49 protein-coding genes and 8 pseudogenes (1 of these 57 running past the window's edge) are annotated in these 57,671 nt (G+C 36.7%); 9 read left to right on the top strand and 48 right to left on the bottom strand.

Features of this window, described 5'->3' with window-relative positions:
- The 5 genes from J7E77_RS30755 to J7E77_RS18860 form a co-directional block, all read right to left on the bottom strand.
- Positions 1-1,818 carry the 5' portion of a substrate-binding domain-containing protein gene (locus tag J7E77_RS30755; protein WP_308160700.1) on the bottom strand. It extends 66 nt beyond the left edge of the window, so only the first 1,818 of its 1,884 coding nucleotides appear in the window; its start codon is at positions 1,816-1,818; its stop codon lies off the left edge, out of view.
- Positions 1,818-3,023, bottom strand: a complete 1,206-nt coding sequence (locus J7E77_RS18875; protein ID WP_214716394.1) for a response regulator transcription factor — start codon at positions 3,021-3,023, stop codon at positions 1,818-1,820. The genes J7E77_RS30755 and J7E77_RS18875 overlap by 1 nt, the downstream gene beginning before the upstream one ends.
- A gap of 35 nt (positions 3,024-3,058) precedes the next feature.
- The gene (locus J7E77_RS18870; RefSeq protein ID WP_308160705.1) at positions 3,059-4,708 is read right to left on the bottom strand and encodes a cache domain-containing sensor histidine kinase; all 1,650 of its coding nucleotides are present in this window, start codon (positions 4,706-4,708) and stop codon (positions 3,059-3,061) included.
- Positions 4,709-5,603: 895 nt separating this feature from the next.
- Positions 5,604-6,362, bottom strand: coding sequence for an SDR family oxidoreductase (locus J7E77_RS18865; protein ID WP_214716390.1), 759 nt, complete (start codon positions 6,360-6,362; stop codon positions 5,604-5,606).
- A 71-nt stretch (positions 6,363-6,433) separates the two neighbouring features.
- Positions 6,434-7,888: a DHA2 family efflux MFS transporter permease subunit gene (locus J7E77_RS18860; protein WP_251028115.1), complete on the bottom strand. Its 1,455-nt coding sequence runs from the start codon at positions 7,886-7,888 to the stop codon at positions 6,434-6,436.
- A 274-nt stretch (positions 7,889-8,162) separates the two neighbouring features.
- Here J7E77_RS18860 and J7E77_RS18855 point away from each other — a divergent pair, with 274 nt between their 5' ends.
- A complete protein-coding gene (locus tag J7E77_RS18855; RefSeq protein ID WP_214716388.1) occupies positions 8,163-8,762 on the top strand; it encodes a TetR/AcrR family transcriptional regulator in 600 nt (199 codons plus the stop codon).
- Positions 8,763-8,928: 166 nt separating this feature from the next.
- Here the strand turns inward: J7E77_RS18855 and J7E77_RS18850 are convergent, their stop codons facing one another.
- The 4 genes from J7E77_RS18850 to J7E77_RS18835 all read right to left on the bottom strand — a co-directional run bounded on the left by J7E77_RS18850 (position 8,929) and on the right by J7E77_RS18835 (position 12,460).
- The gene (locus tag J7E77_RS18850; protein ID WP_214716387.1) at positions 8,929-9,633 is read right to left on the bottom strand and encodes a DUF421 domain-containing protein; all 705 of its coding nucleotides are present in this window, start codon (positions 9,631-9,633) and stop codon (positions 8,929-8,931) included.
- A 270-nt stretch (positions 9,634-9,903) separates the two neighbouring features.
- Positions 9,904-10,938: an electron transfer flavoprotein subunit alpha/FixB family protein gene (locus J7E77_RS18845; RefSeq protein WP_214716386.1), complete on the bottom strand. Its 1,035-nt coding sequence runs from the start codon at positions 10,936-10,938 to the stop codon at positions 9,904-9,906.
- Positions 10,939-11,766 carry an electron transfer flavoprotein subunit beta/FixA family protein gene (locus J7E77_RS18840; RefSeq protein WP_088086642.1) on the bottom strand — a complete coding sequence of 276 codons (828 nt, stop codon included), beginning with the start codon at positions 11,764-11,766 and terminating at the stop codon, positions 10,939-10,941.
- A 556-nt stretch (positions 11,767-12,322) separates the two neighbouring features.
- Positions 12,323-12,460, bottom strand: coding sequence for a hypothetical protein (locus tag J7E77_RS18835; protein ID WP_214716494.1), 138 nt, complete (start codon positions 12,458-12,460; stop codon positions 12,323-12,325).
- Positions 12,461-12,501: 41 nt separating this feature from the next.
- Between J7E77_RS18835 and J7E77_RS18830 the strand changes: the two are divergent.
- Positions 12,502-13,136, top strand: a pseudogene (locus J7E77_RS18830) (IS3 family transposase); the annotation flags it as partial.
- Between the two features lie 87 nt (positions 13,137-13,223).
- Here the strand turns inward: J7E77_RS18830 and J7E77_RS30745 are convergent.
- From J7E77_RS30745 to spxA, 14 genes and pseudogenes are all read right to left on the bottom strand, one after another.
- Positions 13,224-13,559: a carboxymuconolactone decarboxylase family protein gene (locus J7E77_RS30745; RefSeq protein ID WP_251028114.1), complete on the bottom strand. Its 336-nt coding sequence runs from the start codon at positions 13,557-13,559 to the stop codon at positions 13,224-13,226.
- Positions 13,531-13,878 carry a carboxymuconolactone decarboxylase family protein gene (locus tag J7E77_RS30740; RefSeq protein WP_251026647.1) on the bottom strand — a complete coding sequence of 116 codons (348 nt, stop codon included), beginning with the start codon at positions 13,876-13,878 and terminating at the stop codon, positions 13,531-13,533. Before J7E77_RS30740 ends, J7E77_RS30745 begins: the two co-directional genes overlap by 29 nt.
- Positions 13,879-13,967: 89 nt before the next feature.
- A complete protein-coding gene (locus J7E77_RS18820; RefSeq protein ID WP_214716385.1) occupies positions 13,968-14,240 on the bottom strand; it encodes a hypothetical protein in 273 nt (90 codons plus the stop codon).
- Positions 14,240-14,953, bottom strand: coding sequence for a pirin family protein (locus J7E77_RS18815; RefSeq protein WP_214716384.1), 714 nt, complete (start codon positions 14,951-14,953; stop codon positions 14,240-14,242). The genes J7E77_RS18820 and J7E77_RS18815 overlap by 1 nt, the downstream gene beginning before the upstream one ends.
- Before the next feature lie 230 nt (positions 14,954-15,183).
- Positions 15,184-15,654, bottom strand: a complete 471-nt coding sequence (locus tag J7E77_RS18810) for a CBO0543 family protein (protein WP_214716383.1) — start codon at positions 15,652-15,654, stop codon at positions 15,184-15,186.
- A 213-nt stretch (positions 15,655-15,867) separates the two neighbouring features.
- Positions 15,868-16,011 (bottom strand): annotated as a pseudogene (locus J7E77_RS30735) (NAD(P)H:quinone oxidoreductase, type IV); the annotation flags it as partial.
- A 6-nt stretch (positions 16,012-16,017) separates the two neighbouring features.
- The gene (locus tag J7E77_RS18805) at positions 16,018-16,443 is read right to left on the bottom strand and encodes a DoxX family protein (RefSeq protein ID WP_214716381.1); all 426 of its coding nucleotides are present in this window, start codon (positions 16,441-16,443) and stop codon (positions 16,018-16,020) included.
- 22 nt (positions 16,444-16,465) lie between these two features.
- Entirely contained in the window at positions 16,466-17,080 is a 615-nt protein-coding gene (locus tag J7E77_RS18800; RefSeq protein WP_214716476.1) for an alpha/beta hydrolase, read from the bottom strand.
- Positions 17,077-18,021 (bottom strand): ring-cleaving dioxygenase, encoded by a 945-nt coding sequence (locus tag J7E77_RS18795; protein ID WP_214716379.1) that lies wholly within the window; start codon positions 18,019-18,021, stop codon positions 17,077-17,079. The genes J7E77_RS18800 and J7E77_RS18795 overlap by 4 nt, the downstream gene beginning before the upstream one ends.
- A 37-nt stretch (positions 18,022-18,058) precedes the next feature.
- Positions 18,059-18,667 (bottom strand): flavin reductase family protein, encoded by a 609-nt coding sequence (locus J7E77_RS18790; protein ID WP_214716377.1) that lies wholly within the window; start codon positions 18,665-18,667, stop codon positions 18,059-18,061.
- 23 nt (positions 18,668-18,690) lie between these two features.
- Entirely contained in the window at positions 18,691-19,629 is a 939-nt protein-coding gene (locus J7E77_RS18785; RefSeq protein WP_214716375.1) for a ring-cleaving dioxygenase, read from the bottom strand.
- Positions 19,630-19,719: 90 nt separating this feature from the next.
- Entirely contained in the window at positions 19,720-20,118 is a 399-nt protein-coding gene (locus J7E77_RS18780; protein ID WP_214716373.1) for a DoxX family protein, read from the bottom strand.
- A gap of 61 nt (positions 20,119-20,179) precedes the next feature.
- Positions 20,180-20,602, bottom strand: a complete 423-nt coding sequence (locus J7E77_RS18775) for a MarR family winged helix-turn-helix transcriptional regulator (RefSeq protein WP_214716371.1) — start codon at positions 20,600-20,602, stop codon at positions 20,180-20,182.
- Positions 20,603-20,725: 123 nt separating this feature from the next.
- Positions 20,726-21,130 carry a transcriptional regulator SpxA gene (gene spxA, locus J7E77_RS18770; protein WP_214716369.1) on the bottom strand — a complete coding sequence of 135 codons (405 nt, stop codon included), beginning with the start codon at positions 21,128-21,130 and terminating at the stop codon, positions 20,726-20,728.
- 305 nt (positions 21,131-21,435) lie between these two features.
- On the opposite strand from spxA, the gene J7E77_RS18765 reads away from it, so the two are divergent.
- Positions 21,436-21,930, top strand: coding sequence for a hypothetical protein (locus tag J7E77_RS18765; RefSeq protein ID WP_214716367.1), 495 nt, complete (start codon positions 21,436-21,438; stop codon positions 21,928-21,930).
- Positions 21,931-22,039: 109 nt separating this feature from the next.
- Here J7E77_RS18765 and J7E77_RS18760 read toward each other — a convergent pair.
- From J7E77_RS18760 to J7E77_RS18740, 5 genes and pseudogenes are all read right to left on the bottom strand, one after another.
- Positions 22,040-22,920, bottom strand: a pseudogene (locus J7E77_RS18760) (glucose-6-phosphate isomerase); the annotation flags it as partial.
- Between the two features lie 140 nt (positions 22,921-23,060).
- Entirely contained in the window at positions 23,061-23,954 is an 894-nt protein-coding gene (gnd, locus tag J7E77_RS18755; RefSeq protein WP_214716365.1) for a phosphogluconate dehydrogenase (NAD(+)-dependent, decarboxylating), read from the bottom strand.
- Between the two features lie 163 nt (positions 23,955-24,117).
- Entirely contained in the window at positions 24,118-25,629 is a 1,512-nt protein-coding gene (zwf, locus tag J7E77_RS18750; RefSeq protein WP_214716363.1) for a glucose-6-phosphate dehydrogenase, read from the bottom strand.
- Between the two features lie 32 nt (positions 25,630-25,661).
- Complete coding sequence (gene rpiA, locus J7E77_RS18745) at positions 25,662-26,336, bottom strand: ribose-5-phosphate isomerase RpiA (RefSeq protein WP_214716361.1); 675 nt, start codon at positions 26,334-26,336, stop codon at positions 25,662-25,664.
- A 42-nt stretch (positions 26,337-26,378) separates the two neighbouring features.
- On the bottom strand, positions 26,379-26,513 hold the full coding sequence (locus J7E77_RS18740) for a BA3454 family stress response protein (protein ID WP_098932274.1): 135 nt from the start codon (positions 26,511-26,513) through the stop codon (positions 26,379-26,381).
- 684 nt (positions 26,514-27,197) lie between these two features.
- On the opposite strand from J7E77_RS18740, the gene J7E77_RS18735 reads away from it, so the two are divergent.
- Positions 27,198-27,470 (top strand): YqhV family protein, encoded by a 273-nt coding sequence (locus J7E77_RS18735; protein ID WP_214716359.1) that lies wholly within the window; start codon positions 27,198-27,200, stop codon positions 27,468-27,470.
- A 372-nt stretch (positions 27,471-27,842) separates the two neighbouring features.
- Here the strand turns inward: J7E77_RS18735 and J7E77_RS30730 are convergent, their stop codons facing one another.
- The 3 genes and pseudogenes from J7E77_RS30730 to J7E77_RS31460 all read right to left on the bottom strand — a co-directional run.
- Positions 27,843-28,043 carry an MBL fold metallo-hydrolase gene (locus J7E77_RS30730; protein ID WP_251026645.1) on the bottom strand — a complete coding sequence of 67 codons (201 nt, stop codon included), beginning with the start codon at positions 28,041-28,043 and terminating at the stop codon, positions 27,843-27,845.
- A 45-nt stretch (positions 28,044-28,088) separates the two neighbouring features.
- Positions 28,089-28,777: pseudogene (locus J7E77_RS18725) on the bottom strand (AraC family transcriptional regulator).
- A gap of 62 nt (positions 28,778-28,839) precedes the next feature.
- Positions 28,840-29,198 (bottom strand): annotated as a pseudogene (locus tag J7E77_RS31460) (LysE family translocator); the annotation flags it as partial.
- 443 nt (positions 29,199-29,641) lie between these two features.
- Between J7E77_RS31460 and J7E77_RS18715 the strand changes: the two are divergent.
- Positions 29,642-30,916, top strand: coding sequence for a prolyl oligopeptidase family serine peptidase (locus J7E77_RS18715; RefSeq protein ID WP_214716357.1), 1,275 nt, complete (start codon positions 29,642-29,644; stop codon positions 30,914-30,916).
- 1,057 nt (positions 30,917-31,973) lie between these two features.
- Here J7E77_RS18715 and J7E77_RS18710 read toward each other — a convergent pair.
- From J7E77_RS18710 to J7E77_RS18675, 8 genes and pseudogenes are all read right to left on the bottom strand, one after another.
- Positions 31,974-32,611: pseudogene (locus tag J7E77_RS18710) on the bottom strand (SDR family oxidoreductase).
- Between the two features lie 8 nt (positions 32,612-32,619).
- The gene (locus tag J7E77_RS18705; protein ID WP_251028113.1) at positions 32,620-33,111 is read right to left on the bottom strand and encodes a cyclophilin-like fold protein; all 492 of its coding nucleotides are present in this window, start codon (positions 33,109-33,111) and stop codon (positions 32,620-32,622) included.
- A gap of 210 nt (positions 33,112-33,321) precedes the next feature.
- Complete coding sequence (locus J7E77_RS31455) at positions 33,322-34,509, bottom strand: (R)-mandelonitrile lyase (protein WP_308160698.1); 1,188 nt, start codon at positions 34,507-34,509, stop codon at positions 33,322-33,324.
- A 697-nt stretch (positions 34,510-35,206) separates the two neighbouring features.
- Positions 35,207-36,718, bottom strand: coding sequence for a glycoside hydrolase family 32 protein (locus J7E77_RS18695; RefSeq protein WP_214716355.1), 1,512 nt, complete (start codon positions 36,716-36,718; stop codon positions 35,207-35,209).
- Positions 36,719-36,812: 94 nt separating this feature from the next.
- On the bottom strand, positions 36,813-38,258 hold the full coding sequence (locus J7E77_RS18690) for a PTS transporter subunit EIIC (protein ID WP_214716354.1): 1,446 nt from the start codon (positions 38,256-38,258) through the stop codon (positions 36,813-36,815).
- Position 38,259: 1 nt separating this feature from the next.
- Complete coding sequence (locus tag J7E77_RS18685; RefSeq protein ID WP_214716352.1) at positions 38,260-39,945, bottom strand: glycoside hydrolase family 13 protein; 1,686 nt, start codon at positions 39,943-39,945, stop codon at positions 38,260-38,262.
- 310 nt (positions 39,946-40,255) lie between these two features.
- On the bottom strand, positions 40,256-41,248 hold the full coding sequence (locus J7E77_RS18680) for a LacI family DNA-binding transcriptional regulator (protein WP_214716350.1): 993 nt from the start codon (positions 41,246-41,248) through the stop codon (positions 40,256-40,258).
- Positions 41,249-41,748: 500 nt separating this feature from the next.
- Positions 41,749-43,179: an IS4 family transposase gene (locus J7E77_RS18675; protein ID WP_214716348.1), complete on the bottom strand. Its 1,431-nt coding sequence runs from the start codon at positions 43,177-43,179 to the stop codon at positions 41,749-41,751.
- Positions 43,180-43,332: 153 nt separating this feature from the next.
- Here J7E77_RS18675 and J7E77_RS18670 point away from each other — a divergent pair, with 153 nt between their 5' ends.
- On the top strand, positions 43,333-43,539 hold the full coding sequence (locus J7E77_RS18670; RefSeq protein ID WP_214716346.1) for a hypothetical protein: 207 nt from the start codon (positions 43,333-43,335) through the stop codon (positions 43,537-43,539).
- A gap of 613 nt (positions 43,540-44,152) precedes the next feature.
- Here the strand turns inward: J7E77_RS18670 and J7E77_RS18665 are convergent.
- The 7 genes and pseudogenes from J7E77_RS18665 to J7E77_RS18635 all read right to left on the bottom strand — a co-directional run.
- Positions 44,153-45,161: pseudogene (locus tag J7E77_RS18665) on the bottom strand (aldehyde dehydrogenase family protein); the annotation flags it as partial.
- A 171-nt stretch (positions 45,162-45,332) separates the two neighbouring features.
- On the bottom strand, positions 45,333-46,163 hold the full coding sequence (locus J7E77_RS18660; protein ID WP_214716344.1) for a Cof-type HAD-IIB family hydrolase: 831 nt from the start codon (positions 46,161-46,163) through the stop codon (positions 45,333-45,335).
- 175 nt (positions 46,164-46,338) lie between these two features.
- Positions 46,339-46,989: pseudogene (locus J7E77_RS18655) on the bottom strand (NAD(P)-dependent malic enzyme); the annotation flags it as partial.
- A gap of 10 nt (positions 46,990-46,999) precedes the next feature.
- A complete protein-coding gene (locus J7E77_RS18650; protein ID WP_214716342.1) occupies positions 47,000-47,494 on the bottom strand; it encodes a PTS sugar transporter subunit IIA in 495 nt (164 codons plus the stop codon).
- Positions 47,495-47,512: 18 nt separating this feature from the next.
- Positions 47,513-48,910: a class-II fumarase/aspartase family protein gene (locus J7E77_RS18645; protein WP_214716340.1), complete on the bottom strand. Its 1,398-nt coding sequence runs from the start codon at positions 48,908-48,910 to the stop codon at positions 47,513-47,515.
- Between the two features lie 67 nt (positions 48,911-48,977).
- Positions 48,978-50,525: a PTS transporter subunit EIIC gene (locus tag J7E77_RS18640; RefSeq protein ID WP_251026641.1), complete on the bottom strand. Its 1,548-nt coding sequence runs from the start codon at positions 50,523-50,525 to the stop codon at positions 48,978-48,980.
- 87 nt (positions 50,526-50,612) lie between these two features.
- Positions 50,613-50,774, bottom strand: a complete 162-nt coding sequence (locus J7E77_RS18635) for a hypothetical protein (RefSeq protein ID WP_214716338.1) — start codon at positions 50,772-50,774, stop codon at positions 50,613-50,615.
- A 133-nt stretch (positions 50,775-50,907) separates the two neighbouring features.
- Between J7E77_RS18635 and J7E77_RS18630 the strand changes: the two genes are divergently transcribed.
- Complete coding sequence (locus J7E77_RS18630; RefSeq protein WP_214716336.1) at positions 50,908-52,479, top strand: helix-turn-helix domain-containing protein; 1,572 nt, start codon at positions 50,908-50,910, stop codon at positions 52,477-52,479.
- A 444-nt stretch (positions 52,480-52,923) separates the two neighbouring features.
- Here the strand turns inward: J7E77_RS18630 and J7E77_RS18620 are convergent, their stop codons facing one another.
- Positions 52,924-54,171, bottom strand: a complete 1,248-nt coding sequence (locus J7E77_RS18620) for an MFS transporter (protein ID WP_214716333.1) — start codon at positions 54,169-54,171, stop codon at positions 52,924-52,926.
- Positions 54,172-54,218: 47 nt separating this feature from the next.
- Complete coding sequence (locus tag J7E77_RS18615; protein WP_214716332.1) at positions 54,219-55,400, bottom strand: M20 metallopeptidase family protein; 1,182 nt, start codon at positions 55,398-55,400, stop codon at positions 54,219-54,221.
- A gap of 167 nt (positions 55,401-55,567) precedes the next feature.
- Here J7E77_RS18615 and J7E77_RS18610 point away from each other — a divergent pair, with 167 nt between their 5' ends.
- The gene (locus tag J7E77_RS18610; RefSeq protein WP_214716331.1) at positions 55,568-57,391 is read left to right on the top strand and encodes a helix-turn-helix domain-containing protein; all 1,824 of its coding nucleotides are present in this window, start codon (positions 55,568-55,570) and stop codon (positions 57,389-57,391) included.
- Positions 57,392-57,525: 134 nt separating this feature from the next.
- Positions 57,526-57,671: transposase (locus J7E77_RS31800; RefSeq protein ID WP_214716467.1), on the top strand; the 146-nt coding region annotated here is incomplete at its 3' end.

The following is a 57,671-nucleotide window of genomic DNA, read 5'->3' as shown; positions in this document are numbered from 1 at the left end:
GATTTTGACTGGAATCTCTTTTCCTTCTTGATAATCTAATATCACTTTCATTAATTCAGGTCCTAATAATGGATTACACTCCACCGTCAAATTCAATTTACCTGAAAATAGGGCATTAAATGCTTCTTTGGTTGCATCTACTGATATAATCAAAATATCTTTCCCGGGTCTTTTCCCAGCCTCTTCAATTGCCTCAATCGCTCCCAGTGCCATGTCATCATTATGGGAGTAAACGACCTGAATCTTATCCCCATACCTTTCCAACATCTCTTTCATGACACGTTTACCTGCCTCTTTTGTAAAATCAGCTGATTGGGAAGCGATGATGTGATAGTTTGTATTATTTTTTAGCAGTTCTTCAAATCCCTTTTTCCGATAAACCGCTGGTGAAGACCCCTGTGTTCCCTGCAATTCTACAATATTAATATCCTTCTTTACTCCTTTGGTAAATCCTAAAAGCCATCTCGCAGCTCTCCTACCCTCCTCTTGAAAGTCGGAGCCAATAGAAGTCAGCCAAAGTGAATCATCATTAAAGTCCAATTCACGATCCGTCAAGATAACAGGAATTCCGGCCCGTTTAGCCTCCCTTAAAACCTCTTCATACCCGGTTTGGACAACCGGCGAAAATGCAATAACGTCTACCCGCTCCTTAATAAAGTTTCGAATAGCTTTAATTTGATTATCTATACTTTGATTCGCATTTTTAAATTTAAGATCAATGTCAAAGTCTTGGGCAGCTTTTTTAATCGAGGAGGAATTTGCCGCTCTCCAGCTGCTCTCTTTGCCCACTTGTACAAATCCTAAAACAATATGTTTTTTTAGTTTTTTAGGTTCATCCAATGTATTTTGTTTTGTTTGTACGTATTGGTCCACATTTTCTTTCGTAATTTTATTCACACGCAAAAGTATTTTTTTGGGAATACCAGATTTGCCTTGTAAAAGATCCATCGCATACTGAATTGATTCATTGCCACCAGTCCTATAGGCGAAGGTCCCCTTCAAAATGTTACGTCTAACCAAATCAAGTCCTCCATCATCACCTTCTAGTCCATCCACACCAATGATATTAACTCCTTGAATTCCCTTTTTTTCTAATGCCCTATGTACCCCAAGAGCCATTGCATCACTATGTGCGAAGACGAAATTGATTTTGCGGTTCTTTTTTAGCCTCTCTATTACCTCATCTTCGGCTTTATCTCGATTCCAATCTGCAACTATTGTATCCACCTGGTGAATATTAGGATGATTTTCGATTATTTCATTGAAGCCCTTACTTCTTTCGATCACTGGAGGTGATTGGGAGAGTCCTTGTATTTCTACTAAATTTACTTTTTTATCTCCAGCCAGATCTGCCACCAATTGCCCGGCGTTTCTGCCAATGACCTCATTGGCTGGTCCAATAAATAAGCTATAATCATACCCGTCGATTGCTCGACCTAAGACGATAACCGGTATTTTTTTATGCACCTTAGCGATTATAGGTGTTAAACTTTTGGAATCATTTGTGGAGATAATCAACAAGTCAATCCCAAAATCAAGTAATTTATTAATATCTTGCTTCTGTTTATCAATACTATGAGCTGCATCAGTATAAATCACATGCAAATCTTTATATCGATCTGATTCACTTTTAATTTCATTATTCATAGCTACTCGCCAAGGTTCAGTTAAATTTGCCTGGGACACACCTATAACAAATTTTGTCCCTTCATTCGACTTGTGAGAAGCATGCGCTGCTTTATAGCCAAACCATCCAAGGATTATTAAGACTAAAATTGTCATCCAATATCTTTTCTTAATCCGAAACCCGGCTTTCACTAATGCCCTACCTCCTTAACATAATTAGAAGGAGATACACCCATTACCTTTTTAAAAGCTGTACTAAAATAATGCTGAGTGTTATAACCGACTTTATCCGCAATTTCATAAATTTTGTATGATGGGTTTTCCATAAATTTAATCGCATATTGAATCCTGACTTGGGTTAAGTAATCGATAAAGGAAGAACCTAATTCTTCTTTTAAAAGCCGGCTTAAATAACTTGGACTAACATTAACTTCTTGAGCTACTTCCTGGAGGGTTAAATCTTGTTTGTAGTAATGTCTCTCAATATATCTTTTAGCCAAAATAACCACAGGCATAATCATAGATTGTTCGTTAAGCTCTTTGATGAAATTACTATAAACATCTGGGATTTCGGTTGGTGGCTTTTCTACAACTTTTTTGGCTATCATTATTTTTTTACCTGTCAACTTTTCGATAACCTCTTCAAATTGGTCACATAACAGATCCAGTGGCTCTAACTCTTCCGTAGGTATCATTGCTACGATATGATTGCTTTCATCCCGGAAAACAACACGTGGCTCGAAAGCATCGAGTAATTCATCGATAATGTTTTGCATGCTAAAAAACAATAGGTCCATTTCCCAAGCATCTCCGATATTTCCTTCTACAGCTTTCCTGTTTGGCTTAATTACAAAAATCCCAACTTTTTCCCAATCAAGACTAAAATAGTGGAGCTGCTTATGAATTTCCTCTTCATTTAACTGCCCTTTAACCCACTTGCAGAGAAAGCTGTTTCTAACCAAATCGACATTCTCTTCCAATTGCTCATTCATCCATTGGACCAATTGATTACTTCTTCTAGATTCATTCAAATGGTTGACCGCTTTGGTAACAGTTCTTTTCAGGTCATCAGGATTAACTGGTTTTAGTAAGTATTCAAATACATTTAATCGAAGGGCCTCCTGTGCGTAAGAAAATTCATCATGTCCACTGATTATGATAATAATGGAAGAAGGCAGCTCCTTTTTCAGTTTTCCAATCAATTGCAATCCATTAAGGAAAGGCATATTGATATCCAAAAAAAGAATATCAGGCTTAACCTCCAGGGCCAATTCAAATGCAGTCTCCCCATCTTGAGCTTCACCTGCAATTTGTATATTCCATTCATCCCAATTCAGAGATTTTTTCAACCCTCTAATGATTTTAGGTTCATCATCAGCAATAAGTAATTTCAACATTTCCATTCCCCCTATTAAAATGAAAGAAAAACCTATCAGCCTAACCCCTCTCGGACGATTGGGTGCCAAATATCTACCGTTGTACCATTATTTTCTATGCTGTGAACGATTAAACCATAGTCATTTCCAAAAGAGAGCTTAATTCTTTCATTTACATTCAACATGCCATATCCACCCGAATCTGCACCGCCAATCATCCCTGTTTTTTGCAGACGTTGATTTAATTTTGTTATCATTTCTGGATTCATTCCATTTCCATCATCCGTTACACTTAGAAATAGCTTGTTATCAATGATCTTTACTTGAATTAATATTTTTCCTCGACCTCTCTTGGTTTTAATCGCATGATAAATCGAGTTTTCTACTAAAGGCTGCAAGATGAGTTTGAGAACAAAAAGTTCTTTAGCCTCCTCCTGTACATCGATAACATAATCAAACTTATCCTCATATCTAGTCATCTGAATAATCAGATAACTTTTTATGTGCTCAATCTCTTCTGATACCTTTATACTTTCTTTTCCCTTACTCAACCCAATCCGAAAAAGTTTTGTCAACGCATCAATCACGTCCATAATGTCCTTTGCTTGATATTCCATGGCCATCCACTTAATGGTATCAAATGTGTTGTAAAGAAAATGAGGCTTAATTTGCTCTTGCAGAACCTTTAACTCTGCCTCACGCTTTCGTTTCTCTATCAAATTAATGAGATTGAGAAGGTTTTTAATCGATTCAATCATGCTATTAAAACTTTCTCCAAGCTGCTTAATTTCATCTTCATTTTTACTTTCAAATTTATTGTCCAAGTCTCCTTGTGCTGCCTTTTTCATTAGTGAGCTAAGTTGACTGAGAGGCCTTGTAATCGACGATGTGAAAAAAGCGGCCGCAAAAATTGCCAGAATCAACACAACCATTGCAATAATTCCAGCAGTCCATCTCATATCCTTTATAAAAGCAAGGGTTTCATTAATTGAGAAAACTCCAACAATCTTCCATCTAGTATATTCAGAGTAGTCATACATCACCTGGAAATCAGTATCTTGAATGTTTTTAATAAAACTTCCTGATTTTCTATTATTGAACCAAGAATCCTTTATACGATAAACGATTTTATTAACTGGGGTATACACTATACGAGACTGTTCATCTATAACGTATACAAATCCATGCGCACCAAAGCCCATGTTCCTGATTTCATTATTAATTGTATCAAGCTTCCAATCTATCAGAATAACTCCCAAAACTTCACCTGTTTTTTCATTTATGACCGCTTTGGTAACTGACAGCACTTCATCCGCGCTGTATTTTGGACTTGTGGTGAGGTTCCTGCCGATTGGCCTGCTTACCAAATGAATTACAGAAGGAGCATTAGCTGCTTGCTTATACCAACTCGCATTGGTTAGAGGATCCCTTGTCGTTCTGGACATTTCATTACTTATTAACAAGTCGGACTTGTTAACTATTAAAACCCCAGCAATCTCTGGGTGTGTATCCGTATACATTTTCATCTGCGTTTTTATTTTAGATTGCAGACCAGCAGCGGACTTTTGTACGAGCAAAAAATCGCTTACATTTTCGGTCCTGCTTAAATACTCTGTAATATTTTCTAATTCCTTAATATGTGACTCAATATTTTTTTTCACTTGCTCAATATCTTTCCTCGTATGATCATTCGCTTGCTGTTCAATCTGCTTTGAATATTGATGAGCCGGTAATGCTGTTGAGATGGTTATAGATAGTAAGATAATTGTTATAAATATACAAATAAGCTTAAAATATAAAGATTTGTTTCTAAAAAACCAATAAATGATCTATCCCTCCTGTTAATTTGAAGTAAAAAATTTATTTCCAATGATGAATACCCTTTCAAAAAGATGTTATCAGTGACATTTACTGGGCTTTCCCAACAGTTATACGCATTTTATCCCGATATATAGACTCTTGTTATGTATTATACAAAAATATTAAACAAAATAATATATTGATATTGTTAAAATTTTACTTATAATTTGTTTTGATAGGATTTCATTGGAGGAGCATGTACTTTGGCTCTTCTTTCCACTCTGTTATTTGATTAGTTACTGACAATATAGAAAAAATCCACACTTCATTTACGAATTTTGTGGATTTGTAACCTTTGAAAATATAAAATTATTCCCTAAATTAATAATTAGCATTTTTATTGCGCTAGGGAAAAAGAATCTCCAATCTTTTTCCCATTTTTATTAAAGAGTGACCTTTGGTTTTAGTTCTTAAGAGTTTTTTTCCAATCATCGGTGAATTTTTCTATGCCTTGATTTGTAAGAGGATGCTACGCGATTATTCATTTAATATCGACCCCAATATGTTATTAAAAGAAGAGGAGCTACCTTACTCACTGTTGAGACGAAGTGATGCGAGTAGATATACCCCTCCCTCCTTTCTATCTTTTAGTGGTTCAATTCATGAGGTTATTAATCTTTTTATTAAAAATGTTGACAAATTATTTGCTGGTTTAGTTTAAGAACAATGTTTCATAAACTAAAAAAACAAAAACCGTCAAGATAAATCTCGACGGTTTTAACACATTATTAATGTACTAAATTAATAAGCGGTCCAACCTGCATCCCCCGTTATAACTGTTCCATTAACAAAGCTTGATTCATCAGAAGCAAGAAAAAGAGCTATATTTGCAATTTCTTCTGGTTTACCTACACGTGGATTTATTCCTAATCCTGCTTGAATGCGCCCCATACCAAATTCGTTAACACCCGTTATGGATGAACTGATGTTTGTTTCAACTCCACCTGGCGCAATTGCGTTGCAACGAATACCTTTTGTTGCGTACATAAATCCAGTATTTTTTGTAAAACCAACAACAGCATGCTTAGATGCTGTATAAGCGGCTCCTGCTCTAGCTCCTTGAAGTCCACCAGCTGAAGCGACATTAATAATAACCCCATATTGTTTTTCTAAAAAGAAAGGTAAGGCTTTACGTGTTGCACGCATGACACTCGTAGTATTAATCGCAAAAACTCTCTCCCATTTCTCATCTTCTATTTCACCAGCAGGTTCAAAGTTATCCATTACTCCTGCATTATTGACTAAGATGTCTAATGTTCCAAAAGTATTAACTGCTGTGTTAATCAGATTTTGTATATCTTCTTCTTTCAAAACATTGGCCATAACCGCTATTGCTTCCCCACCATTAGACTTTATTTCATCTACTGTAATAGTTGCGGCGTCAATGTTGATATCAGAAACTACTACTTTTGCTCCTTCTTTCGCATAAAGAATCGCAATGGCTTTTCCCATCCCAGAAGCAGCACCGGTTACTACGGCAACCTTATTTTGAAGTCTCATATCAATTCCTCCAATTGTTTATAATTTTCTATTCTCTATTAAACTTCTCCATACAATGGATGTTGGTTAAGTTAGGTAGTTTCCAAGCTTCTTTGTGGTACCTTTCCCAAAGTTGCTTTGGGCTCTATTTCGGATGCTTGTTTAACCTTCTTGATAAAGAAGGAAAGAAGTAATCCGATGATGCCGATTCCGACGATGACAAGGTAGGCGTCATTAATCCCCTGTATGGTCGATTCCTTAATAAGCTGCCCTTGGGTCAAGCCCTTAGCAGCTGCAGTGGGAATCATATCCTGCAGATGTGATTTCGTTCTGTCCGACATAACGGTAACAAGAAGCAATGTACCGACAGCTCCCGCCACTTGCCGAATGGTATTGCTTATGGCTGTTCCGTGAGCACTTAACTTTTGTGGCAATTGATTCAAACCAGCGGTCTGTAAAGGCATCATCATCAAGGCCATCCCAATGCGACGCCCTGTTGACATCAGAACCAAAAAGGTATAGCTTGTCGAATCTGTCAAGTTGGTAAAGCCCATCGTTGTCAGAATGGTAATTATCATTCCGATAACCGTTAGCCATTTCGCGCCAAAGCGATCGAACAGCTTGCCGGTAACAGGCATAAGAAAGCCCATTACTAGCGCACCCGGTAGAAGAAGAAGACCGGATTCAATGGCTGTGTAACCACGGATATTCTGTAGGTAAAGCGGAAGCAGCATCATATCTGCGTACATCACCATCGTAACCGCGATATTGATAATGGTTGTTAAAGAGAACATATTATACTTGAATGCACGTAAGTCAAGCAGCGGATTTTGCGATTTCATCTGCTTCCATGAAAAGAGTGCAAGGGCCAAGATTCCAACACCCATCGTACTTAGTACCTCGATGTCTGACCATCCAAGGCTTCCAGCACGGCTGAAACCATAAAGCAAGGCTCCGAAACCAATGGTAGAGAGGGCGACACTTAGGATATCAAGTTTGGTCTTGATTGGATCGGATACATTTCGGAGATAAATGAATCCAAGTACAATAACAAGGACAGCAAATGGAATCATTCCGTAAAACATTGTTTCCCATTTGTAGTTTTCAATAATATAGCCGGCTATGGTAGGACCAATGGCTGGGGCGAAAATAATCGCAAGCCCGACCATCCCCATGGCTGCTCCTCGTTTGTTGGGAGGAAAGATGGTCAGAATGACATTCGTAAGCAGCGGCATGATGATTCCTGCACCAGCCGCCTGAATCATGCGTCCGGTCAATAATAAAGGAAATCCCGTTGCAATAGCAGAAACGATGGTCCCAGCTAGAAAGATAAACATGGACGCTTGAAAAAGCTGACGGGTGGTAAATCGCTGCATAAAGTAAGCGGTAATGGGAATCAAGACACCGTTTACCAGCATGTAACCTGTCGTTAACCACTGTGCTGTTGCAGCTGTGATTTTAAATTCAACCATTAATTCTGGCGTAGCGACGCTCATGAGTGTTTGGTTTAATGTTGCAATGAAAGCACCTAAGATCATAATGAACATAATAGGACCTTTTTTTATCGAATTTGTGACAGTTTTAGGTTTATTATTCAATTCTCTCCTATCCTTTCTAACTAGAATATAGACTTTTTTTACAATGTGTTTAATAATTAACATTGTATAAATTACATTATAATAAGATCGTTGGTTCTGACAACAGACAATTTCTTGAGAAGTGTAGATTAGTTATCATTCTTTTCAGTTTTGTTGTTAATGCTGAAAATAATAGACACAACTAAAATAATTGTAAATTTTCAAATGGGAAGGGTGATTAAACATGAAGGATACTGCAACTCCACGAGTAGATCCTCGTATACTTCGTACGCGCCAATTAATCAAGGACGCTTTTATAGATTTGCTGCAGGAGATGGAAATTAATAAAATAACGGTTAATCGGATTGCGGAACGCGCAACCATCAACCGTGTTACGTTTTATCTGCATTATCATGATATACAAGACTTGATGGAGAAAATGGCACAGGAAATGGCCGAGGATATTGAGTGCATTATGCTGAGTACGACAACAAACATGAAATCCGCTGAAGAAATTGATTCATTGAAGCTTGTGAACCTGCTTGAGCATATAGCCGAGAATGCTAAATTCTATAAAGTGGTTCTTAGTTCCACACGGACGCCAATCTTTACAGAGCGGTTATTAAAAATCCTTACGAAATCAATAACAGAGAGAATGGAGATAGACTCCTTGCTCGCTACTACCGATATCCAAAGGGATATTGCGATTTGGCATGGTTCTTCAGCTCTTATCGGCACGATCGTAGCTTGGTTGCGTAAGGACATGCCTTATACACCGCAATTTCTTGCTAAGCAGATGTATATGCTTTTTCATTTAAGTAAGGATGATAGGAAATCAACATAAAAAAGCGATTATACCAGTTTGGCCTTTTTGGAAGTTGTTAACTAACTGTGCTTTTCCTATGCAAGCAAAAAATCCCCTTTTGACAAATTCCGGGGATTTTTTGTTCGTATAAACCGAATGGTTGCCTTCCTATTTTCAAACCTTATTATCAATTAGCCTTTCCAAATTATTCAACATCTGTAGGTGAATTTATTTTATCTTTATATTTGTCTACAAAAAGGTAACCACCGCTATTGACTACAGCATAATAAATTTCTTCTATTCGTAAATTTCTTCTTTTGAATTCAGCTTCAATCCACTCACGGTTATAGATGCCGGAAGCGTTCTTTTCGATGATTTTCCCGTCCATAATTAGTTCAACTGGCAGCGACTCTGATGAATTGGGCAAATTTAAATCTTTTTTTATTACATTTTGAAACGGTATCTTTTTTAGAATGGATAATTCCCCGCTCACTTCTAGTAATGCGTATTCCACTTCAAATATATTAAAGATTTCCTTTTCCCTTAAAAGCTGATTAAGGTCGTCAATCGAGAACTTTACCTTTTTCATATTATTGTCTAGTAATTTTCCTTTTTCTATTAGTAGGGTTGGTCTACCAGATAACCATTTTCTAAAACTTCGATTCCTAGAAGATAACACCATGAACAAATAAAACATTAAAACTAATACAAGAAATGAAATTAGAATTTCTTTGAACTTTAAATTCGTATCAAACCCCATGTTCGCTATAAAGGAACCAATTGTAACGGATAAGGCAAAGCTATAGTGGTTTTTATGAGAGTTAATATGCTTTCCAATAACCAAAGTAACAAGTATTAAAAGCAAAAAGCTGACACCTGTTCTCAGAATGGGTATAAGTGTATCTTCCATTTAAATCTCCTGTTTACTGATATTGTTTAACCATCTTGTACCCTTTTAATTAATTTATCTTTCCAATAAGCTAAATTATTTATCCATCTATTCCAGATTTCATTAGGCTTCAATTATAGGCATATATAGGAAAAAGCCTCATGAGTGAAAATTCACCGTGAGGCTTTATTATAGAGTTATTGTGAGTAACAATTAATTTATTGTGGGAACTTACGTCTCCAACCTTTTTGAGAATTTCTATTTTATGTTTCTCGCCCTGGTATCATTCCATCAACCTTCGCTGGTATTGCTTACCTTTTCTCTGGATAAAGCCTTTTTAAACTGTTCGATTAGAATAGGAACGATTTCAAAGGCATCGCCTACAATTCCATAATGACAGGTCTGAAAAATGGGGGCCTCTTTGTCCTTATTAATGGCAATAATTAAACCGGAATTTTTCATTCCCACAATATGTTGAATCGCACCGGAAATTCCAATTGCAAAATAAATTTTTGGCGTTACCGTCACACCGGTTTGCCCTACTTGATGAGCGTGGTCGATCCAACCCGCTTCCACCACATCCCTGCTGGCACCAACCGCTCCTCCAAGAGTCTCCGCCAATTGGTGTATTAACTGAAATCCCTCGAAGCTCCCTAATCCTTTTCCGCCTGCAACAATGATGTCCGCTTCGTCGATTCTTACTTTCTTTACAGTTTCCTTTACAATTTCCAAGACTTTTGTCCGAATATCTTCTTCTTTTAGGGATATTGTTTCTTCAACCATCTTGCCTGTTCTCCCTGATTGAGGGGTCAGCGCTTTCATGACTTTGGCGCGTACTGTCGCCATTTGGGGCCGATATTTTTTACATAAAATGGTCGCCATAATATTTCCGCCAAAAGCCGGCCTGCTCGCTAATAGTAACCCTGTTTCCTCTTCAACATCCAGCTCCGTCGTATCCGCCGTTAAACCTGTCGGCATATCGGTGGCTACCGCACTTGCCAGGTCCTTTCCTGTTGAGGTGGCACCGTAGAGGATAATTTCTGGTTTATATTTTTCCGTGCATTCCAACAGCGCCTTCATGTAGGATTCGGTCCTGTAATGTTTAAAGATGGGTTGATCATATACAAACACTGTATCTGCACCGTATTCAAAAACGGTCTTCGTTAAATGTTTAACATTTTCTCCTATTAGAATACCGGCCAATTCCACTCCCCGTTTGTCTGCCAACTTTCTGCCGGCACCCAATAGTTCAAGGGATACGGAAGCAACCACTCCATCTTTTTGTTCAATGAACACCCAAACACCTTTATAATCTTGGAAATCCAATTACATTTCCTCCTTTGATTCAAACAATTCTTTCTTTTCAAGCATGACAGAGACCAGCTGCTCTACTTGTGCCATTGGGTTGCCTTCAAGGAACGTTCCACCTGCCGGCTTTTGTGGAGCCCAAACTTTGGAGACAATCGTAGGAGATCCCTTCAAACCAAGCTGCTTCACATCAACCTCTTCCAGGTCATCAACAGACCAGATATGAGGTTTATACCTGGCAGCTTTTATCATGTTTGGAAACGGAGAATACGGCACTTCATTGATTGTTTTTTCAACGGAAAACAAACACGGCAATGTGGATCGGACGACTTCATAACCGTCCTCCAACTTGCGATGGACAATGGCATATCCATCTTCTTGATTAATTTCCACTACTTTGTTCACAGAAGTCAGCGGTGGAATATCGAGCCTTCGTGCAATTCCGGGTCCAACTTGCCCGGTATCTCCATCAATGGACATTTTTCCGCAAATGATCAAATCTACGGGCTGTTGTTTTCCTATCTTTTCAATCGCCTTTGTCACAGCATAGCTCGTTGCCAATGTATCCGCTCCCGCAAACCGGCGGTCCGTGATTAAATAGCCCTCATCGGCGCCTATTTCAATACACTTTTTAATTGCGGTAACCGCTGGAGGCGGCCCCATTGTAACAACAGATACGATTCCCCCATACCTATTCTTTAGACGAACCGCCTCTTCAACAGCATGGGCATCATACGGGTTCAATATCGCAGGCGCCGTCCTGCGATCCATCGTGTTTGTTTTTGGGTTCATCTTGATAATTTTGGTGTCAGGTACTTGCTTGATACAGGCTACAATATGCAGCATTTTACCCCTCCCTTTTATTTAAAAAAGAACATGGTTCCTTTACTTACCTCAATATGAAACTTTTCGGCTGAAAGCCTTTTTACGCCCGTTTACATTTACTTTATTAAAAGAGATGTCCTAACATTCGAATTTTCTAATAAATATCTATGTAAATCTTGCCAATGAAAGGCCAAACTAAGAAAAAAACCGCACGAGTGGAGGAATCACAGTGCGGTTATGGGGTTCAGAGACCACCATTTCTCATTTAGGTTTTATCATGCATTTGCCATTAACTGAATAATAAATATTTTACACTTTCTCCTGATGACTCTTCTATTCTATATAAAGCTTTCATTAATTATTAAATCCCCTTCATCCCTTCCGATTTTCCTGTCATCGAGCCGAAAGCCACTTATCCCAGATTTTAGCAAACACCCCAGTCAAGACCAGTGAAACATGTCCACCTTCATAAACCTCATAGGTTTTATCCTTACTTGAAACAAGGTTCATCACCGGAAGACTTTGCTTCTCTAATATAAGTGTGTCACGTGAGCAAGAGAAGACGAAATGCGGGCAGTTAATATTCTTTAAATCTACCTTTCTTAAGAATCACCAATTCTCCCTTTAAGAGTTTGTTTTCTTTATAGAGATCATTAAACATCTGTTTGAATGCAGCACCTGCAAACGAAGCAGTGTCCTTCGTCCACTTATCCATGCGGCGCCACTGAATTATATGAACGAACAAGGGACGTCTATCAGAAAATAAACCATAAAAAAGTACAGCGTATCATGCAAGAACTAGGATTAAAATGTCTTGTCCGTATGAAAAAATATCGCTCTTACAAAGGAAAGGTTGGGAAGATTGCCCCTAATCTTTTAGATCGCAATTTCCAAGATGAAAAACCAAATGTGAATGGGTTACAGCTATTTCGGAGTTTAAATTATTGGGAGAGAAGCTATATTTATCGCCGATGTTGGATTTATTTAACGGGGAAATCATTACATATACAATTGGTTCAAGACCAACCTATTCGCTTGTTTCAACAATGTTAGATCAAGCTTTTGAACGTTTAACAGACGAGGATAAACTCCTTATTCATTCTGATCAAGGCTGGCATTATCAAATGAAACAATCCCGTCATGCCCTCTGTAAACTTGGCATTACACAAAGTATGTCACGCAAAGGGAACTGTTACGATAACGCCGTTATGGAAAATTTCTTTGGCGTTATGAAATCCGAATTTCTTTATCTAAAAGAATTTGAGAGTGTGGAACACTTTAAGCAAGAACTAGAAAAGTATATAAAATACTAAAATCACAAACGAATCAAGGCAAAATTAAAAGGCATGAGCCCAGTTCAATACCGAGCTCATGCCCAACAAGCTGCCTAACGAAATAATGTGTCTAACTTTACGGGGTCACTTCACACCTTCCATTAATCAGGAATGAGAGTCGGCCTTTTTTATCCTACCTTTTTGTTAATCACCATAGCTTTGTATCAAATTAGCGATATGTGCATAAGCTCCTCCTGCAAGTAATGCTGAAGTAACCATTACTGCTTCTGCAAGCTCTTCATTTGTACATCCAAGCTTCATGGCATTTTTCGAATGGACATCTATACAATATGGGCATTGCGTAGCATGAGCAACTGCCACAGCAATAATCTCTTTAAACTTTCCACTCAAATTGCCTTTCTTCATTGCTGTTCTACTAAACGTTGAATAACCTTTAAAGCCTTCAGGAGCAAATTTATTTAATTTACCAAGGTTTTTTAGATTTGAACGTCTATAAAGTGAATCCTCTGCTTCTGGCATCCATCGCATTATGTATATGAGTACTATGGGTTACTACCCCACCTGCTTCTACTCCTGCTACAACAAAGATCGCTTCTACTAATTCTTCAAGTAATGCTCCTTCAGCTTTTGCACGTCGTGTATATAAATCAATACAATAAGGGCATTCCGTTACATGGGCAATTGCAACCGCTATGATTTCTTTTTCCTTTTTACTCAGTGCACCATCTGTCATGACCGCCGTATTAAAATCCGAAAAAGCTTCAAGCTGTTCTGGTGCTAATTCTTTAAGTTTACTAAGATTTTTTAAATCTCCTTTTTCATATAAATTGTTTGTCATTGTAGACATCCTTTCTTTCTAATAAAAATAAAGGAGCTTGTAAATCCCATCAGACTTTTTAAATTTACTCAACTTAATAGAGTTAATCATTAAGTCGGATAGACAGTTTTATGATCAGCAAGGATCACCAATTGTTTTTCATTAGGTTGAAAATTAATTTGTGAATCAGAGGAGTAATACCAAGTCTTTTCATTTTCCTTTGCTTCAAATATATTTAACTCATCCTGAAAATCTAAAACAGTCGAAGCAGTTTCTTCATCAACAGATAAGGAGATCAGCCAACGATCGTCTTGCTTTTCAATACGGTAATTAGTAGTTTGACAAAGCAATCGGCTGCCTATAGAGTGACGAATCATTAACATTAAAATTCACCCCCAGGTAAATCAATTAATAAAAAGAAACTATCTTGATTTGCCTGAATCGTAATTTCATGGATGTCTGTGATCCGAGCCGCATCCTGGGATTGTAAAATGGAATCCTTATTAATTGAAATTTCTCCTTCTATAGTAAAGATGTAAATCTTCCTGCCTTCTTCCTGTTGAAAGTTCAATGTCATATTACCATCCAACTTTGATAAATAAAGGGTTAAATCTTGATGAATTCCTGCCACCCGCTCGGAGGCAGTATGGGATATTACAGGTAATAAGTTATTTTGTAATTGTTCAACGTCATATGAGATATCTTCATAGGATGGAGTTAACTTTTTTTCATTTGGTGAAAACCATAGCTGTAAAAATCGGACTTCTTCATCATTGGAAGCATTGAATTCAGAATGAAGCACTCCCGTTCCAGCACTTATTCGCTGTATATTTCCATAGCTGATAATTCCAGAGTTCCCCAAGTTGTCTTCATGTTTTAGCTGCCCCTTTAATACGATAGAAACAATTTCCGCTTCCCGATGCGGATGAATTCCAAAGCCGCGATCACCTTGGACAATGTCGTCGTTAAAGACACGCAGTGGACCAAATCGGATATTGGAAGTGTCATAATACTCACCAAAAGAAAAACTTAAATTACTCGCCAGCCATTCATTTTTTACTGTGTATCGTGTACCTGCAGGATAAATTTGAATCATTTCTGTCACTCCTTTTCTGAATTTCTTAGTCATGAATATCGAGCTTTATTTCTTTCATTCAAAACAAAAAGTTGGAATATATAACAGGATTTCTTCTGCTATACGCTCCAACTATTTCTTTCCTGAATTTCCTTATGCTTGATATTTTTTAATCAGATCAACAAACTCCATTTGTTCTGAAAAGTCTTTATACATGCCTACAGCAAAACCTTTGAATTCGCTCTAAAAACTTATGCACTCTTTACCTTATCTAATTTTTTTAATAATCCAACGAAACCTCTTATAGTAAACAAAGTAAAATTTACACTGGTAAAGGTATGAAATATTGTCCATTTTTCCCATTTGAATAACTTGGAATTCTTTTCAAAGTACCATTGACCGATACTCATGGGAACACTAAAAAGTAAACTTTTAAAAAGTATTTTGCCTAAATGATCGTTATAAGTTAGTTTCACCCATATAACACTTAAAAGCGGGAAAAACAATAGGTCATAAATGATGTTTGTCTTAAAAATTTTTGGAAAGGGACGTACTGGATATTCAAGTCTTTTGGTACCAACCACAAAAACATCAATTAGAGTTGCAATGACTCCTTTTGAGAAAAAAATAACAAGATTCTCTCGCATTTTAGATCCTTTAAATAAAAATGGGAAGGAGACCACACACAAAGCAGTAAGTAAATTCAACAGTTTCTTTTCCATAAAAACATCCTCCGATGTGAATCAAAATTTGATATGCTCCCGCCTTACAATGTTCTGTAAAACCCCATCAAATCAAGCAGGGTAAAAATAATTTCCTACCTATTATTTCCTTTGGTAGTATTTACTATTCCTTCGAGTATAAAAGTATTTTCTAAGTAATAAAAAAACTAATCGAAAGGTTCCGATTAGCTTTTTAAATTGAATAATATTTAATTGGTTCGCCTTTTTTACCCACTCTGCAACAGTAACTGTACGTTTCGCTTGGTGTTTAACAGCCGCCTGAACATCTTCAATCATTTTTCCATCTTGACCAACAGTAACACATGTTCCATATGGGTTTCTTCCTGCTCCAAATATTCAATATTAAGCAGCTTTTTTTAACTCAATTGAATCCTTTTGAAAAATCATGCCACTAACTGATAATAGCTTGCTTCCATTGAATGCAAGATAAACTGCCATTGCTAAAAATGCTAAATCCAACTCATATCCTGCCATTTGACCATTTCCTAATAAACCAACAGAAAGTTTTACTTTTAGTATTGCCCCAATCATTAATAGTCCCAACAAAGCGGAGACTAGTCTTGTAGCCAATCCAATGATTAATGCGACGCCGCCAACGATTTCAACGAGTGCAACGCCATATGCCATAAATCCCGGCAACCCGATACTTTCAAACCAACCTACAATATTTTCAATTCCACCTTGAAACTTTACGATTCCATGTATTAAAAATAATGCCCCTAATGTTACTCGTAATATCAGTGCTCCGATTTCGTTTTTTACCAACATTTTTTTCTCCTCCATAAAATTATTATTTGATTATACCTTTTTGATACCATTGAGCTGAGGCTTCAACTTCTTGAGAGGTTAATTGATGACCTCTATTCTCCCAATGAATTTCTACATTCGCATTTGCCTTTTCTAATAAAGATTGTAATTCAGCAGATTCTAATGGCGAGCAGATAGGATCATTGGTACCAGCTGCAATAAATACTGATTTCCCTGTTAAATCAGGTAGTTCAATTCCTTTTCGCGGCACCATGGGATGATGAAGAATCGCACCCTTTAAAGCATTTTGATGGTGAAATAATAAACTCGCAGCAATATTAGCTCCATTTGAGTAACCTATCGCAAGAATATTATCTCGATCAAAATCATACTTTTCGGAGGCCTCATCTAGAAACTCGTTTAACTCTTTTGTTCGAAAAATAAGATCTTCCTCATCAAATACCCCTTCTGCTAATCTGCGAAAAAATCGAGGCATTCTATTTTCTAATACATTCCCACGAACGCTTAGTACATTTGCCTCAACATCAATCATTCCTGCAAGTGGCAGCAGGTCTAATTCATTGCCTCCTGTACCATGAAGCAATAACAACGTGGGTTTTGTTTGATTTTGCCCCTTATTGAATATATGTTTCATTATTTATCTCCCTCCAGAACTCGAACCTCTACAGGCGGTAAGATTTCTTCTAATTCTTCTCTTTTTGACTCTAGCCAAGATGGCAACATAAGTTTTTCCCCAAGTTCAGCGACTGGTTCATCCACTGAAAAGCCTGGTGGGTCGGTAGCTATTTCGAAGAGGATACCCCCTTCTTCATGAAAATACACTGCTTTGAAATAGTTTCGATCTCGAATTTCTGTTGGATAGTATCCTTTGTCTTGAAGAAGAGATCTCCATCTGAGTAAATCCTCTTCATCCTTTGCTCTCCATGCTATATGATGAACTGTTCCTGCTCCCATCAGTCCCCTGACTGATGGGTTTAACTGAATATCAATCGTATTTCCAAAATGTCCTTCAGATTTAAATCTTAGGAATTCATTTTCCTGCCCAATACATTCCATTCCTAAAGTATTTTCCAGCACTTCCGTCGTTTTATGTGGCTGTGCAGAAAACAGAACAGCGCCGCCAAACCCTCTTATCGCATTCTCAGCTTGAATTCCCCCAAAGTTCCAAGTATTTATTGGACCTTCATCTCTTTCTATCAGTTCAAGCTGGAGTCCGTCTGGATCGTTAAATTTCAAATATTTCTCACCAAAGCGATTGGCTGAAGTAAATTCAATTCTGAATTGTTGGAAACGCTTCTCCCAGAATTTTATTGTACCTGTTGGAATAATGTAGCTAGTGACTCCAACCTGACCTGTACCAATTCGACCTTTTAGCTGTTTTGCCCATGGGAAAAACGTAATTACTGTTCCTGGTTCTCCTGTTTCATTCCCAAAATAAAGATGATACACTTCTGGACGATCAAAATTGATTGTTTTTTTAACAAGCCTTAACCCAAGTACACCTGCATAAAAGTCAATATTCCTTTGTGCATCGTTTACCATCGCTGATATATGATGAATGCCTGCTGTTTTCTGCATTTTTTACTCTCCACTTCATAAATGGGATTTTAAGAAGTTATTTAGGCCTTTCTATTTCAAAAATCTCACCGATTTTGGCGTAATTATTCCCTGCTAATCGACTTACCGCAGCTAAACCTCTAGCATCAATTCTTCCATTTTCATAAATTTCATCTTCAATATGAAATTGAACCACTCTTCCTATAATAAAATCACATCCAGGACTATCCGAACTTCCCAATTCTAAAGAATGCTCTAATGAACATTCCATTCGAATTTTTGCTTCTTTCACACCTGGTACCGAAATTTTTACACTATCCACTGAAGTCAAGTTTGCTAACTTAACTTCACTTTGATCAGAAGGAAGACTTGCAGCCGTCTTATTTATTTTTTCAACATTATGTTCGTCAACAATATGGACCACAAATTGCTTGGAGTCGATGATGTTTCTGGCTGTATCCTTTTGACTCCCCTCTGAACGTTGAATAGATAATGAAATCATCGGCGGATTGGATGAGACGATATTAAAATAACTAAATGGTGCACCATTTAAAACGCCATCTTTTGAAATGGTTGTCACGAAAGCAATCGGTCTAGGTATGATGCTTCCTATTAGAAACTTATAATTTTCTCTTTCAGACATTAAGGCTGGATCAATTGAAAGCAAAGAAATCATTCCTTTTCGTATAATCAGTCTAGTTCTCTTACTTCAAATGGAAGTAATCTGCGTTCAATTTGTTCTCTTTTGGGTTCATACTGTGCAGGCAACATCAATTTTTCTCCCATGGTTTCTTGTGACTCATCATGAGCGAAGCCTGGAGGATCTGTTGCAATTTCAAATAAGATTTCTCCGTGTTCTCTGAAATAAATGGCATTAAAATAGTTTCGATCTTGTACTGGAGTTACGCCATATCCATTTCCTGCAACATACTTTTGCCATTCCAATTGATCCTGGTCATCACTAGCCCGCCAAGCGATGTGATGTACGGTCCCCACACCCATTCTTCCTCGTCCAATCGGAGTAAATTTCAGGTCAATGACATTTCCGATCTCAGCTGAAGAACGATAACGGGCGAAATCTCCTTCTTTACCTACGAATTCAAGTCCCATAACATTTTCTAACAAATCTGCCGTTTTATTGGGCTGTGTTGATAATAGAGTAGCTCCGCCAAACCCTTTGATGGCAACCTCTGGAGTTACCCCGCTAAAGTTCCAATTATTAACTTCTCCTTCTTCTCTTTCAACAATTTCAAGGTGAAGGCCATGTGGATCATCAAATTCCAAATATTCCTCACCGAATCTTTCCATTTTAGTAAAAGAGACTTTGAACTTTTCTAATCTGTTTTCCCAAAATTTCAATGCACCTTTAGGAACAACATATGAAGTAACTCCTACTTGACCATCACCAATGGTTCCTTGATGAGCCCCTGCCCATGGGAAAAATGTGATGATTGTTCCAGGTTTTCCTCCTTCATCACCGAAATAAAGGTGATACGTGCCAGGATCATCAAAGTTTACCGTTTGTTTCACTAGGCGTAATCCTAAAACACCTGCATAAAAATCAACATTCTCCTGTGGATGTCCTACAATTGCAGTGATATGATGAATACCCATTGTTTTCTTACTCATTTTGAAACACTCCTTTTTAATGTATAATGCCTAAAATGGATTAAATTATTGATAATAATTATAAATCAAGATTCTCTAATTCGAGATATTTTAAAATAAAAAAGCATCCAATGCATATTTTCCAGGTCCAATTAATGCTAGACCAATTACTACCGCTATCAACGTCAAATTATATTCGTATCCATTTTGTGTTGCCCAATATCCATTAGGAGCATGAACCTTTACAATTGCCATTACCATTGTAGCTGCAATCATGATCCCTGCAAGGGGAGTAAGAAGTCCTAATGTAAACATTAATCCCCCAATTAATTCTGCTAATCCTGCCATGAGGGCCAACATCACACCTGGTTTCAAACCGAGCGACTCCATCCAGCCTCCTGTACCCTTTAAGCCATAACCACCAAACCAGCCAAATAATTTCTGTGCGCCGTGAGCCATGAATGACACACCAACGACTAACCTTATAATTAATAATCCAATACTCATCATTTTATTTTCCTCCTATTTTCACTTATCTCGACTTCGAGATATTAATTTAAAAAATTTATTATTACACTTTGTTACTAACTTTCTTTAAACAATGGACCATCAACTCGGACTCATCATCTGTTAAATCTTCAAAAATAGAATTAATCATATCTTGATACTTCGGCATGATGTTTTCCATCATTTCCATTCCTTCAGCTGTTAAGGTTACATGAATAACCCGCCGGTCTTCTCTACAGTCATTCCTTTTTATGATTCCTTTTTGTTCAAGTTTATCAATAACATACGTCATCGAGCCGCTAGAGGTCAGGATTCTATTTCCAATCTGCTGAATTGTTTGTTTCCCTTTGTAGAAAAGTACCTCTAAAACAGAAAACTCGGTAATACTAAGATTATTTTTGGACATTTCGTCTCTTATTCGTTCCTGAATGCCCTTTGAGGTTTGCATTAGTAGCAAAAATGGATGGTTAGTACATTTCCTTTCCATATTCACACCTCCTAGTTAAATATCCTTAATTAATATATCTCGAATTCGAGATATTGTCAATACTTGTTTATAATTTAATCTATAACTGTTTTTCTCCAAATAACCCCAGCCGAATCACGGACTTTATAGAGCGTCTTCAATAAAGCTATGGACTTCATCAAGTTGGAATACACGCATTTTACGTGGCAAGAAACACCGTAACTCTTCTTCATTAAACCCTACTTGTAATCTTTTTTCATCAAGGATTAATGGTTTTCTTAATAGCCCAGGATTCTCTTCAATAAGCGTATACAATTCTCGGAGTAAAAGAGAGTCGATATTAATATTTAGCTTCTGGAAAGCTTTTGACTTAGTTGAGATAATTTCATCGGTGCCATCCTCTGTGAAGTGAAGGATATTCTTAATCTCATCTACTGTAAGCTTTTCAGAAAGGATGTTTCTTTCTTTGTAAGGAATTTGATTCACCTCAAACCACGCCTTTGCTCTTCGACATGAAATACAACTTGGTGTAATAAATAAAGTTACCACTTTAACACCCCCTTAATGTTTAGTTAGTCAGTTCGACATATATTAATTAGCTTCTTATCTTATCTTGAATTTAAATATCTTGAATTAGAGATACTTAAATTATAAATCATCTTCCTCATTTGTCAACAACAAATATTAAAAATGCATTTTAACCTTCCAAATGCTATCCCCTGGCTGCATATTCCAATAAAATCTCATGCAACTTTAATTGATTTATTCTGTCATGTCTACTATAATGTATTTGGGTTACTTAAAGTATCCATGTTACTTTAAGTATAAAAATTTTTTGAAGTGAGGTAATTAAAATGAATATGTTAGAATCAAAAGTAATTACAACTAGATTAGAAAAAGAAATTTATATAGATGAAAAAGCAAATATTAACATTAGCGGGTTTCGTTCTTTTGATAAGAACACTCCCTTTTATGAATTTATGATTGGACTGGATCTAATTCGGATTAGGGATAATGAATATTATGGAACTAAAAAAAGCTACGTTAGTATAAGAATATCGGAAGATTTACAATCTCTTTTCGTATTAGAGCCTGATGTCGAAAGTATTTTTGCCATCAAAAATAAACAAGAAAAAGAAGCAGCTATTGAATTAATTCATTATTTATTGGTTGATTCACAAACTTTTAAACAATTGGTCTCAGAAATGATCAATAACCTAAAAAAATTAAATGTCGTTACTGGATTTGAAATCAAGGAAGTAAAGGCTAAACTGGCTGTGCTAGAGAGATTATTAAATGTCATTGATGAAGATATAAAATTCATGATTAGAATGGAAAATATAGCTTAGAATTGATAGGGAGAGAAGCCTCATAAATGGCTTCACTCCCTTTTTTTGTATGGTCACTTACAAAAAAATTATAAACACCCTTATCTATGACAAGGGTGCTAACAAAAGTTTATTTAGAAATCCGGTTTTGTAACTCTTCTCTTTCTGCTTCATATCCTGGCTTTCCAAGGAGTGCAAACATGTTCTTTTTATAAGCTTCAACACCTGGCTGATCAAAAGGATTTACCCCCATTAATAATCCGCTGATTCCACAAGCTTTCTCAAAGAAATAAACCATTTCCACGAAGGTATATTCATTTAATTGATCCAGCTCGACAGATAGGTTAGGAACTCCTCCATCGACATGGGCTAATACTGTACCTTGTGCTGCATTCTTGTTAACATAGTCCATTGTTTTCCCAGCTAGATAATTCAATCCATCCTGATCGGTCTCTTCTTTCCCAAGAGTGATATCTAGTTTAGGTTCTTTTACAGATACAACTGTCTCAATAAGGTCTCGGCGCCCTTCTTGGACATATTGTCCCATCGAATGAAGATCCGTGGTGAAATCGACAGAAGCAGGATAGAGACCTTTTTGGTCTTTACCTTCACTTTCACCAAATAACTGTTTCCACCATTCTGATACATAATGAAGAGATGGTTCAAAGTTTACCAAAAGTTCAATTGATTTTCCTTTACGATAAAGAGCATTTCTAACTGCAGCATATTGATAACTTTGGTTTTCTGCCAAGTTAGGATTACTATACTTTTCCGCAGCAGCTGCTGCATCATTTTATCAATATCTAAGCCTGCAGTTGCGATTAGTAATAATCCTACTGCGGTTAACACAGAGTATCTACCGCCAACATCATCAGGTATGACAAAGGTTTCATAGCCTTCTTCATCGGCAAGTGTTTTTAAAGCTCCTTTAGCACGATCCGTTGTGGCATAAATACGTTTTTTCGCTTCTGCTTTACCATACTTTTTCTCCAAATAATCCCGGAAAATTTTTAATTTAAATAATGTGTAGGGCGTTATTTCCAAGCCTAGCAAGGACTTTAATCGTAATATTCTTATCGCGCCATTTAAGGTTTGCAGTATCGATAAAAAATTTTATAATATATTCCTCCGATTTTTATTAAATAATGTTTTTAGTTTTTTTCGACAGTATGTCCGCCAAATTCATTTCTTAGTGCGGCTACAACTTTTCCTGTAAAGGTATCATCTTCAAGGGAGCGATATCGCATTAATAATGACATGGCAATGACTGGTGTTGCTGTTTTAAGGTCTAATGCTGCCTCTACTGTCCATTTCCCTTCACCTGAGGAATGCATAATCCCTTTAATTTCATCCAAATTTGGATATTTTGAGAATGCATTTTCTGTTAATTCCATCAGCCATGAACGAATAACGGAACCATTATTCCAAACTCTTGCGACCTTTTCGTAATCAAAATCAAATTCACTTTTTTCCAGGACCTCAAAGCCTTCTCCAATGGCAGCCATCATGGCATATTCAATTCCATTATGAACCATCTTTAAGAAATGCCCGCTGCCTGCTTTGCCTGCATATAAGAAACCATTCTCTACAGCTGTATCTTTGAAAAGGGGTTGGACCACTTCCCAAGCTTCAGGATCCCCGCCAATCATATAACAAGCTCCATTTCGAGCCCCTTCCATACCGCCTGAAGTACCCGCATCCATAAATCTCACGCCTATTTCCTTTAATTCATTGTAGCGTTCAATCGATTCCTTATAGTGAGAATTACCTGCTTCAACGACAATATCTCCTTTTTCCAAATAGGGTAAAATTTCACCGATAACGGAATCAACCACTGCATGCGGGACCATAATCCATACAATTCTTGGATGATCCAAGGACTGTATGAGTTCTTTATAACTTGAAACACCAGTTGCTCCATATTGCTTCATATTTTCTACTGCACTTGGATTAACATCAAATGCTACCACTTCGTGATGGTGATCCATTAAATTTCGCCCTAAGTTTAATCCCATTTTTCCTAAACCAATAAGTCCTACCTTCATTATGTTCTCCTCCAATGTTGTAAATAATATGTTTAATTTCCTTAATTTAACGGCCTTCTACTTAGAAGGATTTAAGACATTTTTCTCAATACGTACTACATCATCAGTTGTAAAACTTCTGGATATGCCTGGTGACATCGTTTTTATTTCCTCCAAGCTATTCTTAGTTGAGTAGTACCTTTTCCTTGCTTTCTTGAAGTTTTTCATCCAGCCACCATTTAAAGCCATTTTCCAAGAGCAAGGAATCAGAAGCAGCGGGACCGTAGGAACCTGACTGATATTCATGAAGCGGTACTAGGTTATTCTCAAATACATTAAGAATCGGCTGTACCCATTCCCATGACAATTCAACTTCTTTCCAATGAGCAAAGAAGGTAGAATCCCCGTTAAAAGAATCATATATTAGTCTTTCGTACGCTTCAGGCACTCCTAATCCTATTTGATCATTAGAAAAATTAATCCTAATTGGGGTAACCTTTCCATTATTCAATGGGTTTTTGCAGTTTATTTGTAAGGAAATATTTTCATTAGGATTGATCTCAATAATTAATAAGTTAGGATTAATTTGATTAATTTGATTATTTTTATATTGTTGGTTTTCCTTATTTTCAAATTCAATTACAATCCGGGTTGATTTTTCCTTCATTCTTTTTCCTGTACGGATGTAAAAGGGAACCCCAGTCCATGATGGATGATCGATCCACAAACGGGCAGCAACAAATGTATCTGTCTTGGAATAAGGATTTACCCCTGGCTCTTCTAAGTAGCTTGGAACTTTTTGACTGTTTACCTCTCCTGAAATGTATTGGCCGCGGACAATATCGTATTGAACATCTTTTTCTTTTAAGGGACGAAGAGACTCCATGACCATCCGCTTCTCATGTCTAATTTCTGCTGCATTAATTTTTTTAGGCATATCCATAGCTGTCATCATTAGAATTTGCAGCATGTGGTTTTGAACCATGTCACGAATTGCACCAGCTTGATCGTAATAACCCGCTCTTTTCTCTACCCCAACCGTTTCACTCGCTGTAATTTGGACATTTGCAATATGTTCTTTATTCCAAACCGTCTGTAGAATGGGGTTGGCATATACTAAGGCTTCAAGGTTTTGAACCATCGGTTTTCCTAAGTAATGGTCGATTCGGTAGATTTCTTCTTCCTCAAAGGTACGACTTAGTTGTTCATTCAAGTCACGTGCAGATTGAAGATCATGGCCAAATGGCTTTTCAATGATCAACCGTTTCCAGCCCGTTGTCTGACCAAGTCCACTACTATTTATGTTCAAGGCAATCGTTTCAAAAAAATCTGGAGCAACCGAAAGATAAAACATGCGATTTCCTTCCAAATGTAGTTGCTTTTCACGCTGCTGCACTAACTGAAGTAATGTTTGATAATCTTCTTCACAATTTACATCCAATGTACTGTAGCGGAAGTAATCTAAAAATTCCCCCATATTAGCAGACTCATGTTCTAGGCGTCGTGAAAAATTCAAGATAGAATCTTTCACTTTTTCTTGAAAATCAGTTTGAGAAAGTTCCCCTCGTCCGAGTCCAATAATTGAAATGGACTTCGGTAATTTTTGATCAACATATAAATTGTATAGAGCAGGGAAAATTTTTCTCTTTGCTAAATCCCCTGTTGCTCCAAATAAGACAAAGGTCATTGATTCCATCATGCTTCCCCCATGTTCGTATCTATTTTCTCTTATATCAATCTTCGGACTTTCGTTACAAGTTTTTTATCAATAATAGTAATAACAGCATCAGCAAGTCCAACAAATAATCCATTATCAACCACACCAGGTATAAGGTTCAGATTTTTCTCTAATTCTTTTGGAAGCTTAATCTCTTGAAAACTGCTGTCTATAATATAGTTACCGTTATCGGTAAGAAAAGGATTCCCATCCTTTTCCCGCAGCTTTGGATTGCCTCCAAGCTCACGAATGTACTTCATGGTCATCTCATATCCAAATGGGACCACTTCTATCGGCAGTGGAAAAGTTCCTAATGTATCTACATTTTTATGGGAGTCTGTAACGACAATAAGAGTTTTAGCAGCTTTCGCGATTATTTTCTCTCTTAAAAGGGCTCCGCCTCCTCCTTTAATAAGGTCTAAATCTCGATTCACTTCATCCGCACCATCTATGGCTAGATCAATATGATCAATTTCGTTTAATGAAACAAGTGGGATTCCTACATCTATTGCTAATTTTTCCGTTTGTTTGGACGTAGGTATTCCTTTAATAGAAAATCCTTGTTGAACTAATTTCCCAAGCTTAGAAATGGTATAAAATACAGTGGAGCCAGTTCCAAGTCCAACCACCATTCCTTCTTTCACATAATCTACAGCTTTTTCTCCGACTTCTTTTTTTTCATTCAAGGCCATTTGCCCCTTTCACTTAAAGATCTGGAGATTCATTTTTTAATTTAACCATTGTTTCTTAATTTGCTCTTGTGCAAAATGCAAAATTTGTTCTTCTGGTGTGTCCTTTTTAACTATTACATTCGTTAAATAATATTTTCCTTTATAATTTAATTTCACAGTCACTTCTATCATTTGTTTCACCCCTATCCATTTTTCAATTAAATATTTTTATACAACATTTATACACCAAGGAACTTTAAATACGTTTAGTTATTTTATGTAACCTATAATATCTTCCGAATGAATTATCGTCAAGTAAAATATCTCGAATTAAAGATATTTTTTTTTTACAGTAAGGTTATGAGATTTTTTATAGCTTTCTCCAGTTACAAGATTTCAATGGTAAGAGATTGCCCACAAACTCTTAAGGGAAAAATTTATATTACCTCAGTTCATGTATGGCGTTTTGGTTGCCGTTATTCGTTTTTTGGCATGAGTCTAAATATTTCTCATAAAATGTACAAGTTAGTTCATCAATCGGGAGTGATCTTTTTGAGAATAAGCATATTGATTAGTTTAGTAGTATGATCTTTCTTGGTCTTTCTTTTTGGGATGTATTTGTTGCAGCACTTACTTCCGGTTTTTCGAAAACTTCTAAACATTAAGAGTCTAATCGCCTATCTCTATTGTTTCCGGAGTTTCATTAATCGTGTTTGGTATCTATTTTGGATACCAAGTGATTTATGCACTCTGGGTTTAGCTTCATCTTGTCTTTTTTGACGTTCCCATGGATATGCATTTCGTTAAGTTCTTGTCCCTCCATTCATATAGTAAACATATACGGAGGGATGAACAGTATTACTATAGGAGGAGAATATGTTTATTTTTATTGAAATAGCCGTTTTGGGAATGGCCTTATTAAGAGTACTTTCAGGAAGTATTGAAATACTTGCGGCTATACTCATGATTAAGTTTAATTCAGTTGAAAAGGCCCTTTTAGTTAATAGTTCTCTAGCACTCGTTGGCCCTATTATTCTCATCTTAACTACTACAATCGGTGTTCTGGGATTGACGGGGAATATTTCATTGGCCAAAATAGTCTGGATTTTCATCGGAGTTGGCTGTATTTTTATCGGTGTAAAATCATAATCTTCCGTTTAAGTTTCTTTATAGGTTAGAAAATAAAGGAATGACAGGAAAAAACAAACAAAAATAAACAATTGCATATTAATCTATAGAGGGACTAGATACGTTACTTTTACACCATGGGTTTTTGTTGCAAAATTGTAGTATTAGAAAAAAACATTGATCAAAAAGAAGGTCTTAAAATTAAGTATTTTAATTTCTTCTATATTAATCTCATCGTTATCTGACAACTTTAGATTGACTCGATAAGGTTCTACAGGCTGATTTAACCATTCTGAACTACAGGCTTCAGGGTCACAAGAATTTATTAAATCGGCGTCCCATTTATGAGCAGCAATCGGTACACCATAATTTTTTGAAGATGAAAATTGCCTCCTACATGGTCACTATGGTAGTGCTGTTCACAATAAGGTGTAATTCTTCTGGTGAAACGCCGGCTTCTTTAATTAATTGCTCTGTTACTTTCGCATCACTCCCAAAACCAGTATCAATAAGGATCGGGAGCTGATCCTTGATAAGGATCATATTTGCACTTGGAAATTTTCTTTCAAAGAAAATTGTATTGGATTTTTTCATAGGCTATCCCTCCTTATATTTCAATGACTAAACAAAAGCTTCTTCTCAATTTAGATGTGACATATATTCAAATGCGGTTGTTCCATATACGCTTTTAAAGTGTTTATTTAAATGAGATAAATCAACAAAACCATATTCAGCTACTGCTGAATAAATATCTCCATTTTTTCTATTAACTGCTTTGCACGTTCTATCTTGCAGTTAAGAATGTATTGGTATGGTGAAATTCCAGTATGAACATTAAATAATCTTATAAACTGGAACTTAGATAAATTAAGCTCTTTACACATCTCGTCAAGTTTAAGCACGTTTTCTAGGTTACTATGAATTATATCCTTTGCTTTTCTAATTAGAGCGTTATCTTTCTTATAGTCTGTAGAAAGATTTGTTTGCATAAGGCTGTCTGTGAGGGATACGAGTAATTCACTGCACAAAGCCTCATCTTTTTCGCTTAATATGGCATTAGAAAGACTTAATATTCTTTGTTCAAGTTTATAATCATAGACAATAGGTGTTGAAAAACGTACTATATCCTTTTTCTCCATAACCTCTAAAAGCATAACACCATTTTGATAAGATAATTGTAAATTGCCATCCAGGTTATATTGTTGAATACCACGCAATGTTACCCCTATTGCATACTCCAGGTGAGAATGCTTTTTATACGTAAAATTAGTAATACTTGCTGACAACGCAGTAATACCTGCTGATTTTTTATAGATAAATTTGTCCATCTCATTCACCCCTTTATCTACATCCATATCATCACTGCAGAATAGGCTAAAAATATTGCCATCCATAATACCACCTTTGGATTTAAAAACTGCATTAGGAAGCCTGACCTAAAGGTACCAGTTTCGTTTACAGCTGGTTTTGATGAATCCCTTTTGCAAATTTGATAAGCGAGATAGAACATATATAAGCTTCCGATGATCTGCATAACAATTAAAATTTTAGGTACTATCTCTATAAGGACATTATTCAACATAGCAGAAATAACAAGTAATATACCAAAAGCAATCGTTGCTCCATACGTATATTCTCCATTGTCTTTTTTGCACCAAAACTATGCACTGTCGATAATATGACGATATTAGTAGGTCCTGATGTAAAAGTAACAATAAAACAGTAGATTAAAAAAGATGTAATATTCATAGGAGAACTCCTTTCAAGGTATTCTCATGGAATTATACATCTTAGAATTAAATGGCTTATAGTATATTATTGCAGGATTATCCTCTAAAGTTAACTCTACAAATTTGGGGTGCTGATACGTTATATTTCATTGTGTAGCACAAAATGATTTGGAAACTCCTGCGAATCTTGTGATATCTTCCATTTTCACAAGCAAACTTTTCCATTCATTAATCGATGGTTTTATAACATTGCTTAGTTTACATTTTCCCTAAATTTTTTTACCTATTTTAGTTTTGTTTAGTATATAAAGCGTTGACATCCACTTTTTATAAGTGATACGATAATATATATTAAGAATTTTCTAAATATTTTATAAACAAGTTTAGCAAAGGAAACTAAACCTTCCATAATAGGCATCATGTTCAATATATTTAAGTGATTTTACAAAAGGAGATATAAAAATGAATCCTTCTTACATGACTGTGACCGAAGTAACTGACTATGGCCCGTACATAACGAAAATCATTCTTCCGCTGTCCGAATCTGTTAAATCAGAGATATTGTCGGATGATACTTTTAACGTTTATGTCGAGAGACGAAGCAAAAAAACCGGCGAAGTGGTTCAACTCAGAAAGGATTGGAATTCGAAAGAGATTCATCCTTCAAAAGGATATTGTCGTGTTACAAAAGCGTATACATCAGACGGTGAAGGGAACAAAACCGAAATCGGCAGTCACGCCACACTGGAACTTGAATGTGAGGCAATCGACCGTTTAAACTCAGAAACTGCGTTTCTAGAACAGGGACATAATGTATATGTGTTCTGCGATTTTCGTATAACACAGGTGAAAGAAATACAAACCGATAATGTTTCTATTTCAGGGCTTGTCTATGATCATTTCAGCGGCGGCAAAATGGAGCAAGTCAAAGGTTGGGTAAACAGCCAGTCATCATATGCAGAGATGCGTCTGCGTTTCGGCTATTATTCACCAAATATGGGCAGAGGAAAACGTCCTTTGATCATTTGGCTGCATGGTGGAGGCGAAGGCGGAAATGAAACGGAAATCGCTTATACCGGAAACAATGTTGTAAACCTGTCTAGCAAAAAAGTACAGAGTATATTTGGCGGTGCTTATGTCCTTGCTCCACAAGTCCCCACCATGTGGATGGACGATGGCTACGGATTGTATACTGAGAGCGGTCAATCAAAGTACGTGACGGCATTGAAAGCGCTCATTGATGAGTTTGTCGAATGTCATTCAGACATAGATACAAATCGTATCTACATCGGTGGCTGTTCCAACGGCGGCTTCATGACGATGCGTATGATAATCGATTACCCAGGCTTCTTCGCAGCAGCATATCCTGTTTGCGAAGCCCTCTATGACAAGGTGATCACGGATCAAAATATTGAAGGTATCAAGAATACTCCAATCTGGTTCACACATGCAAAAAATGATACAATTGTTAATCCTGAGACTACAGTAATTCCAACATACGAGCGTCTTCTCAATGCCGGTGCACCCAATGTTCACTTATCATACTTCGATAAGGTTGTAGATATCTCAGGCATTTTTAAGGATTCGGAAGGCACCCCCTTTGAATTCTTCGGCCATGGTACCTGGATTTACATGCTCAAAGACGAATGTGTACTAGATTACGATGGTTCTCCCGTAAAAGTAAACGGCAAAGATGTAACTCTTCTCCAATGGTTGGCGCTACAGTCAAAACAATAACAGACTAGATTCGCAGATCCAATATGTAAAATGCAGTTATTAAACACATTCCAGCAAGAAATATCCTTTCTGAAAACATCGCGTATTGTATAGCGGTGTTTTCTCTTTTTTCATTAATTATCTATCTTCAAGTGTATTATTTCCTTTCTTATTACGGACGGAAAGTTGAAGCAGAAACTTGGTGAACTAGTTTAAGAGAAATTGACGAATTACCTGGTATAAACACAAGAGTTTCTCCATACACATTAAGACAATCGCAACTTCTCTGAAACATAAAGATTATAAAAACGACAATTTATAATAAGTGACAATAAATTGTCTCTAGTTTTCACTTACCGTTCTCAAAAGTACTTTCTTCTACCCTTTTTGATTTGTTTCTCAAACATAAAAAACCTCCAAATATCATTATTTGAAGGCCTGGAACATAACACATTCTTAATTTCACGGTGTCCATACAGTTTCGTTCAAAATGAGAAAAAGACTGTGGAGTGAGAAGTTATGTAAATGATTGAAAATGTTATTTTGGCGGGACTGCGTGGGAATCGAACCCACCAGACCTGGCACGCAGGTCTCAAGCAGTTTTGAAGACTGGACGTCCTTTTTTTGATTATCTTCCTGACCACCTAAAACAGTTTAATCCTCACCAAATCCACTTCAAATTAGTTTTATTAAGAAATGTCACTAGTTTTTTTCTAATCTAAACACTAGTATTAATGTCTAATCCACTAGTTTTAATATACCTTATATCTTTTAGTTTTTCCTTTCGTAACACATCAACAGTGTCTAAACAATCCCCTTATTCTTGAAAGTTCTCAAAACCCCTTAAGATAGCGGCTAGCCTAAGAATCAAACAGCGGCGATGAAACACACTACACAACAGTTTTGAAGTTAAAGGGAAGGTATCTTTTTTGATTCCATTTAGTTTTATATAATGCCGTAAAGTATTGATTTAATGCACTTTTTATAAAGTCATATATCATTTAATTTTATTTAATTAAATATAAAAACATCTAATCTGTGACCAAGTTGTGACGGCTTGTATACCTGTTAGTTATTATTAATAAAACGCAGGCTTATCCCCATCCGTATTTGGTTTGTTCACTCCCAAGCTGCGGCCAACTTCTAATTCTGGAGAAACAACCAATTTAAGCACCAAGTCCGCAACACTCTTCCGTGATACTTCTGTTCCTTTAAAAGGTTCGTCTCTCTGAGTGGTCTCATAATCAATCTCATCTTTGTTCGCTAGCCATACGGGTCTCAAAATCGTATAGTCGATGCCTGAGGCTTCAATAATTTTAGCCGACTTTCGATAGGGATCAAGGATGCTACCCAGGGTACGTTTATTCCATTCGCCGAACTTCCCTGGTATTTCATCATAGATACCAGCAGCACTGACAAAAATCAATCGTTTAACACCTGTTGCCCCATAGCCTCCACAATACTTTTGGCTTGCCGCTCCAAGTCGGAACCTGTTAAGTTAGCATAAACAACATCATATCCAGCCATAGCTTTTTTCAACTTTTCCAGATCGTTGACATCACCTTCAATTACACGTTCCCGATTTGAATCAACCACTCTTATTCTCCTTGAGTTACGTAGATAAAGCGTTAACTGAACGTCGGTCTCGTTAAGTAATAATTCGCGCCAAGAATTATTACACTTCTCAAATTGATACCACCTTTTTTGTACCTGTATTTGCGAGTTTACTCCATTTTTTCGATTGTAACGGTAAATTTACCATTAATACTTTTTAGCTTTTCTACTCCAGACTCAATTTTCCCTATTGAAATAAGTCCATTTGCATGTCCAAAATCTTTATAAAAGATCGCTAAATTTCCCCATGGGGAGTAATAAGTGAAATCTCCAACTGAACCATTAGTGCCTGATGGTGCATCTTTTGTAGATAATTTTCTATCTAGATAACTTATTTTTTCGGTTGCTGCATAATCTTCTAATGTTAATGTTAATGGGAGCAAAGTTAAAAAATCCTTGCTAGTAGGATTTTCATACATGTTCACAATTACTTCCTCGTTATTAAAAGTCAGTTTTATTTTCACAAGTTCTTGATTTCTCACAGTAACATCTCCTTCGGTAATATTTTCATTATTTTTATTATTGTCAATAGCTCCGCAAGCAGCCAGGATGAAGGCCATCACTAAGACAAGGACCCTGGATAAGGAAAACACTTTTATCATCTTGTTTTTCTCCTACCTCTATCGAACATGAATAAATAACTGACCTCTCCGCGAATATGAGACTGGTATCTCTGATATTTTCTAGGATTCGAAGTTTACTTTAAACATATTAAGTAATACTCTGGATTGGGAGGATACCCTGCAAAGAACTGTCAAACTTCTAATGAAAATGGGGATCTCTATTGAAGTGACTAATTCAACCTAATAGCCTTATTTTGCTCTACTGCTTAAAACCTTTTCTAAAATCTCATTGGCATTTTTGGCTTCTTTCTTGCCAACTTCTGCTTCAAGAACGGATATCAAGCCTCTCATCTGGCCCTCGGTCAATCCCGTATTAAACCCGATGTTAAAATGCGCTTGCAGTTGGGAATTAACACCTTCCATATTAGCCAGGGCCGCAATGGTTGCTAGTTCCCTAGTCTGGAAATTCAGGATGTCGCGCCCGAAGATGTCTCCGAACAAGTGTCCTTTCAGAAACTGATCGATGACAGGGGCGAATGTATAGGTCGGCCCTGTAACCGGTGTTCCAGCTAAGCGTGTCTGAATTTCGGTTCCAAGTTCGATGCTGCTTTTGTCGGCAGGTAACGGACTTGCTTCCTTACCAATATTATCCTTGATACCTTTCGATTCCCGGTCTTCTAGGGCAGCCATTAACGTGTTGATACCATTAAGGCTGCGTGGGAATCCCGCATAAGCATACATCTGTACGAGAACTTCCTTGATCTCATTGACTGTTAAACCGGCATCCAAACCTGCGTTCAGTTCATCTTCTAATTGTGCCAAATCACCATTTGCGGTAAATGCTGCAATGGTCACTATTTTTTGTTGTTTGGCATCTAAGTCTTGTGTTTCATCTTTTTGTTTTTCATTTTTTTGTTTTTGATCTTTCTGCTTTTCATTATCAATACCGTATTGTTCGTCAGTAACCTTTTCTAACCATTCTGCATTTTTGCCATCTAGCACTCCTGTAAGAGCCAAATGTGTCATAGTGTTTGTTGGTGAGGCTCCATGCCAATGTTTGACTCCAGGCGGAAACCATATTACATCGCCTTCCTTGACTTCCTGAATCGGGCCACCCCATACCTGTACCCAGCCAACGCCTTCTGTAATAACCAATCTCTGCCCTGTCGGATGGGTATGCCATGCGGTTCGTGCTCCTGGCTGGAACGTAACATATGCTCCTGAATAAGGTGCAGAATCGTTTTCAGAAAATAAAGGCTCAACCGTTACATTCCCGGTAAAGTATTCAGCCGGTCCTTTGTAGGAATCCTGCGAACCGCTTCGAGTGATCGTTAGGGAAGTTTCGTTCGTTTCTGCTGCCATTGGCTTACCTGTATACACGTTTAAAGAAACGAGCAATGTAAGTGACAAAATCAATACGTTAAGTAGCTTTTTCATTATTTTCTCCTTCCGAATCTAGTTCAAAGTTAGAAAAGTTAAACGAGTAGAATGCTGTCCAGGATGTAATAGATTAACTGCAAAGTGAACTTGGACGGGAACAAACGAACGGGTTCGTTACCTTAAGCCGCAATAATGACCTTGGCGGATACGAATCAAGCTGATTTGTTTCCGTTTAGCATATCAACTTTTCACGCTTATTTTCTCCATAATAAGAAACCTAAAATCCAATCGTGGTTCGTATCAAAATTTTGTCTATGCAGGGTATCCTCCCAATCCAAAGTGTGAATTCCATATCTATCTAACTCATTAACTTTGTATATTCCTCCTTTAGTTACTGGATTTTGGCTATATAGGATGAAGATTAAAAAATCATCACCAATTGATTAATCAACATATGTATATGATATTAAAAGAAATAAGCTTCTTTCAATCGTTAAATGAACACTATTTGTTGCTTATTGAACAAAATAAACAAAACTGTTGAATATTTGTGAAGAAGATTAAAAAACAGGACTATTTCACTAGTGGTTGTGTTATCTTTTGATAATACCGTTTTTTACAAATAACCCCAGCAAGCCAGATGCCGGGGATATAAAGTACCACTATTCTTTTACAATGACTTTCTCTTCCATAGAGAGATGGACAGAGCAAAAATAGGTATAATGCTTTCTTCCCCAATAACAGATTGGTCAACTTAGCTACAGGTCAGCCTGTTTGTGGGGAGGAGGACTGGTGTTCCAAGTTCCCATTTTACCGCTTGCACATTTGTTTGACCTCCAAGGGAAAAAAAGCGCATTCCTCTACTTTCTTTGCTAGGAAAAATCCTCCCAGTGAAAACCTTCTCCCCATTATTTACAAATATTTCGACTGAAGAAACGTCAACAAAGACTCGGAACGATATGGTTTTAGATTCCATACTACATTTCCTAATCGAACCAAACTCCTCACCAAAGGCCTTCCCGGAGTGGGTACGGTCGAAAATAATTTTTTTCTCAACAGAGTGATATTTAATGACTGTTTTTTCATTTTCCCCAACACGGATCTCAATACCAAATTCCTCAGCTGTACTTGAGGAGAATTCTGCTAATAGTTCGTAAATATCCCCCTCAAAGCCTTCGAAAGTCATAGATTCATTATTCAATATTTTATTAGCTTCTATTTTCCCTTCACGAAGCAAATCAAGTTCAACTACTGGTTTTTGAATAATCTTCCCCTCTTTAATCGATAACTCTCTTGGTAGGGTTAAACAATGGGCCCATCCTTCGGAATCAGTAGGATACTCAATTTCGGGTAATCCCATCCAGCCAACAAGAATACGTCTTCCGTCCGGGGATAAGGTTGTTTGAGGAGCATAGAAATCAAACCCAGCGTCCAATTCTTGAAAATCACCATGTTCAAAAGTACCATTTGCGGTATCTAAAGGATTACCAATAAAAAATCCTGTTTGATATATATTTTGATAAGCGTCACCTTTAGGCTCGAGCCCCTGAGGACTAAATAAAAGAACTCCCTGATTTTGTAACTCAAAGTAGTCAGGACATTCCCACATAAAGCCAAAATCTCTTTCTTTTGTTTTGACCTCTCCAATCCAAGTCCACTGTTTTAAATCACTCGATTGGTAAAGGAGTGCACAACCCGTCAAATTTTTTCGTTGTGCCCCAACAATCATAAAAAACTTATCATCCGCCATCCAAACCTTTGGATCTCTAAAATGGTCAGTGTATCCTTCTGGCTGCCTTTTAATAATTGGTTCAGGCTGTTTGACAATTCTTCCTGTTACATTCATGATTGCTAAGCATTGAGAGGCGTGACGATTCCATTGTTCATCTCGTTTATTTGCAGTGTAGAACAAATAAAGAAGTTGATTATGCACAAACCCACTTCCAGAATATATACCGTGACTTTCATATTCATATTCGGGTTTTAACGCCACCCCTTTATTGTCCCAGTTTATCAGGTCAATGGATTCTGTCTGGAACCAATGCTTCATCCCATGAACAGCTCCAAAAGGAAACCATTGATAAAACAAATTATATCGTCCGTTATACCATACAAATCCATTAGGATCATTTAACAGTCCATATTTCGGTTGAATGTGATATTTTTGCCGCCATATACTGTCCGATACTGAAGCTTCAAGCTTTTTTCGTTCTCCTTCGGTCATACTGTCATACGTTCGATAACGTTCTTCTATTGTCCATGCCATAGCTACTTTTCCTCCGAAACTAATTTTTATGAAAAATACGAGCTGCTAAAGTGCAACTCGTATTAACCGAATAAATTCATCTAAATAGCACCAATCAACTAGCTCTACTTTTACTCTGATCTTGGTCATTTTCCATAACTGCTTTTGGTACCGCAAAAAGGTAAGTAATAATAAAGGCAGCTACAAAAATCAATATTGAAACTACAACGTACACAGCAAGCTGGTTCCACTCATAAATGTACATTAAAGGAGAAAGAACGACAGCCAAACCATATGAATTTGCTTTAATATTCAAGAACGAAAGAATCGCACCCCCCACCGCTGAACAAGCAATCATCACATAAAGTGGTTTCATACTATATCTCATAACGACACCAAACAAGGCTGGTTCACTAACACCAAGTAATTGGGTTAGAGTTGCACTCATCCCTGTTACCTTGACCGTTTTCTTTTTTGCTTTTAAGGTAATCCCTAAACAAACCCCTGCATTGGCAAATCCATACATCGCACATAGAGTAATAAGTGGATTAAACCCAGTGTTGGCAAGCAATGTTGTTTCAATTGCAATAAACAAATGATGCATTCCCGTCATTACTGCTAACGGATATAGGAAACCAATTAACAGTCCCCCAATACCAAGAGGAGCACTAATAAGTTTAGTAATAACCGTTACTAATCCTGATTCCACAAAATGCAACAAAGGACCGATGATGAGTAAACCAGTAATCATCATCGTTAATAAAACAAAGAAAGGAGTAAAAATTAAATCTAATGCATTCGGCATGATGGCTCGTAGCTTTTTCTCAAGTTTTGCACCAAGAATACCAACCACAAGTGCTGTCAATACTTTACCTTGATAACCCACAACCGGAATAAAACCAAAAGCCATTAATGGTTCTACTCCACTATTGACATCTGCTACCGCATAAGCATTTGGAAGGGCAGGAGAAACGAGCATTAATCCAAGGACAAAACCGATTATAGGCATACCACCAAAATTCCTAAATGCAGACCAGCAAATTAAAGCTGGTAAAAAGGCAAATGCAGTATCCGTGAGAACAGATGTAAGAGTCTTTAGATTTCCAGGAATATCTTTTGAGCTCATGTCAATTAGACCTAAAAAGGCGTCACTGAACAATACACCTTTTAGACCAAGAAATAAGCCTGTTGCTGCAATAATTGGGATAATAGGGATAAAAATATCAGCTAATGTCCGGACAGCCCTTCTTATTCCCTTTTCCTTATGGGAAGAAGAGGCTTCCTTATTGGGTTGCTCAACCATCTGATCAGGTTGATTCCCTTTTAGTGCGGCATAGACTTTATTTACCGTTCCCGTACCCAAAATGATCTGGTATTGACCAGCATTATAAAAAACACCCTTGACTTCATCGATTCTCTCGATCGCTTCATCATTAATCATTTCACGATCTTTAACGGAAATGCGCAATCTTGTGGCACAATGAGTATACGATTCAATATTATCCATACCGATAACCTTAACTATTTCATTTCCTATACGTTCATATTTATTTTCACCCATGCTAGTTCACTTCCTTCTTTAAGAGTACTAGTGCCTGATATGGCTTTAATGTATATTCTTGCTCCGTTATCGTTGCGTCTTCTTCTTTATAATTATTAAGGAGGACATCGTATTGATAAGGTTCCAATTCAACTTTCTCAGGTTCAGGTGAAAAGTTGAAATAACAAACAACTTCTTCCGCATTAAAATTTCGTTTATATGCAATAATGGTTGGATGTTCTTCTAATATAGGTTTAATCTTTCCATAAATAAGAGATTCTTTTGATTGTCTAACTTGAATCATTTTTTTATAAAAATTCAGAATGGAATTTGGATCTTGTTCTTGTTGTTCCACATTAATCGTTTTGTAATTTTCATTCATTCCCAACCATGGTTTGACTTTTGAAAATCCGCCATATTCCTGTGCACTCCAATGGAATGGTGTTCTAGAATTATCACGGCTTCGCAGGTTAATAAAGTGCAATGCTTCTTCTGCACTAAAGCCTTCGTCCATTGAACGATAGTACTGATCAATACTTGAAATATCGTCAAATTCCTCAATGCTTTTTCGTTTAAAATTTGTCATGCCAATTTCCTGGCCTTGGTAGATAAAAGGTGTCCCTCTCAAATTGAAATACATAGCACCCAACATGGTCGCTGAATAGAAATTTCGATTCGCTTCTTCTTTTATATACTTGCTTATGGAACGATTCTGGTCATGATTCTCTAAAAAATTGGCTCCCCAGCCGACTTTTTGGATTTCATTTTGACTAGTAAAGATTAATTTCTTTAAATCCAAGACATTCCAGTCAATCCTCTTAAACCACTCACTTCCAGAAGCAACATCAAGGTCTGCGTATTTAAAATCAAAAATCATGGAAAAATATCCATTGTCCCCAATATAATCACCGTATTGTTCATAAGGAACGCCTGGGGCTTCACCAATCGTTACACAATTATATTTAGAGAAGGTTTCTTTATTTAACTCATGTAAGAAAACTTCAATTCCGGGGCGATTCCGCGTTTTCTTTGTACATTTGCCTAGCCCGTCTACTCCATCAGAAGGGATGTTATCATAGCTTTGATCTTTTTTAATAAATGTAATAGCATCGACTCTAAATCCAGCAATACCTTTTTCCAGCCAGTAATTGACCATTTTATATAATTCTTCCCGAACCTCCTTGTTTTCCCAATTTAAGTCAGGTTGTTTCACATGGAAAGAATGAAAATAATACTCTTCTGTACCTTTCAAGGGCTCCCATACACTTCCACCAAAAACAGAACGCCAATTTGTAGGGGGCTGCCCATTCTTTCCTGGCTTCAAAATGTAATAATCCCTATATTTACTGTTCTTTGGGTTCTCCAATAAGTCTTGGAACCATGGATGTTCATCGGACGTATGATTGATGACCAAATCAAGGACTATCTTAATCCCTTTTTCTTTTGCCCTATCAATTAATTCTTCCAGATCATTCAGATCCCCGAATTCAGGATTTAATTGATAATAATCTGAAATATCATATCCATTATCAGCCATCGGAGATTGATAAATTGGACATATCCATATCATTGTAATCCCGAGTGACAGGAGATAATCTAATTTTTGGGTTATTCCTTTTATATCCCCTATTCCGTCATTATTGGAGTCATAAAAACTCTTTGGATAAATTTGATAAATTACTTCTTTTTGCCACGATTTTTTCTCCATGTTGCCCTCCTGTTGTAGATGAGTTCCTCTACTTTTTCATGTGGTATCGATTCCATACTTAGCAAAAAAATAAAACGCTGTATTAATAGTTTAAATGCGTAGTATTAATAAAAAACCACATGGTATCGATTCCATAAATTCACAAAGAAATTTTAGGAACCGATTCTATTTTTATTATATTTTCAGTTCTTTAACCTGTCAACGCTTTCTTGTTCGCTATTACCAAACAATCTCTTTCCAACAATGCTTCTTACCAACACAAAAAAAGCGAAATCGATACCACATTTCACTTTTAATCATGGAACTACGCTTACGTCGATTGGCGGACAATTAAATCAATCGGCAGCTCATAAGTTTTTATCTGCATTAGGGGATTTTCTAACAACTCAATCATGACTTCAACCGACTTTTCCCCCATCTGATCCATAGGCTGACGGATAGTCGTAAGTTTCGGATCCAAAATTTCTGCAATTGGTTGGTCGTCAAAACCAACAACAGCAAGATCTTGAGGGATGGATAGACTATGCTCCTTCGCTTCAATGATGATTCCAGCAGCTACCTCATCACTTCCTGTAAATATGGCCGTTGGACGGTCAACCATCTCAAGAATTTGCTTCAAGACTTTTTTCCCATCTTCTATCGTATGTTGGTCCACAAAGATCCATCTTGGATTAATCTTTATATTTGCTTCCTGCATTGCTTTTTGGAAGCCAAGATTTCGGTCTCTCCCTCTCCCCTGTGCATCGAATAATCCACCCGTACAATAAGCGATCTTTTGATGGCCCTTTTCAACCAAGTGTTTTATTCCTAAATAAGCCCCTCTTGTTTGGTCCAGGCGGATCATCGGGGCCACTTCCTGATTGACGTAATCATTGCACAGCAAGATGGAACCATACTTAGTATATGGTTCTATAATTTCCCAATCATTTTCAATTGAGGTCATTATGATCCCATCTACCTGCTTGTTTTTTAACAGATTTAAAAAGGCCAGTTCCTTTTCTTTGTCCTCATTACTTTGGGCTATTAATACCTGATATCCCTTTTGGTAGGCTGCATTTTCGATAGAATTCACGAGATAGGAAAAGAAAGGATTCACGATTCTTGGAACAATGACCCCTATAGTTGTAGTTAGCTGGCCTCTTAGTCTCCTTGCGGTTGGGTTCGGTGTATAGCCCAGCTCTTCCATTGCCTTTAAGACCAATTCCCTCTTCTCCTCGGAAACATATGGATGATTATTTATAACCCTGGACACAGTCGTTTTCGATTGTCCCGATAACTTTGCAACATCTGAAATTGTAGCCATTTGCTAATTAAACCACCTTATCAATTACATTGTTCATTCTTAAAATAAGTTTACTTGAGCAAAGCCCCTAATGCAATCGATTCCATATATATATTGATTTTCGTTTTTTAAGTAACTACATCAAATTTATTATATTTGCATTTTCTATGTTTTTTATTGCTATTTGATATGCGCGTACAGCAAAAGAAAAGGCTTAGCAAAAACTAAACCCTTCTTTATTTCACTAACCTGCCCCGTTACTTTATGTAGAAACCTTCACAATCTCAATAGAGTAGAACCTATTGATACAAAATCAAATCACCTCTAAATTAGGCTCCGTGATGTCTCATAAGACTTGTATCAAAATCTAATCGTTGTAAATCCGCATTTTCCTGACGCTACCCCATGCCCATCAAGCTAACAAAGTAAATTACTAGTTACGAAATGATCCTTGTTTCAAAACTAGCGAGTGATGGAAAAGTAGGCATGCCAAAAAAACCTATTAAAACGCGATTTTTTCGCTAGGCAGCTTGTCTATGCTTCACCGTCGTTTCATATACAACCCCTAGAATATCAAAGACGGTCATCTTCTTATACCGATGACATTTACGACCGTTCTTTTTTAGCAGCTGAAAAAGGCGATGCAGAATTTTCAAAAGTTCTTCTGTGCCAACTGCTATCGCTTGAAACAGTAACGGAAAGTAATCTTTAATCATATAAATCGCTTTGTATTCACTCAGCTCCTGCTTTTTCTTTTCAAGCAGAAGATGTCGCATTTGAAACATCGTAGAAGAACAGAGGAGAATGCCAATGAGTTGTCCATATAAATGGCACTCTAGGCGTTCTCTTTTAATATTTTTACATTCATCAATTTCAAAGAATGACTTCCACGTTTTAAACAAAATCTCAATCTGCCAACGAAGTGAATACAATGAATGCACGTAATTCGTCAGTACTTCTTCTAGCGACGTGTTCGTGATATATACATTCATGCCCATTAAACGTTTACTTTTATCCTTCATGACAATGCCTTTCTTCTTTTCACGTATCGCTTGGTTTTTCAGGCGTGTTTGCGTTTGATCATCGGTTAAACGATGGATAATGACACGTGCTGGAAGCTTCTGATTTTGGCCAATGTATGCCTCAGGGATTTCCATCGTTTCACCAGGTGTTAGACCAGACATCATTTGTGTCATATCAAGCTGGATGTATTCTGTTTGCTTTTTTAACGTGCCATTGTTGAAGTATTCTGGCTCAGGGTTCTTGATATAAATGCGTGTATTCAGCTTCAACCGCGAGATATAGTAAGCCTCTTTATCATGAATGGCTTGTAAGTCTCCTAAATCGAAGTAACCAAGATCACGCAAACACAAATCGCCCGCCTCTACGGTTTCAAGGCAGATGGTACCGTATGTTTTATCATTATTCTTTCCTGGTCCAAGCTGCACGTTAAGAAATTGACCACTAAGTAAATCATATTCCAATTGGATTTTCACGCCTGCCGTATTACTACTTCCACCTGAACCTTGATAGTCAGTGGCGAAATGATCAGGCAGTTGAAACACTGTCGCATCTAAAATACGGATACGATTGAAAGTAGAGATCATGTGTGCAGAAAGCGATTGATTTGAACAGAGTTTTTGTGTGAGAAGAGAAGCAAAGACTTCTCGAAGAAATGCGACAGCTGCTGGATTAAAGCGTTGATTCAGTCCTTCTGAGCTCATTAGTACCCCAGTGGAAGCTTCTAACTGACTGCACAATTTTGTAAGTGATGTGCTAGCGATTTCTTGACTGAGCCATACACAAAGGGCAATGAGTTCGTTTGCTTGATACTTACTAGATCGCTGTACAAAGCCAACTTGTTTGGCGATATCTTGTAGAACTACTGGAGATAAAAAGTATTGTAGTTCTTGTGCGAAAAGATTCAGTTCATTTGAAATGATAGGATTCATCAAAAACGCCATCCTTTCTCGTAAACTTCTTACGATAAGCATAGCGTTTTTTCATTTTGAGGGTATGATTTTAACTTCGCTTGATGGGCATGTGACGCTACCCCTAATAGAAAATAATTTAAAAGTACAAACTATTTTAAAGGAGGTGAAAACATGCCAAACATGAAAAATATAACAGGTTTAAAAACAGCAGTTCAACCGACTGAAGGCGGGGAAGGTATACCATCTTTTGCAGGCTCCATTTCAGGCGGTGTTGAACGCCCAGGCGCAACCAGTGTTGAATCACCGGGAGCAACCGCTCATGTTTCAACAAACTCAAATGCCCCCAATGACCCGGTTATTGCTCCACCAGAACATTAAGACAAAACAGATGAAGCGATTGAATGATGTCCTCTAAGACTTAAAAAAACGCCATTATTTGAAGTGACCCCTGTCAAGTAGACAGTAATAAAAAAGCAATTAATGTAGCCTAAGTCCTGTATTTATATGGATTCAGGTTGTTTAGGAGAGAAAAACTAGAAGTTTTTTGATAATGATAAATTAGTTATCCTTAAAACCTTAAAAGAAGGTAAAAGAGTGTTGCATAAACAATCAGGCCTGTTCGGTTCTTTTTGTGCTAATCAATTCCATCCCAGTTTATTTAAACAGTGAAATCATAGGAGCGATCGTCTCGGAAACTGATATAACAAGCCAGATTATTTTGAATCAGGAATTGTTTAATAAATCTTCAGAAATTCACCGCCTACGCGCATGAAGGCCATTCAATCGGTGGAAACCATTCGTGAAAATGCTTTTTAAATCTTCAATAGGTTAATAACCGTTTGGTTTCAAACATTGCCAGAAAGCCCGGTTTCTTGAATTCGATGAGAAACCGGGCTTTCTTTTTGAAAACAAGAAGAATAAAAAAGACCTGCAGTACCGAGTTTAAGAAACACGGACTTACAGGGCTTTTAGAGCACATTTTAAAAACGTCTTAGCTTAAAAAGCATATATAAGCATATTTAATGGAATAAGTTTTCACTTGAGAGTAAAAGTCCAATGCAGCTTGTCCCTGTTCTCTTGTATGCGAGCTGGAAGATTTCATGCCACCAAAAGGTGCTTGATACTCTACTCCTGCAGTCTCCTGATTTACTCGCACCATAGCGACTTCGGCTTCCTCTAAAAAGCGCATGGCTTTCTCCATGTCATTTGTAAAGATAGAGGCACTCAATCCGTATTCTGATTGATTGCAAAGACGGACTGCTTCTTCGAAATTTTCCACTTCCACTACCACTGCCACAGGTCCGAAAATCTCCTCTGTAAATAGACTGTGGGAGGCCTCCACTTTTCCTAAAACTAGAGGGCGGATATAGGTATCCTTCGTTTAATTGTTCTACAATTCCTTCTGCGATGATCTCACCTTCATTACGAGCCAAAGCAACGTATTCTGAGATTGTATCGAATTGTGATTTTGAAGCAACTGGCCCTAAATAAGCGTCAGCATCCAACGCATCTTTAACGGTTAAATTATTTACTGCCGCACGTAATTGATTTATAAAATTGTTGTAAATAGCCTTTTCGACAATGATTCTGCTTGTTGCAGTCCATTTTTGCCCAGCCGAACGAAAAGCTCCGCTTATAATCATTGGAATAGCTTTTTCAAGGTCCGCGTCCTTTAGAACGATAGCTGCATTTTTTCCGCCCATTTCTGTTTGATACTTAATATTTCTTTTTGCACTAGCAGAAGCAATCTGCATTCCTGTTGAAGTAGACCCTGTGAAGCTGACTGCATCAATATCTCCCTCTTCCATAAGTGTGTTCCCTCTAACTCGGCCCCTGGCAATAACAAGATTCAGGACACCCGCAGGCAGCCCGGCTCCTTCAAATACCTTCATCAATAGGCTGGCTGTAAAAACGGCATTATCTGCTGGTTTCCATACAATAGAATTCCCACAAATAAGAGCAGGAGCGATTTTCCAAATAGGAATAGCAACCGGAAAATTATTCTAGTTTGATAATCTCTTCCCTCTGAAATGATTCCACGATAAAGTAATTCTCTTTGTAGCATTGGCTCAATTACCTCTTTCAGCGTCCCAAACTTATAGCATTTTTTTCGAAGTTAATCCGAACTAACATACTTAATAAAATATTTTAATACTTAAAAGATTAAAATATTATAGTACATACAAATTTAAAGCATGAGCCACACCATTTTCTGAATTTGACAATGTTACGGTATCACACATTTTTTTCACCTGAATATCTGCGTTGTCCATCGCAATAGATAGCCCAGCACATTCTAGCATTGGAATGTCATTAAAATTGTCTCCTATAGCCACTGTATCGACCATAGGAATATTATAATATTCGGCCATTCTTTTCAGTCCAATTCCTTTATGGCCATCCTTATGCATAATTTCTACATTGAAAGGACTGGAAGATGTTACCGCAATGTTCGAAACATGATGCAGTGATGAAATTAATTCTTTTCTTCTTTGAATATGAAACGTCAGAATAAAAAACTTGTTAACAGTTAATCTATTATTTAGTAATAAATCCTTATAATTTGTAAAATAATTAAGATTAGACTGCAGTGGTTTTTTAATAAAACGATTAAAGTCATGATTAGTTAAATCTTCAATACTTTGAATTACCCGATTTGACCAATCAATTGGAACGAATATTCCTTTATTTGTATAGAGACAATACGGCAACTTCTCATCATCTAATCTCTGTGCGATAAATTTCACATCACCTAGATCCATCGAAATACTATTCAATAGTGTATTTTCTGCTTCTACAATGGTCCCATTGCTTCCTGCAAGGGGACATGTAAGATCATATTTGTTAAGAATTTGTTTAATATCCTCCGGAGCACGTCCGGAGCAGATCATCACGAAATGTCCGCGGCTCTGTACTGTCCGAATCGCCTGGATATTTTCTTGTGAAATATGTTTTTCAGGGGACAGCAGCGTACCATCCAAATCAAGTGCGATCAGTTTCAAATTTTTCCCCACCTTCTTTTTTAATGATAAAAAATAAATTATAGTTATGGTAAAACTAGAAGGTAACTGAATTTCACAATATGAGTAAGAAAAAAACGGATGCAATGTGCAACCGTCGTAATTTTATTAATAAACTCTATATAACTAGCAAATATTTTTCTCAGTAGCCCGAAACTTAGACAAGAACAGGTTGTTTTTCCTTTGCTAAACCTAAAAGACGTTCCTTGATTTCTTCTACACTGACATATTTCTGAGTAACACCAGTTTCCATGGCAGCATTCGCAACAGCTGCTGCTTCATGCGCTGCTACCCTGCGATCAAATGGATCTGGAACCACATAATCTGCGTGAAGCTCTTCATCCGAAATTAATCCAGCAATGGTATAAACGGCAGCCAGTTTCATTTCATCGTTGATTTCTTTCGCATTAACATCTAGAGCCCCGCGGAAGATACCAGAAAATGCGAGGACGTTATTAACCTGATTTGGGAAATCAGAGCGTCCTGTCCCTACTACGAGTGCCCCGCTTCTTTAGCCTCTTTTATGGAGCAGCAGCTTAACAATGACCACGCCAGCGGCACCAGCACCGTTTACCACGACACGAATATCCTCTATGTTTTTATCTGCCAGTTTAAGAGCTTTTATTAATCCAGCAGTAGTCACAATAGCCGTACCGTGCTGGTCATCATGGAAAATAGGAATATCGCAAGCTTTTCGTAAACGCTCTTCTATTTCAAAGCATTGCGGTGCAGCGATATCTTCTAAATTGACTCCTCCAAAGGTCGGCTCTAATAATTTAACTACCTCCACAATTTTATCTGGGTCAGTTTTACAATGTCTATTTCAATTTGGTTGTAAATACTTTTGTATCTCCAGCTATTACTTGCTTTGAATCTTCCCAGTCGAACTTAAATTTGCCTTCTGCACTGTTGGTTACAACCATCGGTATAATAGTGTTACATCCACTTTTTTTTATAAAGTCTAGATCCGCTTCAACAATGGTTTGACCTCTAACCACTTTGTCTCCAGTTTTGACAAGGACATGAAAACCCTCACCCTTAAGTGAAACAGTTTCTAACCCAATATGAACAAGAATTTCTTCCCCTAATTCGGTTCTAATTCCAAAAGCATGTTTCGTATCAGCGATTAACGTAATTTCACCATCTACAGGTGCGACAACTTGACCATTTGAAGGTTTAATCGCAATACCTTCACCCATAATTTTTTGACTAAAAACGGGATCTGGAACATTTTCTAACTTAACTAGTTCTCCTGAAACCTGTGCAAAAATTTCTTCGTTTCTTACTTCTTTTTTAAATAATTTTTTAAACATGTTTATAACCTCTAATCACTATTTATTACTAGCAACCAAACAACTAGAATAATTCTTTTCCTGTATAGATTTGCTTGCATTTATTGCCTTAAGAGAAAATTCTTCCGCTAATTGTGTTGAAAGACCAATATAATTCTTAGGATCAAGCATCTCCCTGATTTGTTCCTCTGTAAAGGCATCTGCTATTATTGGATTTTCGCTCAGTACGTCAAAGTAGTTCCTTCCTTCTAAATAGGATTTCATAACTAACTGGTACACCAAAGAATGGGCTTCATCTTTCCCTAATTTCCTTGCTATTTCCATCATGACATATTCGCTATTATCAAGACCATTATTTAGCAATACATTTTTGTACATATTTTCCTTATTAATAGTCAACGTTCTCGTTAATTCCTCTCCTCTTAAAAGGATCTCTGTTGTTAAAGAAAGAGCTTCTTCTAAGGTCGCATCAAATAGCATATAAGAAGTACTATCACCTTCAAATGGTCTTGGGCATGAATAGAGGCCCATTGACACTAATGAATATAGCTTTTGAGAATTCGCAATAATTCCTTTCGATAATTTCGGATTGATCTTATGAGGCATTGTACTGCTGCCTACTGTACCCGATTGGAATTTTTCGGACACTTCACCAAACTCTTCAATTGAAGTATAGTAAACTTCTTCCGCTATTTTATGGAAGGTGCTCGCTAGTAAAGAGAGGTTCATGATATATTCCACTTTATGGGTACTTATATTTCTAGAAGGGATATCCATGGAATACATATTTAATAATTCAGCCACTCGATCCTGCACTTTTCGTCCTACTTTTCCTGATGAGTTAAAAGCTCCTACAGCCCCGCCCATCATGACATTAAATACCCTTTTTTGTACTTCCTCCATTCTTTCAACAGAGGCTAGCAGCTCACTTATCCAAACAGATACCTTATATCCATATGTTATGGGAATAGCATGTTTGCCATGGGTTCTACCAGGTAAAATGGTATCTTTATTTTCTTCAGCCAATTTAGCTAAATTTTGTAGAATTTCGCCAACTACCTCTAAGAACTTATCGTGTATTCTTTTCATTAGAAGTAGTTGAGCGGTTTGTTGAATATTTTGAGTTGTTACTCCATAGTGAATATATTTTCCACTTTCTTTATCACATGCTTTAACCAAAACTTTCAAAAAAGGAACAAATCCATGGCCTATCTTTTGCTGAATGATCTCCATTTGTTCCAAGTCCAAATTTTCTAATTTACAGGCTAACCCAATATTTTTTGCCGCACCACTCGGAATAATACCAAATGCTGCTTGAGCCTTAGCAAGAGCTGCTTCTACATCAAGCCAAGCTTGATATTTAGCTTCATTGGTTAACAGATATTTTATTCCTCTATCATTCATCGATTTACTTTTCGAATCGTATAGTGCTCTCATCATTCCACTCCTATATAGTTGCCCATTTTCATTTGATTATCTATGTTGGGTTTTGACAATCATAGGACTAAGCTGCTTCTTCTACTAACGCATTTTTAACAAATTCAACGTGTGGCCCAAATACAATATGAATATGATTCTTTTGCGGGAAAAACATCCCCGAAGCCCCTGAATCCTTTAATTTTTCTATATCAACTGCACTCTGATCTCTCAAATCGATTCTTAGTCTTGTTATACAGTTATCAATATTCTTAATATTACCTTTTCCCCCAAGTGCTTCTACAACAATTGCGGCAATTTCATTGTATTTCTTTTCTTTTAAAAGTGTATTATTTCGAACATCATCTTCTCTTCCAGGCGTTTTTAAATTAAATTTAAGAATCGCAAATCTAAATACAAAGTAAAAAATTACGAAGTTGACGATACCTAATAAAACTAGGTTAATCCAATTTGTATGTTCATAAAGTAAGCCAAATACTCCAAAATCGAATATCGTTCCTCTAATATAACTTGTTGATACATCTAAAAAATTGAGTGGGAGAGCTGTGATTCCACTAAGCAATGCATAGACAAAATATAATGGTGGTGCAATGAATAGGAATGAAAATTCCATTGGTTCAGTAACATTTCCTAAGAACGCTGTTAAAACCACTGTTATAATCGTTCCTTTAGCTATTTGCTTATTACCCTTATAGGCGGTATGATACATGGCTAAACCTATAGCAGGAATTCTAAACAATGTGCCTAGCATTTGGCCTGAACCCATATAGCTTGTAAGCGCTGGCATTAAACTCCAACTCTCATGATTTGGCCCTAATTTGAATAATATCTGGTTTACGGCATTAAGTATTCCTGTGTATACTTGACCATCAATTACATACGTTCCTCCAACTGCTGTAAATCTTAGCATTTCGTTTAGTACGTGGTGAAGACCAAAAGGAATCAGAAGTTTTTCGATGAACCAATATAATCCAACCCCAATATATTTGTTCATAAAGATAAAAGAAATACTGATCAAGAATTTAGTTAGAGCGCCCCAAATGAAAGGAATAACTAGTCCAATTGGAATCATGGCCAAAAATGTAAGGATAGGAACTGATTTTTTCCCACTGAAGAAAGCAAATGCTAATGGAAGTTCCAACTTATAAAACCTATCGGTTAACTTGGCCGCTACAAGACCAGCGATGATCCCTCCTACCGCTTCTGTTTTGAGCGTCTGAATTCCCAGAATCATTCCTTGTCCTACTTCAGGTAAATGTTCAGTAGCCAATTTACCGGTTACAGTAAGCCAAACATTCATAACGATCAATAAAGTCAAATACCCTAAGACAGATGAAAAAACGGCTATTCCTTTCTCCTTTTTAGACATTCCATATGCTACACCCATGGCGAAAAGTAAAGGGATATTATCAAAAACCACTCCCGTTATGGTTCTTAGATTTTTGATAATCGTTTGAAGTACTTCATTTCCTAAAAAAGGAAACTTATCAATCATGTAGGTTTGAGCTAATGCTCCTGATAATCCCATAATCAAACCTATAGGCGCCATCACTGCAATTGGTAGTAATAGTGACCTGCCAAAGGTCTGCATTCCATCTTTCATTTTTTGTTTCATAATTAACCTCCTCGTTTAGTGACCAGTGTTGTTTAACGATTTCCCAGGTGTATAGTCGGCTTCAGCCTTCTCTTTGGATTATCTTTATCATTTTATTTTTAATTCTTTTCCATTCTTGCTCTCCCTTCTTCCTCTCCTTGTTTTAATTTTATTTTCATTAAGCGCTTTCTTCAAGGTAACTTTACGAGTTGAAACCGGTTCAAAAAGTTGCCCCAATTTCATAACAAATTTAACCAAATAAAAATCCATCTAGAACTCCTATGTAATTTCAACCAAAAATGCTTTAATACTTGTGTTTAGATATATACATCTTTTGTATTTAATGATTTAGTCTATAATAAAAATAGATTTCCTTTTTATACTACAAAGGAGTTTTGATTATATGAGTATTAATAAGCTTGACTTAAAAATAATAAGTTTTCTTCAAGAAAAAGGTAAATTAGATCTTACAGATTCCGATCAGCTTTTTGGCAGAAGTGCAAATAGCTTAAAAAGACATATAGTTAATATTAACTTGTATCTCCCAACTGAAAAACAGATAAAAATATTAGGAACCACGGTTTTAAGTACACTAACATACAATGACTATATTAATTTCATGAATAATCTATCACTAGATGAATATTTCTCTTCACAAAGTGAACGTATTTTTACAATTATTGTTTTGTGTTTTTTAAATAAATCTTTAAATACGACTAGACTGTACGAGGAAATCGGTATTAGTTTAACTACAAAGAAAAAAGACAATAGAGCTCTTACTGAGTATCTAAAATTAAGAAATTTAGACATGGAAATTATTCCTAAGAGGGGTATCGAAATAGTTGGAGACGAAATAAACTTCCGTATTTTAACTACATCTATTTTAGCTTCTATGCTAGAAATGGATTATTTCGGTAAACTTATCAACCGAAAAGCAAACAATCCCTTACAAAAAATGATTACAATGATTTTTTCAGAAAAGACGAAAATTGAAATACGTCAGGCAACGGAATTATTGGAGGATTTCATTGAAATAAATGAAATGAGAGTGTCTTATCCATCTAAAAAGTTTTTTTATATCTACCTAATTCTAAGCCTATATAGAATAAAAAGCGGTATTTTATTAAAAGCAGATGAGAAACTCCAGCTAAAGGTACGGACATATCATTTATTAAAAATAAAAGACCATGATGAGAAAGATGAGAATTTATTCTTAGATTATCTAATCTCATCCCTAGATTATACGTCCTATACTCCACCACCTATAGATAACCAACTTAAAGAAGTAATCATAACTTTCATAGCTGAAATCCAAAAAAATATAATTACAACATTTTATAGTAGCGAGCCTGTCTTTAATGAGGTTTACAAGTACATTTACAAAAGCATCATTCGAAATAAACATGATTATCACTTCTATGACAATAAGTTAGATGATACCCATAGGGAGTTGCCTAAGCTGTTTGGCATTGTTAGTAGAGCTATACCAGTGATTGAAAGCAAAATTGATATTCAATTTACAAGACAACAGATTTCAACACTGACTTTAATATTTAGAAAATTCATTATGGAAAATAAAATTATTGGAAGAAATAGCAAAAGAATTGTCATTGTTACTAATTCTACAGTTGAGAAAACTAGTTTTTTTGTAGAGAACTTAAGACATTACGTTGATGTAACAATTGTTGAAAATATTAATATTAATGAGCTTCATCTCCTTAAAGATCTAGATTATAACTCTATAATTACTTTTTCCAATAGAATTGCTACTTTATTAGGGGAAGAAAATTACACATGTATTAAGTTGAATTTTTATCTCCATCCAGATGATATTGAAAAACTCTTAGGTCTAGGATTTTCCAGTAGTTCTAGAAGGAAAATTTTATCTGATCCCTTTCTTGACGAAATAGCAAATAAATCACCAAGTGAAATCAAAAAACTTTTACTTCAGAAATTTTCATCACATTTTTTATAGGTAGATTGTGTCACCAATCTTATATCGATATAAGATTGGAAAACATATTAAATTTCTTGTTTTCTCCATCGGTATTTGTTTAAACACCCGCAAAAAATCAGAGCCTTTCTATATAGAGAGGCTCTTTACTCACTGTTACATCTATTATTTATCCTTCCTCACAAGTAGTGAAGAGCACTCCACATGACTGGACTGCTGGATGTAGATAAAACTTTAAGAAACTGATGTAGTGGAGTTCACCTAATAAAAAAGACTGTCAGCAAACCCGATTTTTTTCGGATTTGTCGACAGTCTGAAAGGCTTTCCAAATTGGAAAGCCTCAGATTGTAGACAAAAGGCATTCGAATGAGGCCATTCAAAGACTTTAATTGTGTCACTGTCATACCATATTTCTTTGCAATTAATGACAGGGCATCGCCTTTTTTTACGAGCATGACATTAATTTTATATGATTTCCTCATTGCGAGTCACTACATGAGCATCGCCTGAAGGATTATTTGTTGAATTTAGACCAGCTGCTGCAAAAATACCTAAAACAGCACAGACAATAATATACATAAATGCAGATACATACAACCCATTAAAGACTTCAATTAAATAACCCATAACCATTGGTGCAAGAAATGCTCCAATCATCCCGCCAAGATTAATCATCCCAAATGTAGACCCTATAACATTCTTTGGGAATATTTTATGCGGAAGGCTAAAAATGGTAGCTACAAGTGGCCCATGAAAAAACATACATATAGCTTGATAAGTAATAACTAGCGAAACCGACGGCGCGTTGAATAACAAATACAGAGATACAATCATTATGATAAGGCTTACAATTGCAAGATATTTTTCTTTTCCACTTAGAAAAGACTTAATAAGTTGACCCCCAATAATAACACCGACAGCCCCAGCAAGTGCCGGTATAGACGTAAGCATACCCATAGACATCAAATCAAGACCTCTCACATCTACAAGATAGGGGGGCATCCAAGAAATAAGTCCCCATACGACCGTACTTACTCCAAACCACATTATGGCCAACTGCCAGCTTGTGCGAATCTTTAAAACATCTTTAAAAGAAGCTTTTCCAACCGTCTCTTTATCAACGATTTCGATCTGCATATTTTTCGGACTTAAATAGTACCAAAGTAACGCCGCAACCAAAACACCAAGTATACCTATAGAGATAAATAAATTTTGCCAACCTATCCACACAAGTAGTGGCGTAGCTATTAAAGGAGCAATCACTCCACCAAGTGAATTGGAAGACATCATGATTGTTTGGGCACCAGTTCGCTCTTCTTTAGGAAAGACATCAGCTATTGCTTTGGAGCTTGCTGCAGGATATCCTCCTTCTCCGAGACCGAACATAAAACGAATTATAATCATGGACATAAGGGACCAGGCCATTCCTGTTAAAACAGTAAATAGTGACCAAAACAAAATTGCCATTGCAATTACTTTTCTTGATCCAAATTTATCCGCAAGCCACCCTCCAGGCAATTGCATTAAAGCATAGCCAGCAAAAAAACTACTCAGCACTACACCCATAACAGACGGGCTAAGATTAAATTCTTTTGCAATTTCTACAATCCCAACATTCATTGCCATTCTGTCAAGATAAGATAAACACCATCCTAAAAACAACAGTGCAAGAATCATATGCCTCTTTTTATTTTTTATTTGGTTATTTTGCACAATAATGCCCTCCTACGAATATCCACTGAACAATTTTCCTAAATATATTAATTGGCGCTGTTTAAATAATCGAAAACGAGTGAAATAAACATTTTTCCAGCTATAAGAATGGACTGCTCATCCACATCAAATTTTGGGTGATGATGAGGATAGACGGCTTCAATAGCAGCATTCATTCCTCCTACATTAAAAAATGCACCCGGCTTTTCTCTTACATAATAGGAAAAATCCTCCATCGCCATCTGTAAAGGAGACTCTGAAACATATTCTTTTCCTACAATCTTTTCACCTATGCGTTTAATACGAAGTGCTTCTTCTGAATTGTTACATACAGAAGGATAGCCGTATTCATACGTTACGACACAATTGGCACCTGCTCCGCTGCACGCAGCCTCTGCTACTCTTTTAATATTCTTTTCGGCAAGCTCTCGGGCTTCCTCCGAAAAGGTACGAACTGTTCCCGATAAAATCACTTTATCAGGGATGATATTATATCTGCTTACACCATCAAACGAACATACGGTTATTACAGTAGGATCTGTCGCATTAATACGGCTCGCGGTAATCTGCTGGATATTCGTGACAATTTGGCTCCCTATAAGGACTGGGTCAACCGCAAGATGAGGTGAAGATCCATGTCCTCCTTTTCCTTCCACAACAATTTCAAATTTATCTCCAGCTGCCATCATGTAATCTTCTTTAAAAAGAATCTGTCCTACAGGTAAATTTGACAATACATGAGCGCCGTAGACTACACCTACATTCTCAAGACACCCATCTTCAATCATTGCTTTCGCACCGCCAGGAATAACCTCTTCAGCAAATTGGTGAATAAACAGCACATTGCCATGCAGGTACTCCTTAACTTTACTGAGCGCATAGGCCGTACCCAGTAGTGATGCAGTATGTATATCATGTCCGCATGCATGCATGATACCAGGGATTTTTGATTTATAGGGAACAGACTTTTCATCCTGAATTGGCAACGCATCAAAATCTGCACGGAGTGCGACAGTTTTTCCTGGTTTTGCTCCTTTTAACAAAGCCGTAACTCCTCGTCCCCCAACTTCGGTTTTTATTTCTAGTCCACACTCTCTTAAAAAGTTTGCAATAATTGACGGAGTTCTTTCTTCTTCAAATGACAATTCTGGATACATATGCAAGTCTCGTCTAATATTAACGAGATCTCGGAATATATTTTCTAATTCCTTAAATGCTGCTTTTTCCATAACAAATTATACCCTCCTTATTAACATTGAGAACGTTTTCAAAATGGTGAATATTTTTACTTTTTAGTATTTATTTAATGTTATATAATTTTAGGCATACACGTCAATGTTGGATTAAACAACATTGACAGGTAAAATATGTTGATATCAATAGTCGAGGTGAGAATATGGAGATAAAAGAAGCCTTTCTTCAACAACTAAGTTTAGAAAATCATAAGGCAAAGCATCATGTAATGAATTTAATGGAAAGCTTTCGAGTAATGAACTCGACTCTTGAATTGGATGAAGCACTGAAAAAAATCATGCATTTTGCGTTAAATATAGTTGAGACAGCAGAGGCAGGATATATACAAATGTTTGATGTGCCTTCGAATAAACTGATTATTAAGGCATATGTTGGCTTTAATCATAATATCAGCTTCTTTAAAGTGAATATCGGTGAGTCTATTACAGGGAAGGTTTTCAGAGACGGCCGTGTAAGGCTTATTACCACAAGGGAAGAAATTTATAATAGTATGGGTGACTTGAGTAAAGAAAATTTTGAATTTCTTGAAAAGGCCCACCATAATAACAAAAATATTAAGTCTATTTTATCCGTCCCTGTTTCATTTGGAATAAAACGGATCGGCGTTATGACACTTCATTGCTTTGATATAGAAGATGGTCTCAGCGATACAGACCTCCTTCTTTTACAAAGCTTTGCTTCACAGGCAGCTATTGCACTTCATAATGCCAATCTCTATACAGAAGTACAGAAAACCTTGGATGAAGTTACCCATTTATCACAAAGGCTTAAAGAAACAAATACGCTGTTAGAAAAGAGAACAGACATTCACAATCTCCTAACAGAGTTATCAGTTAAGAACAGGGGTATGAATGCTATTATTATAGAAATGAATAAACTAATGGACAGGAATTTTGTTTATGCGGATTATCTTGAAGGGAAATTCGTCCCACAACATGATAAGGATTTTGCTAAATGTCTGGATGATATTTTCTTTCTCTTTACTACTAAAACCAAACCAGCTTATGTATCAATGTGTGATACGGTTCATATTGATTGTTATATTTATCCGATTAGGTCGGGTTCCGTTTTATTAGGTTGTCTAATTGTTGAAGGAAGCTCCCCTCTATCACAACTCGATAACATTATCATTGAACAAGGAGCTCCTATTCTTTCTCTTGAAATTATGAAACTTAGATCACAGGCTGAAATCATGTATAAGAAAACCTATGAAACATATCAACAGTTTCTGAAAATAAAAAATCCTCAGCAGGCTGAGATTGCTGCAAAGGAATTAGGAATTAATAGTCATTATTTTCTTCAAACCGCTTTAATTGAATTAGATGGAAACGTCGATCTGCATTCTCTTGAAAACGATGCACTGCTTCTACTAACACATCTTAAAAAGAAAATAACATTAGAAAATAGCTTGCTTTTTAGCTACAATAACAAAATTACGTTTTTTTCTTCTGTCCAAAATGGTGGCTACGAAGAATATTTTACAGAAATTATCGAAAGTAGCATTAAATGGTGGAACGAACGGTTTACAGTAGTAGCCCGGGCAGGAATCAGCACAGGGCAATACTATCCTGGCCAAGCGGAAGAAAATCATATAAAAGCCGAGAAAGCCCTTCTATACTTGAAAAAGCAAAAGAAAAAAGGCATTCTTCATTACAGGAATATTGGAATCAGCAGCTTTTTTTTATATAATTCTCCAGAAGAAATCGATGCATTTCTGCGTGAGACGTTTTCCACATTGTGGACTGGTCAGGAGAAAAACGACGAGCTTCTGCACACACTATTCACGTATATACAGAATAACCGTTCCATGACTTCTACTGCCAAGCAACTTCATATTCATACAAATACACTCTATCTTCGCCTGAAGAAAATTGAGGATATTCTTGATATGGATTTTAACCATTATGAAGATTACCTAAAAGTACAGCTGGGGTTCTATCTTTTTAAAACCTTTTTAGTTCATTAACAGAGTCTGGGAAACATATTAGAAATTCAATAAAAAGGAAATCCAAATCAATGGAACAATACAAAAAAGGGTTAGTTAATTTTGTACTGCACCCCAAAAGTTAGAGTAAAATCTAACTTTTGGGGTGTATTTTTATGGCTAAATACAGCGAACAATTTAAATTAATGATAGTAAGAGAGTATCAAGAGGGAAAATTGGGATATGTCTTGTTGGCTAGGAAGCATGGTATACAAAGTGGAACAACAATTGAGAAATGGATAAAAGTATTTGAGAAATTTGG

It is taken from the genome of Bacillus sp. ISL-77 (assembly GCF_018613105.1).
Note: the sequence above shows the minus strand (reverse complement) of the source record. Positions and strands in the feature narration are given on the sequence as shown.

Bases quoted from the DNA above. Each gene is read 5' to 3' on its own strand.
- J7E77_RS18875 (WP_214716394.1), bottom strand. From the start codon at position 3,023: ATGTTGAAATTACTTATTGCTGATGATGAACCTAAAATCATTAGAGGG.
- J7E77_RS18865 (WP_214716390.1), bottom strand. From the start codon at position 6,362: ATGAGACTTCAAAATAAGGTTGCCGTAGTAACCGGTGCTGCTTCTGGG.
- J7E77_RS18860 (WP_251028115.1), bottom strand. From the start codon at position 7,888: ATGTTCATTATGATCTTAGGTGCTTTCATTGCAACATTAAACCAAACA.
- J7E77_RS18855 (WP_214716388.1), top strand. From the start codon at position 8,163: ATGAAGGATACTGCAACTCCACGAGTAGATCCTCGTATACTTCGTACG.
- J7E77_RS18850 (WP_214716387.1), bottom strand. From the start codon at position 9,633: ATGGAAGATACACTTATACCCATTCTGAGAACAGGTGTCAGCTTTTTG.
- J7E77_RS18840 (WP_088086642.1), bottom strand. From the start codon at position 11,766: ATGCTGCATATTGTAGCCTGTATCAAGCAAGTACCTGACACCAAAATT.
- J7E77_RS18835 (WP_214716494.1), bottom strand. From the start codon at position 12,460: ATGGATAAGTGGACGAAGGACACTGCTTCGTTTGCAGGTGCTGCATTC.
- J7E77_RS30745 (WP_251028114.1), bottom strand. From the start codon at position 13,559: ATGCCAGAAGCAGAGGATTCACTTTATAGACGTTCAAATCTAAAAAAC.
- J7E77_RS30740 (WP_251026647.1), bottom strand. From the start codon at position 13,878: ATGACAAACAATTTATATGAAAAAGGAGATTTAAAAAATCTTAGTAAA.
- J7E77_RS18820 (WP_214716385.1), bottom strand. From the start codon at position 14,240: ATGTTAATGATTCGTCACTCTATAGGCAGCCGATTGCTTTGTCAAACT.
- J7E77_RS18815 (WP_214716384.1), bottom strand. From the start codon at position 14,953: ATGATTCAAATTTATCCTGCAGGTACACGATACACAGTAAAAAATGAA.
- J7E77_RS18810 (WP_214716383.1), bottom strand. From the start codon at position 15,654: ATGGAAAAGAAACTGTTGAATTTACTTACTGCTTTGTGTGTGGTCTCC.
- J7E77_RS18805 (WP_214716381.1), bottom strand. From the start codon at position 16,443: ATGTTGGTAAAAAACGAAATCGGAGCACTGATATTACGAGTAACATTA.
- J7E77_RS18795 (WP_214716379.1), bottom strand. From the start codon at position 18,021: ATGCAGAAAACAGCAGGCATTCATCATATATCAGCGATGGTAAACGAT.
- J7E77_RS18785 (WP_214716375.1), bottom strand. From the start codon at position 19,629: ATGAGTAAGAAAACAATGGGTATTCATCATATCACTGCAATTGTAGGA.
- J7E77_RS18780 (WP_214716373.1), bottom strand. From the start codon at position 20,118: ATGATGAGTATTGGATTATTAATTATAAGGTTAGTCGTTGGTGTGTCA.
- J7E77_RS18775 (WP_214716371.1), bottom strand. From the start codon at position 20,602: ATGGAAAGGAAATGTACTAACCATCCATTTTTGCTACTAATGCAAACC.
- J7E77_RS18765 (WP_214716367.1), top strand. From the start codon at position 21,436: ATGAATATGTTAGAATCAAAAGTAATTACAACTAGATTAGAAAAAGAA.
- gnd (WP_214716365.1), bottom strand. From the start codon at position 23,954: ATGAAGGTAGGACTTATTGGTTTAGGAAAAATGGGATTAAACTTAGGG.
- zwf (WP_214716363.1), bottom strand. From the start codon at position 25,629: ATGGAATCAATGACCTTTGTCTTATTTGGAGCAACAGGGGATTTAGCA.
- J7E77_RS18740 (WP_098932274.1), bottom strand. From the start codon at position 26,513: ATGATAGAAGTGACTGTGAAATTAAATTATAAAGGAAAATATTATTTA.
- J7E77_RS18735 (WP_214716359.1), top strand. From the start codon at position 27,198: ATGTTTATTTTTATTGAAATAGCCGTTTTGGGAATGGCCTTATTAAGA.
- J7E77_RS30730 (WP_251026645.1), bottom strand. From the start codon at position 28,043: ATGAAAAAATCCAATACAATTTTCTTTGAAAGAAAATTTCCAAGTGCA.
- J7E77_RS18715 (WP_214716357.1), top strand. From the start codon at position 29,642: ATGAATCCTTCTTACATGACTGTGACCGAAGTAACTGACTATGGCCCG.
- J7E77_RS18705 (WP_251028113.1), bottom strand. From the start codon at position 33,111: ATGATAAAAGTGTTTTCCTTATCCAGGGTCCTTGTCTTAGTGATGGCC.
- J7E77_RS31455 (WP_308160698.1), bottom strand. From the start codon at position 34,509: ATGAAAAAGCTACTTAACGTATTGATTTTGTCACTTACATTGCTCGTT.
- J7E77_RS18695 (WP_214716355.1), bottom strand. From the start codon at position 36,718: ATGGCATGGACAATAGAAGAACGTTATCGAACGTATGACAGTATGACC.
- J7E77_RS18690 (WP_214716354.1), bottom strand. From the start codon at position 38,258: ATGGGTGAAAATAAATATGAACGTATAGGAAATGAAATAGTTAAGGTT.
- J7E77_RS18685 (WP_214716352.1), bottom strand. From the start codon at position 39,945: ATGGAGAAAAAATCGTGGCAAAAAGAAGTAATTTATCAAATTTATCCA.
- J7E77_RS18680 (WP_214716350.1), bottom strand. From the start codon at position 41,248: ATGGCTACAATTTCAGATGTTGCAAAGTTATCGGGACAATCGAAAACG.
- J7E77_RS18675 (WP_214716348.1), bottom strand. From the start codon at position 43,179: ATGAATCCTATCATTTCAAATGAACTGAATCTTTTCGCACAAGAACTA.
- J7E77_RS18670 (WP_214716346.1), top strand. From the start codon at position 43,333: ATGCCAAACATGAAAAATATAACAGGTTTAAAAACAGCAGTTCAACCG.
- J7E77_RS18650 (WP_214716342.1), bottom strand. From the start codon at position 47,494: ATGTTTAAAAAATTATTTAAAAAAGAAGTAAGAAACGAAGAAATTTTT.
- J7E77_RS18645 (WP_214716340.1), bottom strand. From the start codon at position 48,910: ATGAGAGCACTATACGATTCGAAAAGTAAATCGATGAATGATAGAGGA.
- J7E77_RS18640 (WP_251026641.1), bottom strand. From the start codon at position 50,525: ATGAAACAAAAAATGAAAGATGGAATGCAGACCTTTGGCAGGTCACTA.
- J7E77_RS18635 (WP_214716338.1), bottom strand. From the start codon at position 50,774: ATGGATTTTTATTTGGTTAAATTTGTTATGAAATTGGGGCAACTTTTT.
- J7E77_RS18630 (WP_214716336.1), top strand. From the start codon at position 50,908: ATGAGTATTAATAAGCTTGACTTAAAAATAATAAGTTTTCTTCAAGAA.
- J7E77_RS18615 (WP_214716332.1), bottom strand. From the start codon at position 55,400: ATGGAAAAAGCAGCATTTAAGGAATTAGAAAATATATTCCGAGATCTC.
- J7E77_RS18610 (WP_214716331.1), top strand. From the start codon at position 55,568: ATGGAGATAAAAGAAGCCTTTCTTCAACAACTAAGTTTAGAAAATCAT.